The organism is Pedobacter rhizosphaerae, assembly GCF_900111155.1.
Taxonomy (GTDB): domain Bacteria; phylum Bacteroidota; class Bacteroidia; order Sphingobacteriales; family Sphingobacteriaceae; genus Pedobacter; species Pedobacter rhizosphaerae.
Window position 1 is genome coordinate 1 of the sequence record NZ_FOGG01000014.1, and the last position, 57,671, is coordinate 57,671.

The window sequence follows — 57,671 nt, forward strand, 5'->3', positions numbered from 1 at the left end:
CGGGGAGAGATCTTAATAAATTGGAATCAGTAAAAATATAAAAACACTCAAAAACAAAAAGCGGATGGAGATCTTATGACCTACCCATCCGCTAATCTTTTTATAGACCATTTTAAGCCTACTTTTTCAGTGCCCTCAGATTTTCTTGTGTGGCTTATATGGTGGAAAAAAATACGACTGCTTTACAGGTAAGAAATATATTTAACCGCAAAGGCCACAAAGTTTTACGCAGAGTTCACAGAGCAAACTATGCTATTAAAAGAGGACACAAAGCCAGAATTATATTGACTTAAATGGCTTATATGGTTAAAACAAATAATACACCTGCTTTACCAGGCAAGAAATATATTTAACCACAAAGGCCACAAAGCCTGGTTTACACTTTCTTATTTAACTTATATGGTGAAAAAATAATACGCCAATATTTTTGTATTCGATTCCTGTTAATACATTAAAATACTTGTTTCTTAACGGTTCGTTGTGGATGGTCATTATTCAAACTTTTGACTTTCTACTTTTAACTTTCTACTCCTTATCGTTTCTATCGTAGCTCAATAACCAGTGATTTCCGAATTTATCCGTCAGGTTACCAAAAAGGCTCCCCCAAAAACTTTCTACAACCGGATGTGTAGCTTTCCCCCCTATCGAAAGTTTTTCATAGTAACGCCTTACTTCATCAGCAGTGCTACAATTGAGCATCATTGACACTGCATTCCCTCTTACCAGTCCTTCGTCATCCACTAAATCAGTGCCCATAATCTGGAAACCATCTTTTACCAATACGCCATGAAGAATGTAATTGCCAATCTGTTCTGGCATATGCTGTGCCATCGGCGATTCGCCAATGGTTTGTAAATGGAGTTCACCTCCTAAACAATCGCGGTAAAAAGTCATGGCTTCCCGGCAGTTCCCATTAAAGGTTAAGTAGGTATTAATATTTACAGCCATCAAATTACTTTTAAATCTCTCCAACCAGACATTACAAAATTAAACGGCTAAACAGGAAGCACGGTTGTGCAGAAGCGACAATAGAAGGGGTTGTTTACGACAAAGCACAGTGCTATATTTGTGTAGATGGGTAAGCCCGTCCTGACCTTAATCTGCTTAGATGAAACACGTATCTATATTAGTTCCGGAAACTGCGGTAATAGAAGCCATAGCCGACCCTCGATATCTTTTTACAGCTGTAAATGAGTTTTTGCAAGCTAGTGGCAAGTTCCCCCTCTTCAAAGTAGAATTAGTAGGAATGACTAAGGAAGTCAGGTTAAACAATAATCTTTTTTCCGTTCATGCCGATAAATTATTAGAAGAAGTGGCGCAAACCGATCTGATCTTCGTTCCTGCCATTAGCGGAAATATGGATTATGCCCTGGAAATGAATAAGAAAATGTTACCCTGGATTGTAAAGCATCATGCTAAAGGTTCGGAGGTAGCATCGCTTTGCATGGGTGCTTTCCTCTTAGCTTCTACAGGCTTGCTTAAAGGAAAGAAATGCTCTACCCATTGGTTATTTGCCGCACAATTTAGGGCCTTATTTCCGGATGTTGAATTGGTAGATGGAAGCATTATTACCGATGCGCAGGGAATATACTCTAGTGGTGGAGCCAATTCTTATTGGAACCTGCTCTTATATCTGGTAGAAAAATATACCGATAGGGATACTGCCATTTTAGCCGCCAAGTATTTTGCCATTGATATTGACCGCGAAAGCCAGCTTGCCTTTATGATGTTTCAGGGGCAGAAAGGACACGAGGATGAAAAAATCAAGCAAGCCCAGGAATTTATCGACCTCAACTACCAGGAGAAAATCACCGTAGATCAGCTGGCAGATAAATTGGCATTGGGCCGACGGAGTTTTGAGCGGAGATTTAAACAGGCCACCAAAAATACTGTGATCGAATATATTCAAAGGGTTAAAATTGAGGCTGCCAAACGCAGTTTTGAGTCCAGCCGAAAGAATATTACCGAGGTTATGTTCGATGTGGGCTATACCGATACCAAATCTTTTAGGGATGTTTTTAAGAAAATAACCGGCTTAACCCCTATCGAATATCGAAACAAGTACCACAAGGAGGTTCCGGTATTGATGGCTTAATAATAAAAAAGAATAAAAAAATCACCCCCTACACAATAAAGCTTAAAAATATCGTTTATATATACGAGAGCGTTAATTTAGATGACGGGGACACTGCTTAGGCGGCGTCTCCGTTTCTTTTTTTACAGCCATTCTGAACAAAGAAAAAGGGATACTTATCAAATAAAGCATCCCTTTTAATCTATGATGGGGTTAAGAATTTTATTTTTTAAATCCCTCGAAATCTACAGGCTGTTTTTCCTCAAATGGAGGGAAATTTACCTTTTTAGGTTTGAGAAGGAAATACAAACCCAAGCCCATTAAAATCAAAGGAAAGGTTATTTTAGAAAGGTGAAAATCAAATAAAGAAATGTCTTTCAGGGTAAAAACGCCTCCGATAATCACCATGGCAATCCAGCTTCCGCTTTTAAAATCACTGCGGTATCCAAACCATAATCCAATAGCGAGCAAAATGGTATGCCAGCTGAATATCCAGTGTGGCAAATCAAAACCAGTGTTTCTAAGTAATAAAATTGAGCCGATTGCTATAATTGCAACACCTAAACCTAGTTTTTTATCCGAGTAGTATTTTTTGATTAGATTTTCCATGACCGTTTGTTTTTATATTCAAATGTACCATGAATAGGAAGGCGAGAGAATGACTATTCCATCAATATCTTGGAATCATCGGTGAGTGAGATAAAACTGTCGGTAAAAATATTGACGTATTTTAACTGGTAGATAAACTATCGGTGAAATTCGGCAAAGTCATTAAAATACTAGTCGAAGATAATTATGTGGTTCCCCTGGCTCATCATTACTTTGCTGGTTAATCCAATAAATAATCCATGTGCCAATAAACCATCTATCTGGTTTAATGACTGAGCCAACACCGCTGGTGCTGCAATTAATCCGAAATCAGCATCAATAATGTAATTTCCATTATCGGTAATGAAAGCTTTGCCATTAGTTTCCCTCAATTTACCCTTTCCACCCAATAGAGCAATTTGATCGAAAACATATTGGTAAGCCAAAGGGATAACTTCTACAGGCACGGTAAAAGCGCCAAGCTGTTTTACTTTCTTAGAGGTATCTGTTATGACAATAGCATTTTTGCTTAGGGATGCGATAATCTTCTCTCTGAACAATGCTCCCCCACCTCCCTTAATCAGGTTAAGGTCTTCGGTAAATTCATCCGCACCATCAATGCTGATATCTAATGAACTTACATGGCCGAGATCAAGGATCTCAATGCCATAAGATTGAGCTAACTCGGCTGTTTTTAGAGAACTGGCTACGGCCTTAATCTTTAATCCAGCCTTCACTCTTTCACCAATCTCTTTGATGGCGAATGTAGCTGTAGACCCCGTTCCTAAACCTACAAAATCCCCATCCTTTACAAAGGCTACTGCCGCGCGGGCAGCAGCTAATTTCTCTGCATCCTGTTCGTTTTTATCGATTGGCTTCATAGCAGTAAAAATAATAAACTTATTGAAAAGTAAGTCAATATGCGCCTGACTTGGAGCGAAGCGGAAAGGTAAGCAGTAAATTTATTTCAGCATCTTTAACTATATTCCTAAAATAAATTTTACCACCAACACAATATTTCCTTTTTATCACGTTTATATATACGAGAGCGTTAATTTAGATGATGGGGATTCTGCGATAGTGGAATCCCCATTTCTTTTTTCGCCTGAAATCAAAATGCTTTTTAAGCTCATCATCTACAAACACGCCTGACTTTGTTACAAGATATACCCAAATTTGCCCTGACTTTGTTACAAAACTTGCTTTGAATATTGTCCCGTAGTCTTTCTACTTCCCCATAAAAAAGCCCTGAATTACTTCAGGGCCCCAATCATTTTTTTCTAAAACCTTCCTATTAAACTCAACCCATAAGTTTTAGGGTTTCCTAGGTGCGCTGCACCAAAATCGTAGGCATAATCAACATAGGTTTTGTTGGCGAGGTTTCTTCCCCAAAAAAACAAATCAAATGCTTTTGCCGAGAAGCCTACTTTGGCATTGTAAATATTATAGCCTTTTTGCTGAATCTCATTACTTAAATCATAAAATTGATTTCCGATGAAAGACCATTCTCCTCGTGCGATAACATTGAGCTTTGCGCGAGAATCTATCTCATAAGCATATTGTAAGGCTAGCATAGAAGTCATCTCAGGCGTGTAAATCTGCTTGTTTCCGCTTAAATCGACCATGGTGCCACCTTTTGACAGATTTAATGATTTGTACTTAGCATCGGTATACCCCAGATTGTAATCCATACTCAATCCTTTCACCGGTTTTGCTGAAAGTTCTAAATCAAATCCCTTGCTGGTTAATTTTCCAGCATTACGAGTGGTAGTAAGGGCATCTGGTAGTATTAAAATAGGAATCTGTGCATCTGTTACCTGAATATAAAATGCAGCAAGATTCACACTCAAACGTTGATTAAAGAAAGTGTTTTTACTGCCCAGCTCTATATTGTTGCTGTATTCTGGTTTGTAAGCATCCAATGGTTTTACACTCGGATCGGAGGCCAATTGAGTGATGCCTCCAGCTCTATACCCTCTGCTATAAGAGACATAAATTTGGTTATCTGAAGCAAGCAAGTAACTTAAGCTTAGTTTTGGAGAAACAGCATGAAAGTTGGCTTTAGCCGAAGTATCTCCTTGCGTAACGATTGGATCCATTCCCGGAATCAAATATTCTCCCGAAGCCAGTAGCTTTTTATGTTCATAATCATATCTTAATCCTGCAGTTGCGTTTAACTGATCTGTTAACTGATAGGAAAGCTGACCAAATGCCGCCAAACCTGCGCCCTTACCCGAGTTGATATTTACGGCAGTAGTAAAAGGTTCAGCCCCCATTATTGCCCCATCAGCACCAAAATAAGTGCCCTGCTTTACCGGATTACGCTGGTAAAAACCATACAAGCCACCCAACCACTTTAATCTTGATGCACTGGTAGCCGATGAGCTAAATTTGATTTCCTGGGTATATACCTCCACTTTGTTCCAATCCTTGCCATAATCATTCACGATGGCTACCGCATCTAAGGGTGAGAAATCACCGTCAATAGGTTGTTTATAATACCTGTAATTAGATTGATAGGCTGTTTGTGAGCTGAAATTAAAATCTTCAGCAGCATAATTGGCAGATAAAGAGGCATTAAATAAATTATCAACCATCTCTGTTGTGGCATTCTGGTTCAATTTAAAAGGGTTTGCCAAAGCCTCATCTACAGAACCTGCTAAAGGAAAAGTTCCGTTGTTTCTGTTTTCGTTGTGCTTAACATTTAAGGTTAATGCAAATTTAGAGGAGGCTAAGAATTTCAGATAGTAATTGCCTAAATAACCATGAAGCTTATCAAATTTAGTATTGTTAAATTCATTGGTGTAAAAACCATTTTGCTTATTGTACAATCCTGCCGCACCAAAAAATAGCTTGTTTTTGATAAGAGGAGTTCTAATCCCTGCACTGTACCGCTGCTGACCATAATTTCCGATATCTACACCAGCAAAACCATTAGTGGCATTGGTTGGCTGTTTGGTAATGATATTGATTACCCCACCCATCGCATTTCGCCCATAGAGTGTTCCCTGTGGACCACGGAGTACTTCAATACGCTCCACATCAAATAATGAGGCGATGTAGGTATCTAGCCCAAATTGATTTACCCCATCAATATAGGTAGCCACTGCCGGATCATATGAGGTAGTACCAATCCCCCTGATGGAGGTAACATTTCTCCCATCACCAGGATTACTGCTGTATAAATTCGGTACAATGGCCGAAAGATCTCTGGTATTTTGGATGCGATAATCGCTTATCTTAGCCGCTGATAATACGGTGATGCTTGCCGGAATTCCCTGAACTTTCTCTTCGATCTTCTGAGCAGATACCGTTATTTCATCCAGCTTTGTATCATTCCCCTCCAGTACTACTTCTAAAAACTGGCCATTTATAGTTTTAACTGTACTGGCATAACCAAGTGCAGTAAATTTAACATTAAGTTTTCCGCTTGGTACTTTTTCGAATTCAAATGTTCCATCTGCTTTACTTACCACACTTAAATTGGTATTTAATACCTGTATAGTTACCTGTCCAATGGGCTCACGTTTATTATTTTTAATCGTTCCAGAAAGGCTATTTTGCTGTGCATTCGCTGCAAAGCAGGTTAGTAAAAATATGCTTACTAACGATAAAATTTTATTCATCTTCTTACTACTGGTTTTAAAATAAAACGTTGGGCATTCTGCTCCTATACATGGGTAACGGCTGTCCTTCGACGAGCTCAGGATGACAGCTATTTTCTTATGATATAAGTAAAAGCAATTGTCAGTCTGAGCCCGTCGAAGATTATATTCTCTCAACCGTTTAAAAAATGATTACTTCAAGGTATTGATCCATGCGGCAATTTTGTAAGCCTCAGCCTTAGTAACCTGCGGCATCGGAGGCATCTCCGTTGAATAACCAGGCCAGTTTTGTGGCTGTGGATTGTGAATCAACTTGAAGATTTTCTCCGCACTGTAATTTCTTTTGGCAATTTCTACAAACGGAGGGCCAATCTGTTTCTTGGTGGTGTTGTGACAAGCCAGGCAAGTGTTTTTAGTTAATAGGCCCTCTACTTCTTTATAAGTTGGCGCTTTGGTGCTCACCGCAGTTGTTTTAGCAGGAATAGCTTTAGTTTCTGCTTTCTTAGCCGGAGTGGTTACTTTCTTTGCAGGCGTTGAGGGAACAGCAGCCTCAGAATTCCTGGTACTTACCTCATTCGTAGAAAGCTTAGCACCATCTGGAATTTGATTTAAAGTATAATACGCCACTGGATGAATTAATGAATAAAATCCTTCCTTCGATCTGATTCCATCTAAAGTAAGCGTATGGATATAATATTGACGAAGATTCTGAACAATGATTCTGGCTTTTAAACCGTCTGCGGATACCTTAACACCAGCAATTTTTAACTTCTCGGTATTTACCGGAGGCGAGCCATAAACCGGATGATATTTGTAAATGAAGCTCTCTGCATGGTAAGAGGCTAAATCCTCAGCAGATTTCCGATCAACAGGCATAGTGAATTCTACTTCAAAACCATCTGGCATAGCCTTAACCGTTTTCATTTCGAATGGCATTTTGTTGTTGTAAACCAACCTTTCTAAACCTTCATTCGCATCACCAGCTGAGCCCCAACCACGATTAGTTTCACCAACAAATAATGATCCATCTGTTCCCCAGGCCATTCTGAGTACACCCGAACGGAAACCCTGACGGAACATAAAAGCAGCACCTTGTTCTTGTCCCTTTACCGTTTCCAGGAAAACCCTCGAGATAATACTCATCCCCTGGTCGCCTACTAAAATTTGTCCGGCAAACGGTCCAAAGGTATTTTCAGGAATTTTGATAGGTTCTGATGAGGAGATCCCCAAAATACCATAAGGTAACCAGGCAGAAGGCAAACGAAGTTCAGGGAAATCTTTTTTCATTTCAAAGAGCGTTTTGAAAGTTTCATTTACCCTATTTTCTGGCTTGATGTAACGTCCTTCCTCATTTTTAATCCGGCGTTCATCCATTTTAGAATAAAAGAAATCAGATTGCAGTTTTACAGGAGAATCAGATCTTCCTGTCCACCTCAAGCTGGCAGGATGCCCCATAAAATCTCCTTTATTCACTTTCCAGATTCCGCCAGATCCTACCCAATCGCCTTGATTTTCGGTGAAATAGAATTGTCCGTCAATAGAGCCAATTCCGGCAGGCGAACGAAAACCTGCTGCATAAGGTGTCATTTTTCCTTCTTCGGTAATGTTCATGGCCCAACCCCTCATTGGTACACGACTTTCTGCCCTCCACCATTCTTCATCTCCGAAGGCTACGTTACCCGTTACCATAAAGGTACCATCAGGCATTAATACCGGACCGAAACTATACTCGTGATAATGACCGCTTAAAGGCCAGGCATAAATTGTTTCATAAACATCTGCCTTGCCGTCCATGTCTTTATCTACCAGTTTGGTGAGTTCGCCACGTTGTGCCACATAGATTGCTCCGTTTTTATAGGCTATACCTAATATTTCGTGCAAACCATAGGCAAACTTCTTAAAATATGGACGGGTACTGGTAGGATTTTCTACGATATATACTTCTCCCCTACGGGTAGATACGGCTAAATTCCCGTTGGGAAGGGTAACCAAGCCACCCACCTCTAATATGGGCCCTTCGGGTACCCTAACTTTATTTATTTTAAAGAAATCCTCTTCTTTGGGGGTTTCCTGAGCATTAAGAACAGTAAAACTGAAGCTCAATGCCAACATTGCAAGTGTTTTAAATGTATGTTTCATGATCAATCAGTTTTTAAAATAATAGCGAATAACTCAACTTATTTCCAATTGGAGCTACCAGCTGTTTTTGGCCGTCTACCGAGCGGATAACCGGTTTATTTGAGCCTTCAGCGAGTTGCAGGTAGTAAGATTTATCACCAATCAGATATAAGCCCTTGCCTAAATCTTCTATATTTTCTGACTGCGCCAATAGAAAGTACAAATCCGAAGCACCTTTTTCCAAGATAATATCCCGGGTCAATCCCTTTCCATTTTCCATTATTTTAACCGCATCGGTCACCTTGTTTCCATAAATTTCATATTTAAACTCTGGGCGCTCCTGACTATCCATTACATATCCTTTGGGTTTAAAACCAGTTCCGGTAGTATCTGCCATCCAGTTAGCCTGGTTATTGGCCAATTTCGAAATGGCTAAAACGTTTTTTTGGGTAAAGCGGGTTACACTTCCCAGGGGGCGTGATGTTCCATTTCCACGGCCATCCCACATTGGAGTAGCATCAATAAAGCCACCATGCCAGCCGTGTAATAGTGTTCCGTTATCTAAATCATAGCTAAAGGCTACTTTCTCAGGTCCGCCTACCGAAATGGCGTGTACCGAACGTACATTGCGAACCACATCTACAAAACTGCGGATCATGGTATTGGCTGGTGCATCAATATAAATAGGATCGGCTCCCGAACCTTGATTAGATTTAGGAATCTCAGATAAAGCAGTAATCTGGATATTTTTAAAAGCCACAGTTCCGTGGTCGCCTTGTAAACGCAGTGGTCCTTTTGCCTTTTCTGCTGATGCAGCTCCCCGGGTTGCTCCAAAGAGCTCTACATTTTCATGAATGGTAACTCCATTTAATTCAATGCTTATAAATTTGGCATTCTGAATTTTCTTTCCTGTACCATCAAACTTTGGTGCCTGAAAAATGATTTTGATATGCTGCCACAATCCCGGAGCCTTGCTTACGTTTTGACGTGGAGCTATTCCACCAAAACCTTTATCTCCTTCAGGCTTCGAATCGTCCCAACGCTCATAAATTCCACCGTTATTGGCTGAAGTAGCATTTTTTAATCCCCAGGCATCATCAATCTGGATTTCATAGTTTCCTTGCAGGTAAATCCCGGAATTGGTGCCTTTCGCGGTTAAATAGTCCAATTCAACAGCTACATCGCCATATTCTGCGGTTGTAAATAGGTCTTCGCCATGTTTTTTGGCAGATGACTGGTTGAGCAGTACGCCTGTTCCTTTATTATTTTTAAGTGTATTTTCGGCATTTAGGTCGGCAAAAACGTTCTCTACTATAGTCCAGGAATTGGATGGTGTTTTAAATGCAGAGAGGTCGTTAAGCGCTATGCGCTGGCCGAAAGACAGGAAAGCTGAACAAAGCAATAAAGCTGTTCCTCCCGCCTTTAAGACGTTGGTTTTCATATTTGGTTGGTTCTTTAACCAGCCTTAGTTAGGGGCCGGTAATTTTAATTAAAAAGAGGCTGTATCATCAGTTCGATTGTCATCTTAAGTAGTTCATCATGAGCATTTCAGATGTCATCCTGAGCTTGTCAAAGGATTAATTCTATGATACAGCCTCTGTCATTTATTTTTCTGTAGACAATGAATAAGGGAAATCAGCAGGATTTGACCCTCTGGTTTTATTCGGTGTTGCACTCATATTGAAGTTCAATACCGCTCCTTTTTGCAAGCCACTGTGGCTGATCCAGTTTTTAGAATAAGGCTTACCGTTCATCTGCAGTGATTGAACATAACGATTGTTATCGCTATTGGCAGCTGCATTAATGTTTACCGTTTTACCATTTTCTAATGTGATGGTTACCTTTTTAAATAAAGGTGCGCCCAAAACATATTGATCTGTCGCTGGCGTTACCGGATAGAATCCCATGGCAGAGAAAACATACCAGGCAGAAGTTTGTCCGTTATCTTCATCACCACAATAACCATCTGGCGTAGCTTTATACATGCGGTTCATGGTTTCTCTTACCCAATATTGCGTTTTGTAAGGTGCACCACCATAGTTGTATAAATAAATCATGTGCTGAATGGGTTGGTTACCGTGTGCATACTGCCCCATATTGGCAATTTGCATTTCCCTGATTTCATGGATTACACCACCATAAGCACTCTCATCGAATACCGGAGGCATAGAGAACACAGAATCTAATTTGGTTACAAATTGCTCATGCCCGCCCATTAATTTGGCTAATCCGTCTACATCCTGGAAAACAGACCAGGTATAATGCCAGCTGTTACCTTCGGTGAAAGCTCCACCCCACTTAAATGGACTGAATGGGCTCTGGAAAGTACCATCTTCATTTTTTCCACGCATTAAGCCAGAAGCCGGATCGAACAAGTTTTTATAGTTCATAGACCTTTGCTTGTAAATATCAATCTCTGAAGCAGGTTTACCCAATGCTCTTCCCAATTGGTAGATCGTGAAATCATCATAAGCATACTCTAAGGTTTTTGCTGCATTCTCATTCTTTTTAACATCGAAAGGAACATAACCTAATTTGTTGTAATATTTTACACCATCACGGCCTACAGCCTCCATTGGACCTTCGTTGTTAGCACCATGTTTTAAAGCTTCCCATAAAGTTTGAATATCATAACCTCTTAAGCCTTTAATGTAAGCATCAGCTACTACAGAAGCAGAGTTATTACCTACCATAATGTTGGCATATCCAGGGCTGCTCCATTCAGGCAACCATCCTCCTTCTTTATAGTCGTTAATCAAACCTTGCTGCATTTCTTTGTTAATAGATGGATATACTAAGTTTAAGAAAGGATATAATGCACGGAAAGTATCCCAGAAACCAGTTCCAGCAAACATATAACCTGGCAATACCTGACCATTGTAAGGGCTCCAGTGTACAATTTGATTTTGAGCATCTACCTCATACAATTTATTCGGGAAGAATAAAGTACGGTATAAGCAAGAATAGAAAGTACGGGTTTGATCTATTGTTCCGCCCTCAACAGCAATGCGGCTTAATGTTTTGTTCCAAATGGCTCTTCCTTTTGCTTTTGTAGCATCGAAACCGTCGGTACCAACTTCTCTCTTTAAGTTTAACTCTGCTTGCTCAAAACTGATGAATGAAGAAGCTACCCTTGCAGTAACCTGCTCACCTTTAGCTGTTTTGAAACCGATAACTGCACCTGAATGATCGCTTTCCAGTTCAAGTTCTTTTTCTTTCAGTTCTTTTCCACTCCAGGTTTTTGCCAATTGAAAATCCTTGTTGAAATAGATAACGAAGTAATTTTTGAAGTTTTTTGGCAATGGACCACGGGCATATTTGGTAGTATAACCGATAATTTTGCGTTCGGCAGGAATAATTTTAATGTATGATCCCTTATTTTGCGCATCTACAACCACATAAGAACTATCTGTTTTAGGGAAAGTGAACCTGAATTGCGCTGCTCTTTCTGTAGGGGTAATTTCTGTGGTTACATCTGCATCTGCTAAATAAACGCTATAATAGTAGGGCTTAGAAACCTCTGCTTTATGGCTAAACCAACTTGCTCTCTCATCATCCGTAAATTTCAATTTTCCGGTAACGGGCATAATGGCAAAAGCACCGTAATCGTTCATCCATGGAGAAGGCTGATGGGTTTGTTTAAAACCACGGATTTTATCCGCATCGTAAACGTAAGCCCAGCCGTCGCCCATCTTACCGGTTTGCGGCGACCACATATTCATCCCCCATGGAAGTCCAATAGCGGGATAAGTATTTCCATTAGATAAACTAGGCTTAGATTGCGTGCCCATTAAAGGGTTGATCCAATCTACGGGATCCGTAATCTTACCTACGGTTTGAGCAAAACTGGTAGAAGCAGCCAGGCTCAAAAAGGCGATAAAAAGTTTTTTCATTTTAATGTGTTTCAGTTTATGTGTGTTTTTTGATTAAATTAAAGGTTGGGTTGCTGAACATAATCTGCCCAAAGCCCATCAAGATCCTTACCGGTGAGTTTAGACCAGATATCTTTGGTATAAGTATGTTCTCTTAAAGATTCATCAACTGCCTTGATGGTGCCGGCTTTGACGTATTTTTCTATCCAGGCGAAAAAGCGTGCAGTAATGCGGTAACTATTTTTATAAGTATGTTCTGGCTTTAAATCTGGCAGGTTCCATTTTGCCCCGGCGTTATCCACACCAAATTTATATCTGGCGTAATCGGCAATGCCTTCAGTTAACCAGCCCGGACCAACGCTTCTGCCGTAATCCTGAACAATATGCATCACTTCATGAGTAACCACATCAATATCTTCCGGATGTTTTTCCATCCAAATTGAACTATACGTTACTTTTCCATTGGCTGTAGCGGCAACCCCCTTATAAGCGGTATCTACAAAAAAGGTAACACTTTTATCCGTACCGGGATTATATTCCTTGGCAAGCTTTGGATAAACTTCAAAAAAGGTTTTGATCAGGCGCTTCTTCAACTGTGGATCCAAAGCTGTAAAATTACTTTCGAAAGTTAATTTATATCCATTTTTTTTGATGATTTCCTGCGCTGCAACAGGCTTAGATTCAATTATGGCAAGCAAGGCCAAAAGGGATAAAAAAAATATTTTTTTCATGTTTGATTGATTTCCGGCTTTGGTTAGTTTATTCTTTTGCAAAATAAAAATAATTATGTAAAACGTTTTAGTAAATCAGATATTTTTTTCATAACATTTTTGTTTTACAATAAACAAGCTACTCATTGCCAATTATTTGCTATTGTATTTTAGCTCTACCACGGGGTTTTTACTGTAATCTTCCCACAACTGATCAATGGTTTTTCCGGTTAGGTTTACCCAGGATTGTTCGGTATACTGATGTGCCCTTAACTGGCTATCTAAATTAGCAATAAGTCCTGGTTTTACGTATTGTTCTAACCAGGCAAAGAACCTTGCGGTAATGCGGTAGCTATTTTTGTAACTCTGTTTCTCGCTATAATTGGGTAAACTCCATTTAGATCCCACATTATCAACACCATATTTATAACGTACATAATCGGCAATCCCTTCGGTTAACCAAACCGGACCAGCGCTATAGCCATAGCCTTGTACAATGTGCATCGTTTCATGAGTAACCACATCAATATCAGTTGGATGCGCCTTGAGGTATCCGGCACTGAAAAGGATTCTGTTTCCACTGGCCTCGGCTACTGCTTTATAGGCTGTATCTACTACGAAAAGTACATCGTGGGTAGATTTATCATTAAAGGTTTTCACTAGTGTGGGATAAATCTCAAAGTAAGTATCAATTAATTTTTTCCTCACAGCAAGATCTAAGCCTGGGTCCTTACTGATAAAGGTTAAAGAATAACCACCTTTCTTATCTACGCTGTAACTATTCCAGTTCTTCTTAAATGCTTCAAAAAGTGCTTTTTCAATTTTCTTTTGAGATTTGTTTTCAGCCCATTTTCTATTCACCTTAATCTCTCCTTCCTTACCGGCGATAGCTGGAATTTCATTAGCAAATTCCAAAGTCACCTGCCTTTTAGTACGGTATCCGTCTGCCTGCGCAAATGTTGGATAAACTTTAAAAAAAGCCGATTTAAGCTTCTCATTTAAAGCCATATGCGATGAACTATCCGGATCATTAATGGTAATTTGATAGGATCTTTGTGCAAAAGCACCCATTGAAAGCATCAACAGGGCTAAGAGTGTAGTTTGTTTAATCATTGTATATCTGGTTTTTTATTTTGAAGGATTTCTGGAATAAGGAAAATAGCGCATGCTAAAAATAACATGCGCTAATTCCATTATAAAAGACTTAAGTACAGCTTGTCTTTAAGGCCTGTTGCCCGTAAAAGTTAAAGTATCTGTTGCAGATCTGGTAGCAGGGCTTGTACCCCATTTAAAGGATAGGTAAAAAGTTTTCGTAACCGGATCATAACGGTTATCATAAGCTGGATCATTTTGCAGTGTAGCATTCGCTGAACTGGTCATGGTTACTTTATTGGTTGCAGGATCTACATTAATCCTTAAACCATCAATACCCGCAACATCGCCACCATTTGACCATACCTGACTAAAATCTACCACTTTAGCACCATTAGTAATCAAATTTTTGCTCAAGCCAGAGAAATTACCAGTTAAAACAGGGTCGCCTTCTCTAAAAACATACCCTTTAAAACTATAAACTCCATCATATTTATTTCTAACTGCGACTTTAATCACAACTGAAGCAAAATTTTTGCTAATCACCTCTCCAGAAGCATCGGTAATGGTTACCGGAAGTCCGTAGCTGATATCTGGATCGAGTGCGCCACTTACAAATTTAACCGGCACCTGTACTCTTCTCTGTCCTGCAGGAATGACAATTGAGCTTGGCATGCTGAAAGCGGCAGATGGAACAATGGTTAACGGAGCACCCGAGTGTGCGGCATTATAATTGGCTATCACAGCTGGATTAACGCCCAAAGTCACTTTAATATCATTTGTTTTGATGGTAGAAGCGGCGTAGTTAATGTAAAATACATACTCGTTCGGAGCCTCTTTTTGGATCAAAGAAGTAGACAGGGAATTCACACTTCCATCTCCCATTGGCGAACCTACCGGAATTTCCACCACCGGTACAGTACTTGAAAAATCAGGTTGTTCATTTTTATTTTTCAAACAAGCAGTTAAAACCGTTACGCTTAGCATAAGGGCTACTCCTTTCAGTATATTTTCTTTTTTCATCTTTTTCGAATTTCAATTTAACTATTGTACATCCCAGAAAATCCTGGAAGTAAACTGGTTAATGGTACCCTGCGCAATTACATTTGCAGCATTTGTATTATACTCGCGTTGCGGATAAAGCATCCTTACCGGAATTTTCCTGGTAGTTACTGTAGAGGCAATAGAGATTGGCATATCAGCAGGCAGCTCTAGTCGTCTGTAATCTGTCCAGGGCTCAATATCATTAGTTCCGTTCATGGCGGCCCACTTTTGCTTAATGATTAAAGCCATTTTATCTGCATTGGCATCCCAATTGGCTACCGATTGATCGGTTAAGTAGGTATCGGCTTCTGCTGCAGTTAATCCTAAATAAAGGAAATTAGCCTTCACTGCCGCCTCATAATAAGCTCTTGCATCACCTGCTATCCAGCCTCGTTGTGCAGCTTCTGCCTGGATAAACAAACTCTCAAAATCAGTCATGATGGGTTGATCCTGATCAAATGATTTTAAAACGCCTTCTCCAATACTCGATACCGTACTGATGGTTTGATCGAAGTTAACTTCCTGCCCCCATACTAAACTTACGTAGGTGCTTCCGGCTCCATCGTTGATGGTGTTATAAAACTTACCCAATCTTGGATCATTGTTGTTCTTGAGGAAATCCATGCCGTATGTACTGGCCAACATGTAGCCATGGCTGGCCGTACGCGTTCCGTCTACCCCATAACCATAAACCGACCAAAATGGATTTTGCTTTCCAGTGGTATTTAAATATCCTGGATTGTTGAACATACCGCCATCAGTTTCGATATAACCAAATCCATTTGCACTAATCTTGGCAATCTCTGCTTTGATATACGCCTCTCTTCCCGGCATTTCCGATTGGCGAAGCAATATTCTCAGCTTTAAGGTATTGGCGAATTCTCCCCACTTCTGTAAATCGCCATGTGCATAAATATCAGCCGCAGCATCGGCAGGTGCAACCGTTGCTGTTTTGAACAGGTTTGTTGCAGTATCCAGTTGTTTAACTAAATCTTCGTAAATATCCTGTGCTTTATCATATTTCGGATTCAGGAAGTTGACAGATTGATTGGCCTGTGTATAGGGAACGTTACCGTAAAAATCTACTAAATACTGATAATCCCAGGCTTTCATGGTTTTCGCTACGCCTACAAAAAAGGTCTGGCCAGAAGCTTTACTTTGTTTTTCCAAATACGCATAATCGGTTAAGTTATCATAAATATTGGCCCAAAGCGTGGTAGAGCCACTCCAGTTCGTGGTAAAATTGTATGACCTCTCTTCATACCATCCCGAAACACCACCTGGGGTCATCCAATAGTTCATCCACAGGGCTGCAAAGCTATAAAAGATAGAACTGCCTGTGGTGGAAGCAGCTGTGTTATTAAGTGCTCCTGTTAAAATCAATGCTGGTTTTACAGCTGTCGGACTGTTTGGATTTTCGTTAATATCCAAATATCCTTTCTTACAAGCACCTAGTGAAAACACCAACGCTGCAAGTATATATATCAATTTCTTTTTCATGTCTTTCATTTATTGATTAAAAGCCAATGGTTGCTGTAAATCCGTAAATACGGGTTGGAGGAGTTTGGTTCAGGTTATTTACACCCTGTGCATTACCAGTACCCACGTTAATTTCCGGGTCTGTATAGATATTGTCACTAGGCCTGAACATAAACAGGTTTCTTCCTACAAGGGCAATACTTGCATTTTTGATGAAGCTGGCATGCGCACCTAACCATTGAGCAGGAACCTGGTAAGCCAATGATAGCTCTCTGATTTTCCAGAATGCCGCACTTGAAACATAGTTGGAAGCTGTATTCGTTCTGATTCCATCCGACCAGAAAGAGCCATTTCCCTGGATAGTGGTTACGTTCGTGTTAGGAACAAACACACCTGGTGAAGTTTGAATAACAGAGTTTGGATAGATAAAGCGTTCACGTCCTGCCTGGGCAGAAGTGTAACTGATACCAGAGAAATCTAAAGTACTGGCCATTCCACTGTAGAAAACATTTCCACTGCGGTATTCGGCTACGCCTGATAAAGTAAAGTTTTTAAAGGTGAAACTGGTGTTTACCCCTAAAATGTGATTGGGATTAGTTTGCCCGAAGTCCTTATTGATCGGACTGGCAATTGGTAAGCCTGTATTCGCATCTACAATAACTCTACCTTGTGGATCTGTCTGGTAGGTACTTACCTGCAATGATGGGAAGCTCTGGCCTAATACAACGTAGTTATTATCTCCAAGCCCAAGTTGCGACAGATCACCATAAAGACCCAATACCTTATTGGTATTATACGAATAGTTAATGCCAACATTCCACCTGAAACCATTAGATAAACCAATAACCGGAGCAGCATTTAAGCTAAACTCAAATCCTTTATTCTCTGACTCGCCTGTGTTTATTACGGCTGTGGTGAAACCTGTTGATGCAGACAAGTCGATACCATTTACAATCTGCTGATTTTTCGTATTTTGCAGATATACGGAAGTTTCTAAGGTAATTCTGTTGTTTAAAAAGCCAATATCGAATCCAAGCTCTTTAGAAAGTGTATTTTCTGGTTTCAGGTTGGGGTCATTAATCTGATTATCTACGGTATAACCAGCTGTGTTACCATAAGGAAAACCACTAGCCGGATTGATAGTGGAAATGAGTTTATAAGGATCAACCTGAACAGCCGATACTTTAGAAATGCCTCCACGCAACTTTAAATTACTGATTACTTTACTTTCCTTTAAGGCTGGGATAACATCAGTAAGTGTTGCAGCTATGTCTACCGCAGGATAAAAGAAAACACGGTTATTACTGTTAAGCCTAGAATCCCATTCATTTCTTCCCGAAACATGAACTGTTAGAAAATCATTATAGGTGGCCGTTAAATCACCAAATACGGCCAACTGGCGAGAGTTTCGCTCTAATTCCGAACCCACAATCTCTCCTGTACGGTTACTTAAGTTGAAAAGATTATCTACTACCAGGTTATTTCCCTGAGCAGTAATGTACTTATAGTTTTTCTGGATTACCTGCGCACCGCCAATTAAGGTAAACTTAAATTGGTTGAATGTTTTGGTGGCCGTAGCTAAAAAGTCTCCGGTATACCTGCTTTCAAACTCGTTGTAGTCGCGAACAGAAGACCTGTTGTATTGGGTAGCCGCCACACCTTTACCAGAATCGTGGGCAAAATCAGAATAGGTATAGGCATAGTTAAAATCTTTTCCCTGCGAATTCTTGGTGCTCAAACCACCCCTCGCCATCAAACTTAACCAATCAACGGGTTTGTAGGTTAAGGAAAGATTACCCAACAAATCATCTCTACGCTCTTTGTTTCGGTATTGCTTTAAACCAAAATACGGACTGATATAATAATCATTGTAAAAATCATTCGGATTACCATACTTAGAATCCAGGTCGCTATACTCTGTTAAAGGAATATTACCCGGCGTATTGATTACATTGTTATATACCTGATTGGTGCTTTTATCGTAATTTCTCTGTGTATAGTTGAATGAATAATCAGCCAGAAACTTGCCTATCTTTCTGGTACCGTTAATACGGAAAGCAGTTCTGTTAGATTTGTCTCCCGGCACATATCCTTTACTATTTACCCTTTGCACATTGATGTAGGTGGTTCCATTTTCATTTCCACCCGAGTAAGAAATATCGTTCTGCTCATCAATACCCGTTTCAAAAAAGCTTTCCTTCTCACCATCCTTGTAGGTATAAGGAACCATTTGATAAGTACCATCCTGTAAAATACGGCCCACCGGACGTAAGCTACCATCAAAGCGATCGCCAAAAGTTTGGTTCTCAAAAGGTGTATATTGGCCAAAGCCAAAGTCATCCTGCGTTGTTCCACCACCAAATTCCGTCTGCATTTTAGGAAAATACGATAAGCGGTTCATTAAAGTAGAGTTGGTATAAGATACTGAACCACCATCAGCAGAACCTCTTTTTGTACTCACAATCATCACACCATTAGCGGCATCAGAACCATAGAGCGCTGCAGCATTGGCACCTTTTAAAATATTCACGCTTTCAATATCATTCGGGTTAATGGAGTTCAACTGATTAAGCGGCACAATAATTCCATCAAGTACCAATAAGGCCTGGTTATTTCCTTGAAAAGAGCGGTTACCACGAAGTACAACCCTTACCTGATCACCCGCATCGATTTGGTTATTTGCCTGAGAAATCTGTAAGCCTGCAACTTTACCCGATAAGCCTGTAGCCAGATTGGTTGGACGGCTGGAGGTTAGGGCTTTTCCGGTTACCTGCTGTGTGGCATAGCCAATTTCCTTTGGTTTACGTTTAATACCCAATGCTGTAGTAACGGTTACCTCGCTTAAAGTCTGGGCATCTGTAATCAACTTGACATTGAGCACCGCTTGATTCCCTACCGGAACATCCTGGGTAATGAATCCGATGTAGGATAATTGAAGTATGTCACCTGGAGAGGCACTAATTGTGAATTTTCCATCAGCCCCCGTAACGGTTGCTTTTTTTGTTCCTTTAATCAGAACACTGACACCCGGGATGGGCAATCCATCATTGTCAGCAATCACTTTTCCCGTTATGTTCTTACTCTGTGCATGGGTTAAGCTTAGCCCCCAATACAAGAACAGGAACAAACTAAGTACTAGTTTTTTCATAGTTGTTAGATAGTTGTTAGTTAATAATGAAATAGGTTATAAAACGTTCAGTTCAGGCCAAAAAAAAACTGCTAATCGTTTGAGAAGCAGAATTCAAGCAATAAAGATTTGGCTGACTAAATCGTTTTAGTTTTCAATTATAGAGATTAAAACGGAATTAAAAAAGTAACATAGCTATTACAGGAACCTAACAGCCATAAATTCAGCTGATAAGGCTAAAAAAAAGCACTTAAAAAAGAAAAACAGCTAAAATATTTAGGATATCACATGTGATTTTAGTCATTATTTAGAATAAGTTGTAAAATAGGCGAGATATTTTTGTGTTTATGAAGATATTTAGGTTTACTATTTAACCGCAAAGGGCGCGAAGTTGTCACGCAAAGTACGCAGCATTAGCAATCACCCACAACCCATTTAACCACGGAGAGCACACAAAGAATTACACGGAGTACACAAAGCTCTTCATGATCAAACTCCCCTACTTTTCAAGGAGGGGGGCGGATGGAAAGTGAATAGGCGGGGTGGTTATTTGATTTTAACCATAAAACTCTTCTCTGGTTGTAGCGTCTCCAATGCTATTAACTTAAGTCGAAAACTAAAATGTATTGTAATCCTGAGCTTGTCGAAGGGCAATTCATTTTAGTTTTCGACTTATTAAGAAGGTCTTCGACAGGCTCAGACAGACAGCGTTTAGCTTAAAAGGTGGTAGCGAGACGCTACGACCAGATATTTGCTACGACGAAATATTAAAACTGCAATATTAATGCTCAGCTTGCTGAATAAATGTATCGTTACAACTTGCAGCACCAATTAAGGCAGCATGTTCTTTTAATTCAGAAATTTTAATTTGGGTATCTATCTCGTTTCCTCTTAACGTTGCCACCAGCTCAGGCGCAAAAGCGTCAAAAGATTGAGCAATATTACCCCCAATAATTACCGTATCTATTTTATTCTCCCTGATGATGGGTATCAGGAACTGGGCAAGGTTATAACCAAACTCCATAAAAACCCGGGTAGCAGAATGGTCTTCATCAATCAATGCAACCAATTCCTTTACGCCTTCCAGTTCTACACCACTTAATTGTTTATATCTTTTTACAAACCACCGGGTAGATAAATAATCTTCTGCAATTCCATCCAGAAATGGTGAATTCCATAAATCTGCATCTTCAGCTTTATGGTTAATGCAAATAGAAGAGCCTAAACCAGTACCCAAGGTTAAACCCAATACATGGGCATTTCCTTTAGCTGCGCCTGCAAAAACCTCTCCCTGCAAAAAGCCGGCTGCATCATTAATAAACTGAATATTTTCTGCCGGAATATCAAGTCTTTTGGCTAATTCTTCTTTAACATTAAATTGATACAGCGATTTAAACTTATCCTGATCCTTAATCAATGAAATCCCCTGCTCATAATCAAAGGGTCCGGGCATGGCAATCCCTACATAACGAGATCCGTTTTTAATAGTACCAAAGGCATCGTCAATAATATCGCACCATGCCGATAAAATCACCTCTTTACTTTCCTGCGAATTTACAGGGCTACGCTTAATGGAATCCTTAACCAAAGTTCTTGTACTCAAATCTACTAAAGCGGCCGTAATGTGCGAACCACCTATATCAACACCTAATGCAACAGGCTTCTCCATTCTTTATTATATTTTCAATTATCAGTTTGTGGGAACTCAATCCCCTATTATTTATTTACTTAGCGAAAAAGGTTTATCTTCTTCTTTAAGCCCTCTCGTTAGAGCAGGCTTACTGTCCATTTCCAATCGCAATTCTCCACCATTTAACAAATCGCTATGTTTAAGGTAATTTTTGGTAAAGTCCTTCCCATTTAGCTTAGCCGATTTGATATACACATGTGTATCATCATTAGCTGGGGCATTAATGATAAATTTTTTACCATTCTCCAGATTGATGGTGATTTTTTTAAATGCCGGGCTACCTAAAACGTATTCTCCGGTTCCAGGGGTAACACTGTAAAAGCCTAAGGCACTTAATACATACCAGGAGGAAGTTTGTCCCTGATCTTCATCCCCAGGATACCCGTTCTCTGTAGCATCATATAATTTCTTCATCACCTGCCGGGCATGGAATTGCGATTTCCAGGGTTGGTTGGCATAGTTATACAAGTAAACCATATGTTGGATGGGTTGGTTTCCATGTGCATACTGCCCCAGGTTGGCCAACACCATTTCGGTCATTTCATGAATCATTCCTCCATAACTGCCTACATTAACTTTGTTGGGTTCAGTAAAAACAGAATCCAGTTTGGCCACAAAATTTTCATTGCCTCCCATCAGGTTAATCAGGCCTTTTGTATCATGAAAAACAGACCACTGCCAATGCCAGGCATTTCCTTCGGTAAATGGTCCGCCCCATTCTGTAGGGTCGAAGTTTGGAGCCCAGTTCCCTGCTGCGTCTTTTCCTCGCATAAAACGGGAAGCTGGATCATAAACATTTTTATAATTATACATGGGCTTAGCAAAAGTATCCATGTAATGCTGATTACTGGTCATCTGAGCTAAAGCATAACCACAATAATCATCATAAGCATACTCCAGGGTTTTAGCGGTTGCTTCTCTGTATTTGGGGTAAGAAACATATCCCAAACTGTTGTAATCTTTCACTCCATCCCGTCCGTTTGCCGGCCCCCATGGCCCTTTATTCATCGCTTCATGGTAATAGGCATCCAGTGCCTTTTTAGCGTCGAAAGTCCTGATTCCTTTTGCCCAGGCATCAGTAAGTAATGAAATGGCATGGTTACCGATCATACTCCCTGCTTCACTTGGAAAGGACCAGGAAGGCAACCAACCACATTGATCATATGCATCCAGCAAAGCCTGAACATAACGCCCCTGCATTTCAGGTTGTACCAATGTATTTAAAGGAAACTGGGCTCTGAAAGTATCCCAAAAGCCAGTATCGGTAAACATATAGCCTTGATGAATTTTCCCATCATACGGACTAAAATAATAGGGATTCCCTTTCGCATCTATTTCATAAAATTTCCTCGAGAAAAGACTTGCCCTGAAGAAACAAGAGTAAAAGGTTTCCATATCTGCTTTAGACCCACCTGCTACTTCAATTTTCCCTAAAGATTTATTCCATACCGCAGCGGCTTTAGCTTTGGTTTGTTCCAGGTTTTGATCTGCACCCAGTTCGCGCTTCAAGTTCAACTCAGCCTGTTCTAAGCTGATGTATGAAGATGCGGTTTTAACCTGAACCACTTCTCCGGGATTGAACTCAATAAAAGCCCCTTTGCCCAAACCTTCCGCAGCAATGGAATCTGCATTTACAGTATTTTTATTGTTTTCCCAGGTACCGAATGATCTGATTGGCTTATCAAATTTTAATATGAAATAACTTTTCCAACCTTTTTTAAAGCCTTCTCCATTATTTACATACCCCGTTATTTTATTTTCTTTAGGATAGATATGAACACCACTCAAACGGGTATAGCCATCTAAAACTAAAAAGCTTCTTTTCTGCTTTGGATAAGTGAAACGCAAATGGGCTCCGCGTTCAGAAGGAGATATTTCTGTGGTGATCTTGTTCTCAAATTTAACCTTGTAGTAGTTCGGTTTAGCAATCTCGTTTTCATGGCTAAACTTCGCTTCGCGTTTGTTTTCATCAACAACCAGGTTATCGATCATGGGCATGAGGGAAAAAACCGCGTAATCTCTGGTCCAGGAGCTGCATTGATGCGCCTGCTGAAATCCTCTTATCTTATCTTTGAAATACTGATATTTCCAGCCATCGCCATTTCTACCTGTTTGGGGAGTCCAGGTATGCATACCAAAAGGTAATGCAGTGGTTGGATAAGTGTTACCTCTTGTTAATTCGTGTTTGGAATTCGTTCCCTGAAGTGTATTTACATACTGCACCCAATCTTTCTGCTGCGCCCAAGCATTGGAGGAAGCCAGGCCGATTGCCAATGGGATGATGAATTTAAGTTTCATTTGTGTTTTGAATATTTTGCTCCCCGATGTAACCTATTCACCAGGTAACCTTCAATGTGTTTAATGCTGATTTTTTAAAAGTTTGGCATTCATGCCACCAAATTCTTAAAGCTTGCGCAAAGAATTACTTTTACTCATCGTCTTTATTAGATTTTAAGCAGAATGGAAAGAATTTATCTGTTGGAAAAGCTCGGATGACTGGAATATTATCCAGCATTTGGGGAAGAAAATTTCTCATAATTGGTTCATTTGGTTTAGATTGCTTAAAACGTTTTACCAACTACCTCCCTGACGCGACTTCTAAAAAACTCTCTGTATAAACTGCTAACTAATCAATTGTAAAGGCATCCAACGTAAAACGATTTACCAATCCAATATTAGATAATTTTATATGATATGGAGAAACCGAAAGGTAACATTTAAGTTACAATCAAAAATCTAGCTTCTGATAATGAGTTTGGCAGGGACGATGATCTCTAACTGCTCTGCTTTGGTTTTCTTAGACAACTGACTTAGAACCAGCTTGATCACATTTTCAGCAATTTCTTCCAGCGGTTGCTGTACAGCTGAAATTCTTGGGGTATGGAGTTCAAAAGCCTCATGATCATCATAAGCGATAACGTCGAAGTCATCCCCTACTTTTCTATCAATTTCCTTTAATACTTTCAATCCACTAATGGCTAAATAGTTGGTAGCAAAGAGGACGGCATCAATATTTTGGGTTTGAAATAAGGTTTTTATTTGAGCCATGGTTTCAGCTTCATCCTGATTAAAATGAATCTTTACCACCAGATTTTCATCGTAAGCAATTTTATGATCTTCCAGAGCTTTTTGATATCCCTCTAATCGCTCTGTTATTTGCTGCACATTAATATCTGTGGTTACCAGTGCTATTTTTTTCTTGCCTTGCTTAATAAAGCTTTCAATAGATTGATAGGAAGCATGGAAATGATCGGCTCCAACATAACCTGTTTTTACATCAGGCAGGTTACGGTCGAAAAGAATTACTGGCGTATTGTCTGCAAGCAATTGATTGATATCCTCTTCAATTCCCTTTGTCGGTGCAATGATATAAGCATCTACCTTTCTGGATTTAAACATGTTAATCAGCTCTTTTGCTTTATCAACATTGTTTTCAGTACTTGAATAAATAATCTTGTAACCTTTCTTATAAGCCTTATCTTCAATGAGTCTCGCTATTCTGGAGAAAAAAGAGTTTGATATATCTTCTATCATCAAACCAATGATGTTCGAGTTCCCTGTTCTCAAACTTCTCGCAATCTGATTAGGCTTGTACCCGCTTTCTTTAATAATCTTTTCTACTTTCTCGATTACAGCCTCGCTAATGGACTTCTCTTTGGCCTTGCCATTGATAATAAACGAAACGGTTGTAATGGATACATTAGCTTTTGTGGCGATATCTTTAATAGAAAGCGATTTCATCTATGAATTTTGTATTTAAATTAACCAAATCTAATAAAAAATATAGTTTTTTGACCCCAGTCTGGAATAAAACTGTAAAACGGGGGGCTTTATATCGTTTTTATTACTGAAAGCCAGGGCCTTCATCCATAAAGAAACGAAAAAGGTGCTCAGCATTGGGAGCACCTTTAAATTCATTTAATAACCTGGATTTTGAGCCAGCTTAGGATTCAAATCCCGTTGCCTTTGTGGAATCGGATACAAATTCCTGATCGAATTGGAAGCGTTATGATCCCACCAGGTTCCGGTAGTAAATTTACCAAAACGGATTAAATCATCTCTTCTAAACCCTTCGAATATAAATTCCCTTCCCCTTTCAACGAGTAGCTCATCTAAATTTAGGGAAGTGGTGGTATAGGCTTTGCCAGCCCATGTTGCATCAGTATAAGCCCTTTTCTTGGTCGCATTAATTAAATCTGCCGCTTCTTGTGTAGCATTGCCACCGTTTTTACGCATTAAAGCTTCTGCTTTTGCAAAATAGATCCAGGTTAAGCGGTATACATTCCAATCGGTATTGTTGTAATTGGGATCGGGTTCTACTTTAACTCCGTTAACAACACCTGGAACAGAATTCCCCAATTTATACTTATTGAACCGAACTCCACTGTTTTCTTCGCCCTCGCTCATGTTAGATACGGTTGATCCTTTTGAATTTCTTTGGATATTATCTACAAACTCCAGAGGTTTACCTGCATATTCTACAGTCCCTTGCACCGGTGTTACTCCATCGGCGAATTTTAACTGCGGGCCAATAAGCAACCAGTTGGTTTTGCGAAGATCCTCTGCCTCATATTTGTTGTAAACCCCTGGTATAAGTACAATACCATCGTTGCCATTTCGTCCCCCTCCATAAATATCACGTTGGGCAAAATGATAAAACTCACCTGTCCAGGATGGCTCAAATTTGGCTCGGGTAAAATCATAAGCAATAGAGAAGATCACTTCTTTGGATAAATCGTTGGTATTTTTAAACTGATCGGTAATATTTGGATCTAAAGCCATATTTCCATTCTGTCCACCTCCTTCATTATTGATAAGCTTATCTGCCGCAGCAATACAATCGTCCCACCTTGGCGTACCACTCCAAACTTCTGCATTGAGGTAAAGCTCAACCAACATGGCATAGCCACTGGCCTGAGACATTCTGCCCAATTGTGCCCTGGAGAGTTTTGGTACATTATTGATATTATCCTTAATCTCCTTCTCTACGAAATCAAAAACTTCTTTTCTACTGGATGTTGATGGGTACACAGGATTCAAAGGGTCTGCAGGTTCAGTTTGGATTGGCACACCACCAAATAAATCCATTAATTTAAGGTAATGGAAAGCCCTCAGCAACTTCAACTCCGATAGGTAAGCATCTTTCTCTTGTTGGGTAATCCCCATGGCAGAGATATCTCTCGAATTGATCTGGGCAATAGGGTCATTACAATAACCTACACCAGCGTACATCAGCGACCAGGCATTATTTAATCCAGCCTCATCTACCGTCCATGTGTGGTAGTGGAGTCTTTTCCATTTCCCGCTGTCTTCACCATGTGGTCCTTTAGTTGGCCAGGCCAGTTGATCGGCAGAAAGTTCTGCAGGCCTCCACCAGCCATCCTGACCGGATGGCGTTACCCAGGCATTGGCATGCGTATAAGGACGCAAAACTGCCGATAAAACCTCATTTTTGTTAGAATAGAAATTATCAGACGGAATCTGATCATAAGCATTCTCATCAAGCTTGGTACATGCACTACCCAAAGCTAAAAACAGCATAAATGCCAGATATATTATTGATTTGTTCTTCATTGTTGTATTGATTAAAAGCCTACATTAACTCCAAAAAGGAATGATCTGGTGCTTGGGTAAGCTCCTCTATTATCTACACCAGGACCTAAGCCAGTATCCTGAATAAAATCTGGATCATTTCCGGTGTAACCTGTAATGGTAGCCAGGTTTTGCCCTGTTGCATAAACACGTAAGTTGCGGATAAATTTAGATTTGAGTTTGAAGTTGTAACCCAAAGTCACTTCATCCAGCTTAACATTGGTTCCACTTTCCAGATAGTAATCTGAATACATATAGGTATCGTTAATCTGGTTGTACTTGCCAAAAGCTTCTCTTAAGTAGTTTTTACCCGAAACATATGGATTTCCATAGGTTAAGGCCGTAGTATTTAAGATGTCGTAATCAAACTTACCTCTCAAGAAAACTCTTAAATCGAAGTTTTTGTAAGACAAGTTGGCTGTGTAAGAAGCATAATACTTAGGAATGGCATTTCCAATGGGTGCAAGATCTGTCATACCTCTATCTTTTGAATAGTTGATTTGATCATTATGCACTGCTTGTCCGTTTCTGTTAAAGAACAACCACTTTCCATCGGCATCAAAACCTGCAAAACGCTTACCCCAGAAAACACCAACATCCTCTCCTTCGTAAGTGGTAATGGCATCGCCCAAATCACCCGCTCCACCAATGCTTCCAAAAGTCCTGTACTGAACCTTAAAGGTACCGTCTGAATAAGAATTGAGTTTGTTTTTGATGGTACTTCCGGTAAAGTCCATGCTAAAAGTTAAATCTTTAGTCTTAATGGCTTGATAGGTTAATGCAAGCTCAATACCTTTTGAAGAGATATTACCTACATTGGCATAAATGGTATTCTGGATATAAGGGGGTTGTGGGGTAGTGTAAAGATCTAAAAGATCTTTCGTGGTACGGTTAAATAAATCAAGTGATCCGCTTAGCTTACTATTGAACAAACTAAAGTCAGCACCGATATTGGTTTCTTGCTTGCTTTCCCATTTCAGGAAAGGGTTAGGATTTCTGCCCGGGCCATAAGTTTCGCGGTATGCTCCATCCGGATAAAGATATTTCCCTCCTGTGGTTAATAAAACTCTCGAAGCGTTGTTGGTAAAACCAGAGTTACCCGTTACACCATAACCCACACGAAGCTTTAGGTTATTTACCCATTTCACATTTTCCATGAACTTTTCTTCAGTCACATTCCAACCTACAGAAACTGCCGGGAAGCTTCCCCACTTGTTGTTGTCTCCAAAACGGGATGATCCTTCCCTTCTTAAAATAAACTGCGCCAGGTATTTATTGTTGAATGCATAATTAATCCGTCCAAAAAAGGCGATAAGGGTATTGTCATTCTTAAAACTTCCTAATCCGGCCTTACCATCTGCAAGAGCTTGTCCGGCATTCAGGTTATCTTCATTGAACTGATCATTTAAGAATCCACGGGTATTGGCTTTTGCCCCTTCTTCAATATTATACCGATAACTGTAACCTGCCAATACCGTGAAGGAATGCTTATCTATTGTTTTATTATAGTTAAGGGTAGGCTCAAATGCAAAACCCTGGGATAAGTAATTATTTTTGAAGGCATATCCTCCGTTTGGATAATCGCTATTTTCTACAGAGTTTTCACTTCCCAGCTGGGCATAACCGCCGTCCACATAGCTATCTCTTTGGATAGAACCGAATACAGAAGCTTTTAATCCTTCTACGATATCTAAATCTGCCTTAATATCTGCCGAGCTGGTTTGCTGTTTACGATAGCTGGTAGTTTGGTACAAACGCGCAAACTGATTGGTACTTTGGGTATCAAAATAGTAGGAGCCATCGGGGTTATAAATAGGCTTGGTAGGATTTTCTGTAGCATATTCTTCCCAACCGCTTCCGGTAAGCTCATTATCGAAAAAAGAAATAGGCGATCCACCTGCCAGCAAATTGGCTTTATTAAAATTGGTAGCCAAATTAAGTTGGATATTCAATTTATCATCCAAACCTTTCTGGTTGATGTTTAACCTTGCGGTATATTCCTCCCGGTCATTTTGCAAAGCGATACCTTGCAAATCGCGGTAGTTTAAGCTCGCGCGATAGCTGGTTTTATCTGTTCCTCCAGAGAGCGATAAGTTATGGTTATGAGAAATATTATCATGGTTGATTAATCGATCGTAAAGATCTTCATTACCTCCATAGTCTCTTCCTGAAATCTCTCCAGAGGTAAGTTTTTGTCTAAATTCATCGGCAGTTAAGAAGTCTAACCGGTTTTGAACGAATTCCTTTCTCACGTAGGAGGAGTAATTAAATGTAGGCGGACCTGATTTACCTTTTTTAGTGGTAATCAAAATAACCCCGGCATTTGCACTCGTTCCATAAATTGCTGCTCCAGATCCATCCTTCAGTACATCAACAGAAAGGATATCATCTTGTTGAAGCAGATCTGGATTTCCACCTGGGATTCCATCAATTACAAACAGCGGACTGGCACTTCCGGCTAAAGAAACCACTCCCCTTAATTGTACACTCGGACTAGAATTGGGGTTAGAACTTCCCGATCGGGTAATATTTAAACCTGCTACTTTACCCTGGACCAGATCGAGCGCACTACGTGCACCGCCCTGCCTGAACTGGGCAGTATCTACGTGGGCAACGGAAGAAGTAACCTCTTTTGTTTTTAAGGTACCATATCCCACTACCACTACTTCATCCAGTTTCTCGGCACCAGAGGGAACTAAGTTTACCACCAGTGGCTTACTTCCATCGCCTGCGGGAACCGATTTAGGTTGATACCCAATGTATGAAAATAACAAAACATCGGTTGCAGCGCTCACTTTGATGGAAAACTTACCGTTCTCTTGTGTTACCGATCCGCCCTGTTTTCCCTGAACTTTGATTCCCACGCCTGGTAAACCGAGTTTTTGTTCATCTAAAACGGTACCGGTAATGGTAATTTGACCCGCATTTGCGGCAGGTTTGGCTGCGCTGGCAGCCGGAGCAGCATTGGCAGGCGCTGATGTGGGCGTTGCAGGTGCTACAGGTAAAGAGGAGCCCAAAGGATTAACCGGCTTTTTCACCGTATCTGCCGGAGCTTTTTTAGTGGTATCCTGTCGTTTTGTGGTGTCCTGCTGAAAATAAAAGGAGCTAATTTCGCTCGTTTCTCCTTTCATTTTGGCAAACACCTGGGGGCTAGAAATTAGGATCAGGCATAGGAACCCCGTGACCCTGAGTAGAATGTTTTTCATTGGCACTCATTAGTTTAGTTTATAATTCAGTTAATGCAATGCAGTTACCAAATTCCAAAAATCAATGAGGCGTAAGAATTAATTAGGTAGATAATGGATTTCCGCAAAACGATTTAGTAACGCTTTAAATGCGGTTTTGTTTTAAAAAAAATGAAAATAGCTTTTGGATAGCGAAAAATTATTGCGGGGAAGTCAGATTTTGGTTGATCAATTTGGCGGTTTTTTCGGATGCTCCAGGCTTACCCATTAACTGTAAAAGTGCGTCATAATCTTCGAGCATTTTCAACCTTCCTCCTCCTTCCAAAACGAGATCCAGTTCCTGTTTTAATCGGTTTGGATTACAGTCTTCCTGAATCAGTTCTGTCACTATTTTGCGGTCAACAATCAGGTTAACCAGCGATATAAATTTAATCTTTACCAAAAGCCTTGCAATTGCGATAGAAATTGTCCCTCCCTTATAAACGACCACTTGTGGCACGCGAAATAGAGCGGTTTCTAAAGTGGCAGTTCCAGAGGCCACAACTGCTGCATGCGCATGATGCAACAGGTTATAAGTATTATTGAATAAAAGTTTAACCTTACTTTTTCCAATAAATTGCTGATAATAAGCCGGACTAAAAGTAGGTGCTCCTGCAACAGCAAAAGTATAGTCGGGAAATTGCTCCACCATACTCAACATCACCGGCAAAAGCCTGTCGATTTCCTGCTTCCTGCTCCCTGGTAAAAGGGCTATGATTTTATTTTCTGCCAGGTCATGGGTTAACCTAAAATTTTCATCGGGAATAAACTGACTAATTTCATCCAGCAAGGGATTACCCACATAATCTACCGCCATTCCCCATTCTTTATAAAAATTTACCTCGAAAGGAAGAATACAGAACATTTTATCGACTACTTTTTTGATTTTAAGCACGCGCTTTTGGTTCCAGGCCCAAACTTTTGGCGAAATATAATAGCATACTTTAATTCCCTGGCTTTTGGCAAACTCGGCAATCTTCATATTAAAACCCGGAAAATCTATAAGAATCAATACATCAGGCTTCCAATTGATGATATCTTCCTTGCAGGCTTTAAGGTTTTTGAATATGGTTCTCAGATTTAAAATCACTTCCGTAAAACCCATAAAAGCCATGTCAGCATAGTGCTTAACGAGCTCTCCACCCTCATGCTGCATTTTATCTCCACCGAAATATCTGAAAGCGGCTTGTGAGTCCTCTTTTTTTAGGGCTTTCATTAAGTTGGAACCATGCAAATCGCCTGATGCTTCTCCGGCTACTAAATAATATTTCATCTGATTGAGCTAAAATAAAGAGGTGTTGATTTAAAAAACTTTGTAGGCAAAGAAAACAAAGGCACACAAAAATGTTGCTGCCAGTATGCCACGGCCAATATTTTCCTTGTTTAATTTAAAAAAATACTGCTGGGTAAAGGCATTTACACCTATACCAGCGATGTATAATAAATCGGCCTTAGCCAGGTAACTTACATGGTTAATAATATACCAGGCCATGGCGCATCCTATAAAGGGTAAAAACAAACCTATAGCTAAGCCCATCCATACAGAATTGGGAAGCTTTTTAGTAAAGTTGTTCATTCGTTTATCCCAGGTTTAAGCCGTCAGGAGCTGAAATTATATTTTTCGATCCACCCTGGGCATTGCCCTTTCCACTACCGAAATCCCAGCTATTGAGTTGCTGTATGGCGTGATGCGCGGTTAGGTCAAATTGAACCGGAACAACAGAAACGTAATTATGCTCCAACGCCCAAACATCCGTATCCTCCCCCTTATCAAAGTTCTCAAATACACCAGTTAACCAATAATACGGTCGCTTGTAAGGGTCAACACGCTCCTCAAACTCTTCCATCCATTTCGCATTGGCCTGTCTGCAAATTTTAATTCCTTTTAAATCGTCTCCTTTAGGGAAATTCACATTGAGTAAAGTACCCTCTGGCAAACCATTGGCCAATATCTGCTCGCAAATTATTTTGATGTATTTTTTGGTGTGACTAAAATCTGCATCGGCAGCAAAGTCATCTAATGAAAAACCTACAGAAGGTATTTTTTCAATAGCCCCCTCAACGGCAGCAGACATGGTACCTGAGTAAATTACATTAATAGAATTATTAAGACCATGATTAATTCCTGACACGCACAAATCTGGCTTTTTACCCTTAAAAATTTTATTAACCGCAATCTTTACACAATCAACCGGTGTTCCACTGCATTTGTACATTTCTACTCCCGGATATAAATCTACCCGATCAAAACGAATAGGTTTACCAATGGTTATCGCATGCCCCATCCCGCTCTGCGGACTATCTGGAGCCACAACTACTACATTTCCAATCTCCTGCATCACCTCCATCAGGTTTTTAATCCCTGTTGCCGTAATGCCATCATCGTTTACCACTAAAATATTGGGTTTTGTACTTTGCTTTGTCATAAAGACAAAATTACAGATAATAATTAAGTAGCAAGAATGGAGATTTATTGTTTAATTGCTGAACTGTTGAATTGCTTAATTGCTCTGGAAGAAAATAAAAAACATTGTCAAGTTCGTTTAATTGTTGAACTGTTTAATTGTACCAGCATGATGTCTAAATACTAACGACTAAAGACTAAATACTACAACCAAATCCTTCAGCCTCCCTCCACAATAGGCCAAAATCACCCATTCATGCTTTTTCAGTTAAGATTTGTCAAAAGCATTTCATTCCCAAATGGAAAGCCTTTATATTTGGGTAAACAACTTATTAACAATGAACCGGGTATTATTGTTCTTTCAAATACTGGTTCATAATCATAAACCAAATTTCAATGAAATTCAAACTATTTACTTTAGCTTGCTTTCTAGTTACAGGTTCATTAGCCCAGGCGCAAACAACCTATCAATGGAAAACAGGGACTTCAGGTGGTTACCCGTATAAATATGTAACCAACGACCCAACTAAAACCCGTTTTTACACCCTTAAAAATGGCCTTACCGTAATTCTTTCACAAAACAATAAAGAACCCAATATCACCTATAAAATGGCGGTTAGGGCGGGTAGCAACACCGATCCCAGAACCAACACAGGTTTGGCTCATTACCTGGAGCATCTTTTGTTTAAAGGAACAGATAAATTTGGAACCTTGAATTATGCGAAGGAAAAGCCTTATTTGGATAAGATTGAAGCCCTTTACGAAACATACAACAAAACAACAGACCCAGCCAAGAGAAAAGAAATCTACAAAGAGATCGATAAAGTATCTGGCGAGGCTTCTAACTATTCTATCGCCAATGAGTACGATAAAATGATGAAGGCAGTAGGTAGCGGGTCAACAAATGCCCATACTGCTGTAGAAGAAACGGTTTACGAAGAAGACCTTCCATCCAATGCGATAGATAAATTCCTGGCCATTCAGGCAGAGCGTTTCCGTAATCCTGTTTTTCGTATTTTCCATACCGAGCTGGAAGCGGTTTATGAAGAAAAAAACATAGGCATGGATAATGATGGTCGTAAAATGTATGAGAAAATGCTTTATGCCCTTTTCCCAACGCATAATTATGGGCAGCAAACTACTATTGGTACAATAGAACATTTGAAAAATCCATCTTTAGTGGAGATCAGAAAATATTACAATAAATATTATGTGCCTAATAATATGGCATTAATCATGTCTGGGGATATCAATTATGATGAGTTAATCAAAAAAATTGATAAAGATTTTGCCTACATGGTTGCTAAACCGGTGTCACTTTACAACCCGGCGGCAGAGAAACCATTAACGAAAGTTCAGAAAGTAGATATTTATGGTCCGAGTGCTGAAAATCTGTATATCGCTTACAGAGGTTTTGCACAAAATACCCACCAAAGTTTACTGTTGGATTTAATCGGTAGCATTTTATCAAATGGTAAAGCTGGTTTGATGGATATTAACATCAACAAACAACAAAAAATGCTTCGTGCAAGTGCGGGTTACAATCAAATGAAAGACTATGGTATCTTCATCCTATCGGGTTCGCCAAAGGCTGGTCAAAGTTTGGAGGAGGCACAAAAACTCTTATTGGAGCAGATAGAGTTGCTTAAGAAAGGTGAATTTGACGAAAGCTTAATCAAAGCCACTGTAGCCAATATCAAATTAGGCGAACTTCAGGCTTATGATAATAATGATGTACGGGCAGATGCTACCATGAATGCATTTATCCTGAATCGTGCAACAGAGTGGGATAAGATGCTAGCCTCAACTGATGCCATGGCCAAGGTAACGAAAAAAGAAATCGTTGAATTTGCCAACAAGTTCTTCATCGAAAATTATGTGGCTATTTTAAAACACAAAGGTGAAGATAAAAGTATCGTCAAGGTAGAAAAACCTACCATAACTGCCGTAAAAACCAATACTAACGAGGTATCTCCATTTACCAGGAATATTATTGCCGCAGCGGTTAAACCGATTACACCCAAATTTTTAGATTATCAAAAAGACTTAAATTTTGGCAAAGCGTCTATTGCAGATGTAATTGCTGTTCAAAATACAGAAAATGGCATCTTCCGCATGTCTTACCGCTTCGATATGGGCGCATATAATTACAAATTATTGCCATACGCAGCCCAATACTTATCCTTTTTAAGTACGGATAAATATTCTTCGGAGGATATTAGCAAGGCCTTCTATAACATTGCATGCAGCTATAATGTAAATGTTGGCACTGATGTAACCACCGTATCCATTAGCGGCTTACAAGAAAACTTCGATCAGGCTGTTGCGCTTCTTGAAGATGTATTAGCCAACTGTAAACCTAATGAGAAAGCACTGGAAGACCTCAAGGGTCGCATCTTAAAATCGAGAGAGAACGCTAAACTAAATAAATCTTCTATTCTAAGTGGATTGATGAGTTATGCACAATACGGTGCTGATAATCCTTTCAATTATGGGCTAACCAATGATGAAATCAAAAACATTAAATCGGCCGATTTGATATACATGCTTCATAATCTCAGCAACTATAAGCATACCATCACTTATTATGGTCCTAAAACATTGGCCGATTTCTCTGCTACCATTGTAAAAGCGCATCCCTTAGCGAAAGAATTTACGCCGGCAGCGCCAATTAAGAAGTTTGTTTATACCAAAACAGACTCTAACAAAGTGTATTTTGCCGATTACGATATGGTACAGGCAGAAATCCGTTGGGTACGCAACAGCGGTTTATACGACCCCGCAAATTCAGCAAAAATCGATCTTTTCAACAATTATTTTGGTGGAGGAATGGGCTCCGTAGTATTTCAAACCATCCGTGAATCGAAAGCGTTGGCCTACTCTACTTATGCCGTTTACTCTTCTCCAAATAGTAAGGATAAGGAGAATACCGTAATTGCTTATGTGGGTACCCAAGCCGATAAAATGAATGATGCTGTTGCAGGAATGAATGAGTTATTAACGGTATTACCTGAATCGGATAAATCGTTTGCATTATCTAAAACAAACTCATTAAATGGCATCGAGACTTCTCGCATTACCAAAGACGACATGATCTATGCTTACTTTGCTGACCAAAAACTAGGATTTGATCATGACTCCAGAATTGATGAATATGCCAACTTAAAGCCATTAACTTTTGGCGATATTAAAAAATTCCACCAGGAAAATTTATCTGGAAAACCTTACAATTATTGCGTTGTGGCATCAGAGAAAAAAATCAATTTAGCTGATCTGCAAAAATTCGGACCGGTAACTAAATTAAGCTTAGAGCAGATTTTTGGTTACTAAGAATTAATGATTTATAATATTTAAAAGGCCGTATCATAAAGATCGATTGTCATCCAGAGCTTCCCGATGTAAAATCGGGACAAGTTGTCGAAGGACCTTATTCAGCGCTATTAGGGCGTTTCGACAGGCTCAACGTGACAAATCTGAATGAAAATTTAATTTATGATACGGCCTCTTTTTTTATTTTGACTCAAAGGTAGCCTAACATTATGATTATTAAATTAGAGATTGCTAATGTAAAACTACCTGTTAAAACGCAGCTACAACGGGCTTGCAGTTAGTTACTTAGCCTGCTATCAATCTTTCTTTATAGAATTGGTATGCCTGATAGCCTACACAGGCTTCAACCCTTTTAAAATTTCTGAAATAGAAAATCTGGCGCCGCAAACCACTTCATCGGCTGCACCATAATAAACAATTAGCTCGTCTCCATTCCGGATATGCCCATTAGTAAAAACGACTTGTCCGAAAAAACCAGTTAATTCATAATCTGCAGTCGGAATCATAATTGGATGTTCAGTTCTCGCCAGCAACTTTGAAGGATCATTCAAATCTAGTAGAAAGGCACCTAAACAATATTGGTGATGCTCATTTGCACCATGATAGATTTCAAGCCATCCCTCCGCTGTTTTAATTGGTGCCGCACCAGCACCTACCCTAACGCTGTCCCATGAATTTTCTCGTGTTTGAAGCAAACAGACATGATTACCCCAATGAATGCCATCGGGCGATTCTGCCAGCCAAATATAGTTACCTCCTAAAGCTACACTACTGGGGCGATGAAGCGCATAAAACCTTCCATTAATCTTTTCTTCAAAAATAGCGCAATCCTTGTTATGTGGCGGGATGATCATCCCATGGTTTTCAAACAACTTCCAATCTTGGGTGGTTCTTAAACCCACCCCCACACCATGGGCCGAAACTGCAGTGAAAGTAAGATAATAGGTACCTTCTATCTGCGCTACCCTGCAATCTTCAATCCCAAAGCTTTCGTTTACACCTTCGCCAATTAATAGCGGGAATCCCTCAGGTTCATAAAAATGAATACCGTCGTCACTGCATACCAGCCTAAGATGAGATAAGGAAGTTAGATAGTCGTTCCCTTTATAACGGATTACCCTGGGATCATGCGCATCCAGATCAGGATCATCTAATGAAATTTCAAGAATTTTTATCCCCTCATCGCCGAGTATCGGAAAGGAAATAAAACCATCGCGTTGGCCTGGTCTTTCGGCCACCCGTATAATCAGCCAAATCTTGCCTTGAAAAGTAAAAGCTCCCGGATTAAGTAAACAAAGAATTTCTAATCCCGGTACACTTGGAGGAAGGTCGCCTGGCAATAAGAGTGGATTTTGATGAAATCTTGCAGCAATGTCTTTCATTTGATTTCAAATTAAAACGGGCTTCCAAAATTGAATGCCCGTTTTTAAGAATGTATTACAAAGAGTTGATCCATTTTACCAGTTCATCTCTTCCTTTACCGGTTTTTTGCTGAAGTTTCCCTAATAATTCATCATCTTGTCCCTCTTCATGCTTTAAATCATCATCGGTTAAATCAGCATATGCCTGTTTAACTTTTCCTTTGATCTCATTCCATTTTCCTTTAATTTCTAACTTATCCATAGGTATTTATTTTAAGTGTTTAATAAACAGTTTCTACCTATTTCAACAAAAGGCTCAAGAAAAAGTTTAGAATCTAATCAATTCCTTTCAAACGCCTTGATTTCCTAACCTTTAGATTAAATTAATCTGCCTAATTTTTAGTATATTACAATATCATTCCCAATACAAACAATCATTATTAACTAAACTTGAAAATTTGATGAAAAAACTACTTTTATGTATGATTTTATCTTTCGGGTTAATTTCATTTGCTTTCGCGCAAAGCAGGGTTATTAGCGGAAAGGTTACCTCAAGTAATGCAGAACCCATCCCAGGGGTGAGCATATTTGTAAAAGGCACACCATCCAATGGAACACAGAGTGATGCCACGGGGAGCTACAAGATCAGTATTCCATCTGATGCTAAAATCCTGGTCTTTACCTTTATTGGCTACAAAACTAAGGAGTCTGCGATTACAGGAACAACACTCAACGTTACTTTAGATGAGGAAAATACTACGCTTTCCGATGTAGTGGTAGTAGGTTATGGAACACAGATCAAAAGAGATGTATCAGGGTCGGTTACTTCAGTTAAATCAAAAGATCTGGAAAACTTACCTGTTACTAGTTTCGAATCGGCTTTACAGGGAAAAGCGGCAGGTGTACAAATTGCCGCCCAAAATGGAAAACTTGGGCAAGGCATAACCGTAAGGGTACGCGGTGCAGCTTCTGTAACAGCAGGGAGTGAACCGCTTTATATTGTTGATGGAATCCCTATCACTTCTGGTGATTTATCTAGCACTACCGCCCCTACAAGTGCGTTGGCAGATCTAAACACCAATGATATCGAATCTATCGAGGTTTTGAAAGATGCGGCTGCTTCGGCAATATATGGTGCCCGGGCATCAAATGGCGTGGTAATCATTACTACAAAACAAGGTAAAGCAGGCAAAACACTCATACAATTTAATGCCTTGGGCGGAATTAGCTCCCCATCTAACCACAGGACATTTCTAAATGCTCAGGAGTATGTTCAGATCCTGAGAAGGGCTGGACAGGGTGCAGCTAATCAAGATTTTTTGAACGGTGATTACACAACACTTCAGGAAGCGTTAGATGATTATAATTCTATTGTAGAAGGGCGCTTAAACAGATATTCTGCTGGTAATAATGATTATCAAACATATAAGGTAAACTCTAATTGGGAGGCAGCCTCATTTCAGGATAAGCCGGTAACACAGCAATATGACCTCAACCTAACCGGAGGTAATGATAAAACCAAATTCTATATTGGAGGGCAGGCATTAGATCAAAAAGGCATCCTGGTGGGCAATAGCTACAAAAGATATAGCGGAAGGTTAAACCTGACAAATAAAGTTACAGACTTTTTAGAAGTTGGCGTGAACTTGAATTTTTCAAATAGCATCAACAATAGGTTATCCAACGATAATGCGTTTTCCAGTCCCTTACAATCTGTGGCTTTATCACCAATTACTCCCTTTATCGATCCTCGATCGGGCCTGGTAAGTGGATCATTGCCCGGAGCTGCCTCTAACTACCCCGTTTATTACAATCCATTTATCAGCATTGGTAATGCTTTCTATAAAGCAACAGTTTACAGAACTTTAGGAAAAGCCTTTGCCAATTTAAATCTCGCAAAAGGACTCAAGTTCAGTACTGATTTCTCGATTGATAACTTAAACCAGAATGAGGAAAGTTATTATGGATCACTAACATTTAGAAACACAGGAACCTCCAACGGTTATGGTCAAAATATCTCAACCTTTGTAATTAATGCCAATACCAATAACTTTTTCACGTACAATACCTCAATAGGGAAAAGTAATATTGATGCCACCTTAGGTACCAGTTACCAAAAATCAACCACGAAGTTTAGTACCCTGGAAGGGCAAGACTTCCCGAGTGATTCTTATATCAAGTTAGGATCTGCGGCCACCAAGGTTATAGCAACCAGCAATGAAGGTGCTTTTAGTTTCTTATCTTACTTTTTCAGAGCGAACTATAAATATAATGACCGCTATATTGCCAGCTTTAGTGTGAGAGCAGATGGTTCCTCACGTTTTGGTGCCAATCATAAATACGGTTACTTTCCTGCCGGATCATTAGCCTGGATTATATCCGAAGAGGATTTTCTAAAATCGGGTGAAACTTTTAGTCTGTTAAAGCTAAGGGGAAGCTACGGTTTAACGGGTAATGCTGAAATAGGAAATTATGTTGCCAGAGGACTTTTTGCTGGTACTGGGGCATACGGTGGTCTACCCGGACAAACCCCATCAAGAATTGCTAACCCAGACTTAACCTGGGAAAAAACAAAGCAACTGGATATTGGTTTAGACTTTGGGATATTGCAAAACCGGATTACCGGCGCATTCGACTATTATAGAAAAAACACGACCGATTTATTACTAGATGTACCTGTTCCACAAACAACGGGCTTTGCAACGATTACCCAGAATTTAGGTGCATTAAAGAACTCTGGCTTTGAACTTGCTATCAATACAGAAAACTTTGTTGGTGAATTTAAATGGTCAACTGCCATAACAGCTGCAATTAACAATAATGAAATTACGGATCTTGGCGGGCAGGTATTAAATGCGAACGAAATTAATGCAGCTATTGCAGGTCAACCGATTGGAGTTTTTTATCTCCCAGAATATGCCGGTGTAAACCCTGCTAATGGAGATGCATTATATTACCGCAATACTACCGATGCGGCAGGAAATGTTGATCGATCAACCACTACGAATATTAATTTAGCACAACGGATTTTCGCAGGAAACCCTAACCCAAAATATACCTTCGGCCTCAACAATAGTTTCGCTTTCAAAAACTTCGATCTTACGTTATTTTTCCAGGGCGTTAAAGGAAATAAAATCTTCAACTCAGCTGGACAATACATGAGTGCAAATGCATCCAATGGCTATGACAATCAAACTGCTGATCAAATGAACTATTGGGATAAGCCAGGAGATGTAACCTCAGTTCCAGAACCCAGATTATTTTATGGAAATGGCGTTGGCAATTCTACAAGATATATTTCTGACGGCTCATACATCCGTTTGAAAACGCTGACACTAGGATATACTTTTCCTTCATCTATACTAACAAAAATAAAGCTCAGTAAACTTAGATTATATGCCACTGCTCAAAACTTAGCGACAATAACAGGCTACAAAGGCTGGGATCCTGAAGTGAATGCAGATTATCAATCTACCAATATCAATCAGGGTGTAGACTTTTATTCTGCACCACAACCACGTGTAATTTCATTTGGAGTAAACATTGGACTATAATTAAAAAGAATCAAAATGAAAAAGATATATAGAAACCAAATCATATTGGCTTGCATGCTTATAATCACCCTTATATCATGCAAGAAACCACTCGATCTTAATCCCATAGACACCATTGAACAGCAAAATGCATTGCTTACCTCCAAAGATGTGGAAGGAGCGTTAATTGGCGCATATTCAGATATGGGAAGCAGAAATCTTTTTGGAGGGAGACCTTATCTAATGGCTGATTTCCTTGCCAACACCAATGCTATAGAATGGTACGGAACTTATGAAGAACTCACACAAGCGATTAACAAATCATTATTGAAAACAAATACTTTTGTAAATAATGTATGGGCAGCGGGATATACTGCGATTAATGATGTTAATAATGTGTTGGGCGCTATAGACAAAGTAGATGCGGCTAAAAAAAACCGGGTAGAAGGGGAAGCTAAATTTATCAGGGGCGCGACCTATTTTGAGTTGGTCCGATTATTTGGAAAAGCTTATAATGATGGGAGTCCAACTACTAATTTAGGAGTACCTATCGTATTAACACCGACAACAATTGTTACAGAATCAAGCTATCTGCCCCGAGCTACAGTAGCAGCTGTTTACACTCAGGCCATTGCCGATTTAACAGATGCGGAAGCAAAGCTACCTGAAGAAAACGGTTTCTTTGCAACAAAATACTCAGCTGCAGCCATGCTAGCCAGATTATATCTCCAAATGGGCAATTACAGTGCAGCAGCAGCAGCGGCAAACCGCGTTATTGCCTCAGGCAATTATGAATTAACATCAAAATACCTGGATGCCTTTCCAGCAATGCCTGAAGGAGGCAGACCTGCTAAACCAGTAGAAAATTCAACAGAGGATGTTTTTGCAATTCAAGTCACCACATTAACTGGTTTTAATGGCTATAATGAGTTTTATGGATCATCAACATATGGAGGACGGGGTGATGCCGTTATTTCTCAAGATTGGATCGACAACACTTATAGCCCTTCAGATGATCGAATCAATAGTTTTTATGACGACGATGACATCTTCACTGCCAAGTACGGCAATCAATTTGGGAATATCCCTGTAATACGATTAGCAGAACTTTATTTAATAAGAGCTGAAAGTAACGTCAGATTAGCACCAGCTGCTCCAATCGGTGGGCAAACACCATTACAGGATCTGGCAGAAGTTAGGGGGCGTTCAGGACTAACCACAACCTCAGCAACACTATCAGATATTTTAAACGAAAGAAAACTGGAACTCGCTTTTGAAGGCTTTGCACTGCATGATGCCAAAAGAACTCAGTCCAATATCGGTTCTCTGGCATGGAATTCCAATACACTGGTATTTCCAATTCCCCAACGTGAAATCGACGCGAATAAAAAGCTCGTTCAAAACCCAGGTTACAACTAAAACAAAAATGGCCTTCTTGATTTAAGAAGGCCATTTTTATTTATTTCAGTTTGAGTTAGAGCTTCTTCGCAGCTTCAATAATTTCCTCTACAACATTCGGATCCAGTAAGGTGGAAGTATCACCTAAATTTGAAGTATCACCCTCCGCTATTTTACGCAAAATCCTACGCATAATTTTACCTGATCTGGTTTTAGGTAGACCAGAAACGAACAATATCTTATCAGGCTTGGCAATGGCACCGATTACCCGGGTAACCGTTTGTAAAATATCCTTTTTAGATAAATCAGCTTCACCATGCATTTCCGGATAGATAACAAAAGCATAAATGCCTTGTCCTTTAACATCATGTGGATAACCCACTACGGCACTTTCAACCACACCAGCGTGCATGTTAATGGCATTTTCTACCTCGGCTGTACCAATTCTATGACCAGATACATTTAACACATCGTCTACCCTACCGGTAATTCTGTAATACCCGTCCTCATCTCTTAAACAACCATCACCTGTAAAATACATGTTCTCATAAGTAGAGAAATAGGTTTGCTTACAACGCTCATGGTCGCCATAAGTAGTTCTTAAAATTCCCGGCCAGGGAAACTTGATACAAAGGTTTCCACTCACATTATTTCCAAGCAACTCATTGCCGTTCTCATCAACCAAGATCGGTTGAATGCCGGGCAAAGGTAAAGTAGCAAAACTAGGCTTGGTTTTGGTAACCGTTGCAATTGGGGAAATCATAATTCCACCAGTTTCGGTTTGCCACCAGGTATCGGCAATTGGGGCTTTGCCCTTTCCTACCTTCTCATCAAACCAGTGCCATGCTTCTTCGTTAATCGGCTCCCCTACCGAACCTAAAATCCTTAAAGAACTCAGGTCTTTTCCTTCCAAAGGCTCATCACCATAACTCATTAACGAGCGGATAGCCGTTGGAGCGGTATATAAAATGTTTACTTTATGTTTATCAACTATATTCCATAACCTGGAAGCATCAGGATAGGTTGGTACTCCTTCAAACATCAAGGTTGTTGCACCCTGAGATAATGGACCATAAACGATATAAGAGTGACCTGTAATCCAACCAATATCAGCGGTACAGAAATATACCTCACCCGGTTGGTAATTAAACACATTTTTAAAAGTATAACCAGCATAAACCATGTAGCCACCACAGGTATGTACTACCCCCTTTGGTTTTCCGGTTGAACCTGAAGTATATAAGATAAAGAGCATATCCTCAGCATCCATCTCTTCAGCCTCACACACTGCGTTAACGTGTTTCACTTCATCTTCCCACCATACATCACGGCCCTTTAGCATACTTACAGGGGTACGAACGTGGGTAAGTACAATTACCTTTTCTACAGTTGGACAACCAATCAGCGCATCATCAATTACATCCTTTAATGGAATAGGCTTTGCTCCTCTATAAACGCCATCAGCAGTAATGACTAATTTACATGCCGCATCATTAATTCTATCTGCAATTGATTTGGCAGAAAAGCCTCCAAACACCACCGAGTGTACCGCACCTATACGTGCACAGGCCAAAACAGCTATAGCCAGTTCGGGTACCATGGGCATGTAAATACAGATTCGGTCGCCTTTTTTGGCCCCGTTCCGTTTCAAAACATTTGCAAAACGGCAAACATGCTCATGCAGCATCTTATAAGTAAGCGTTACCGGTTCGTGTTCAGGGTTATTGGGTTCCCAGATAATGGCTGGTGTATTTCCATTTTCTGCCAAATGCCTGTCGAGGCAGTTTTCTGTAATGTTTAATTTAGCACCTTCAAACCATTTGATATCAGGCTCAGTAAAATTCCAGGAAAGAACTTTAAACCAAGGTTTACGCCATTGAAAATTTTGGGCAACTTCGCCCCAGAACTGTTCGGGTTTTTCTATACTTTTTTGGTAATCTTCTTCGTATTGCTTAAAAGATGTAATTTGCATTGCTCGTTTATAAGTTTTGGTTTTAGTAGGGGCTAATTTAATTAAATATTGCATAGCACAAATATTGAAACGGTATCAAATTGAATACTGGGCCAAGTTTTTAAAAATATATTAATTTTTTTGAGCACACTATTGTCTTTTCCAATTATTATTCAGATATTTGCACACTCTTAAAAAAATTAAGCGACGATATTTAAACAACTATATTTACAAGTCATGTCAAGAGTTTGTGATTTAACAGGAAAAACGGCAATGAAAGGTAATAACGTTTCTCACTCGAACGTTAAAACTAAACGCAAGTTTTATCCTAATTTAAAACTTCAGAAATTTTATATCCCTGAAGAAGACCGTTGGATTACGTTGAAAGTTTCTACTTCAGCGATTAAAACCATCAATAAAGTGGGTATTAGCGAAGCGATCAATCGTTTTGTAAAAAAAGGATTTTTGTAAAAAACATTAACTGTTGAGATTAACAGTTTACAATTTATAATAAAATGGCAAAAAAAGGTAACAGAGTACAGGTTATTTTAGAATGTACTGAGCATAAAGAAAGTGGCATGCCGGGTATGTCTAGATATATTTCTACCAAAAACCGTAAAAACACTACTGAGCGTTTAGAATTGAAAAAATTCAATCCGGTATTGAGAAAAGTAACCGTACATAAAGAGATAAAATAATTGAATGATAGATTGATTGAATGATTGAGTTTAATTCATTCATTCCAACATTCACTAAATTCAATCATTAAAATTATAAGAACATGGCAAAGAAAGTAGTTGCAACCCTTAAAACAGGAACAGGTAAAGAATACTCGAAAGTAATTACAATGGTTAAATCACCTAAAACTGGTGCTTACTCATTCAAAGAACTTATCGTACATAACGACCACGTTAAAGATGCTATTGCATCTAAATAAGGTTAATATTTTTTAATATTAAAAATATTAAAGGCCGTTCCGCTTTAACCGGAAGGGCTTTTTTTGTTATATAAAATTTTTATATGGGCCTATTCGATTTTTTTAAGAAAAAAGAAACTGCACCCGAAGCTCAAGAAGCACTTGATAAGGGTTTAGAGAAAACCAAAGACGGTTTTTTCAGCAAAATAACAAAAGCTGTTGCTGGGAAATCATCTGTAGACGACGAGGTTTTAGATAATCTGGAAGAAGTTTTGGTTACCTCCGATGTTGGGGTGAGCACAACATTAAAAATTATCAAAAGGATTGAAGAACGCGTTGCAAAGGATAAATACCTTTCTACCTCTGAACTGAACTTTCTGCTTCGAGACGAAATTCAATTGCTCCTCTCTGAGAACAACAGCAATGACTTCCGCCAGTTTGAGTATGGCGATCATAAACCTTATGTAATTATGGTGGTGGGCGTAAACGGTGTAGGTAAAACCACTACAATTGGCAAATTGGCGCATAAGCTTAAAGAATCTAATTTTAAAGTTGTTTTAGGTGCCGCAGATACGTTTAGGGCTGCCGCCGTAGACCAGATTAAACTTTGGGGCGAACGCGTTGGTGTTCGGGTAGTGGCACAGGCTATGGGTTCTGACCCGGCTTCTGTAGCTTTTGACACCCTCCAATCTGCCGTAGCAAACCAAGAAGATGTAGTTATTATTGACACTGCAGGTCGTTTGCACAATAAAATTGGCTTAATGAATGAGCTGGGAAAAATTAAGCAGGTAATGCAAAAGGTTGTTCCTGGGGCGCCTCACGAGATATTATTGGTTCTGGATGCTTCGACAGGTCAAAATGCTTTTGAGCAGTGTAAACAATTTACAGAAGCAACGGATGTAAATGCATTGGCCATTACCAAGTTAGACGGAACAGCAAAAGGTGGGGTAGTAATCGGGATTTCTGATCAGTTCAAAATCCCCGTAAAATATATTGGCGTTGGTGAAAAGATGAACGATTTACAGCTCTTTGATAAAAAAGAATTTGTAAACAGTTTATTTAAATAAGCATTAATAATCGACAGATTAATGCTATCGTCATGCTGAATTTATTTCAGCATCTATCGTTGGTGAAGACCCTGAAATTATTTCTGGGTGACGGGCATTGCTAACTTGCCAAACACAATAGTAAGATTAAGTGTAAGATGAATACGAAAGTAGTAAGAAGTAAAACAACAGTTAAGCAACCTAAGGTGAACGTGATTACCCTGGGCTGTTCTAAAAATATTTATGATTCTGAGGTTCTAATGGGTCAGCTGAGAGGCAACAACCTCAATGTAGTGCATGAAGCAGAAAAAGTAGGCAAAGACGACATCGTGGTAATCAATACCTGTGGCTTTATTGATAATGCCAAGCAGGAATCTATTGATACCATTTTGCAGTTCAGTGAATTAAAAGAAGCAGGAAAAGTAGGGAAAGTGATTGTTACGGGCTGTTTATCTGAACGCTACAAGCCAGAACTGGAATCTGAAATTACTAACGTAGATGCATTTTTCGGAACCAATGACTTACAGAACATTCTTCACGAGTTAGGTGCCAACTACAAACACGAACTGATTGGCGAACGTTTACTGACTACCCCTTCTCATTTTGCTTATTTCAAAATTGCAGAAGGCTGTAATCGTCCATGCTCTTTCTGTGCCATCCCCTTAATGCGTGGAAAGCACTTGAGCAAGCCAATGGAGGAATTAGTTAACGAAGCAAAGATCTTAGCTAAAAACGGCACTAAAGAGCTTATTTTAATCGCCCAGGACTTAACCTATTACGGCCTGGATCTTTATGGAACCCGTAAACTGGATGAATTGATGCGTCGCCTGTCTGATGTTCCCGGCATTGAGTGGATCAGGTTACAATATGCCTACCCATCGGGCTTCCCAATGGAAATTTTAGATGTGATGAACGAGCGTGATAACATCTGTAAATACCTGGATATGCCACTTCAGCACATTACCGATAATATGCTGAAATCGATGAGAAGAGGTACAACCAAGCAAAAAACCATCGACCTGGTAAACCAGATCAGAGATAAGGTTCCTAACATTGCCATGAGGACCACTTTAATTTGTGGTTACCCTGGAGAAACCGAACGTGACTTCGAAGAGATGAAAGAATGGGTAGCCGAAACTAAATTCGATCGTTTAGGCTGTTTCACTTATTCTCACGAAGAGAAAACGCATGCTCATACTTTAGTGGATGATGTTCCGGAGGAGGTAAAGCAACAACGTGTTGATGATATAATGGAAATTCAACAAGGCATTTCTTTCGATATTAATCAGGAAAAAGTGGGTCAAACTTTTAAAGTATTGATCGATAAAAAAGAAGGCGATTTCTTTGTGGGTAGAACAGAATTTGACTCCCCAGAGGTTGATAATGAAGTATTAATCGATGCTTCAACAGGTTATGCTGCCAACGGAAGCTTTGTACAAGTTAAAATAGACCGTGCCGAAGATTTCGATCTTTACGGAACGATTGTATAGTATATCTTTTTAAAAAGATATTTTCAAGTCCTGATAGTGAATAACTATCGGGATTTTTTATGTGCAATCAACTACAAACTGCCTAAAAGCTATGCACCCTTATGACTTGCTTTTTAAAGCTTAGGAATTGTAGCGTTTGATGATGATCAGCCGTTTACACTAAAAAACCAAATAGCTAAATATGAAAAAGATACTCTTTGCGCTTTTAGTGCTTTTTATCGCCAATGTTGGCTGCAAAAAAACAGGAATAGACGGAGGCGGTTTATGTGCATGCTCTCCTGTTGTGCAACCGAGTATGGCTTTTCTGATCAAGGATGCAAATGGCATTGATCTGCTTAACCCAAAAACGACTGGTTATTTTGAAAAGACTAAAATCCAGCTCTATGCCAAGGATGCCAATAACACAATCAAGCAGGTTAATTTTGATATCCGTCAGCCTTTCTCCTACACCAACAACCTCGCAGTAAGCTATTATCAGCTTAGCTCTTCTCAAATCATGAGTGTTGCCAAATCAGAAAGTCTAAAGTTTTATTTAAAGCTCGGTGATACCAAACTCTATGAAATAAAGTTGAAAGTAAACAACTATTTTGTGGAGAAAGTGACGGTGGATGATTTAGAAATAAGCAAAGAGTTCCCCACTATTCAAGAACCAACAATCAATAACATTTACAGCATAAAAATTTAATGCTCATTCTTTTCTAAAATAAAGAACTGTCTCATAAACTCAGTTGGCTCATATTTGTCACATTGAGCCTGTCGAAATGCTCTAATAGTACTTAATTAGTGTTCTTCGACAAGCTCAGTATGACAATTGATCTTTATGAGATTCCTATTTTTGTTATTATTTTTTAGGTTCTGGTCGGTTTTTAATCTGACTTGGTTTTAACCAAATCTTAGCGCCCTTAGCGTTTACATAATACTTCTCATTTTTCGAATTGATGTAAACATTCGAGCCATCGGGAGCCATTTTGCCTTTCCAGGTTTTATCCGTTACTTTTGCTTCTCCCTTAACGGCTACTTCAGCAGTCTTATTGCCAACTGATTTTGCGCCTTTGCCAATCGCCTTCCCGGTTTTATCTAAGGCTTTACCTACTTCTGTTTTCTTTTCTTGTGCACTTACACTAAAGGTTAATCCTCCAAAAAGCGCCAGGGTTAAAAACCCAATTAAAAATTTCTTTTTCATATGTTCATTATTATTAAATGGTTCTAACACTAATAGCCTTCATGAATTGCTGCTATTCAGAGATATAACATATGTAGTATTTTTTTGTTTTGGTTGCGCAGACTTATCGAAGATCTTTGGGGAATTGAACTAAGGGAGGTATTTTTTTTTACCGCAGCGCACAGTGAGAAGGCATAAAGCTTGGCTTATACTTTCTTCTATGGCTTATATGGTTCAAATTATTTTTTACCATTTAAGGCATGTAACCTCAAATAACCTGGCTGTCTTTTACCGCAGAGCCCACAGAGAGAAGGCACAAAGGACACAAAGCTTGGCGTATATGACTTATATGGTTCGAATTATTTTTTACCACCTAGGCAATGACATCTTAATACTTGATACTTAAATCTTGATACTCAATACTTGATACTTAATTCTCGATACTAATTAAGCTTCTCAGCCAACAGCTTCATTTCTATAATCGGAGACCGTTTTTCATACAAAATTCCATGAACAGCCTTACAAATCGGCATATCCACTCCATACTCCTGGTTTTTGAGGTGCATACATTTTGCGGCGTAGTAACCTTCTGCAATCATATTCATTTCCAGTTGAGCAGATTTTACAGTGTAACCCTTCCCTACCATGTTGCCAAAGGTACGGTTGCGACTAAACTGAGAATAAGCGGTTACCAGAAGATCGCCTAAATAAGCAGATTCTTTGATGTCCCTGTCGATGGGATGTACCGCATCAACAAAGCGTTTAATTTCGCGAATGGCGTTACTAATCAATACCGCCTGGAAATTATCGCCATAGCCAATCCCATGACAAATACCACTCGCTACGGCATAAATATTTTTGAGTACCGCAGCATATTCTGTCCCATAGATATCATCAGAAACATTGGTTTTGATATAGCGGGTATTTAGAAAGGATGCAAATGATGATGCTTTTTCAATATCGGTACAAGCGATGGTGAGGTAAGAAAGTTTCTCCAGGGCTACTTCTTCAGCATGGCAAGGACCACTTACTACCAGAATATCGTGATAAGGTATTTGATAATTTTCGTGTAGGAACTCACCAATAATGAGGTTATCTTCGGGTACAATCCCCTTGATTGCAGATACCATTTTCTTGCCCTTCAAATCGGCGGCAGTAATATGAGCTAAGGATTCTTTTAGAAAGGCTGCAGGAACATTCAAAACAATATAATCGGCACTGGAGATCACCTCCTGAATGTTGGAGGAGATATTGTCTCCATTTAATTTTAACTCCACAGAGCTGATGTAATGTGGGTTATGCTTAAATTTTTTAATGTGCGATATGGCTTCTTCATTACGCATCCACCAGAAGATCTCCTTCTCCGTTAAATTATCAGCAAGCATCTTTACGATGGCAGTAGCCCAGCTTCCGCCCCCTATCATTGCTATTTTAGGTACCATGTTTATAAAATAAAAATCCCGGTTTAAAAGTTTTAAACCGGGACAATTTAATTATTTAATATGGTTATCGGTAGCCTACTTTTTAGCGTCTTTGCTAAAGAGTTGGTCTTTAGAGGTTTTTTCTACCACCATTCCATCTTTTAATTTATTTTGAATGGCAGAATAAGGACCGGTTACAATTTCTTGTCCGGCTTTCAAGCCCGAATTTACAATGATAGATTGGTCGTTCTGAATACCAGTTGTGACTTCAGTTTTCTTTACTTTCTTGGCCTTAGCATCATAAAGGTATACAAACTGCTTAATTTTCTTGTCGTTCAATTTAGCTTTCTGTTTGTCTGCATCCTGACCACCATCTTTTGCTGCCTCTCCATCCGTTTTACCAGCATCGGTAAATACCGCCTGGATAGGAATAGTTAATCCTGTTTTAGACTCACTTTCTATATCTACGGTTGCAGACATCCCCGGACGGAAGATGGATTGTTGTTTTCCGGCTAAAGTTTCGTTGATTCTGATTTTAACAGAAAAATTGGTTACCTGATCAACCGATGAGGTTGTAGTAGCACCAACTGCTGTTGATGAACTCGCAATTTCTGTAACGGTACCATAGAATTTTTTATCTGAATAAGCATCTACATCAATCGAAGCCTTATCGCCCACTTTAACACGGGTAATATCATTCTCATTTACATCAACATTTACTTCCATTGATGATAAATTTGAAATACGCATAATTTCTGTACCTGCGTTCTGTGAAGTTCCCAGAATACGGTCGCCCAACTCAATAGAAAGCTTAGAAACCACTCCATCAACTGGTGCATATATGGTTGTTTTCGCTAAGTTGGCTCCTGCCTCTTTTACGTTTGCCCCCATTTGCTCCAGCGTATATTTGGCGTTTACTACATTTGCTTTCTGACTGGCCAATGTGGCCTTTGCCGATAAATAAGCAGCTTTTGCTGAGTCGAACTCAGATGCTGAAATTACCTTCTTATTAAACAATTCTACATTACGCTTGTAAGTAGCTTCTGCATTAACAAAATTAGCTTGATTTTGAGCCAGTTGCTGTTCTGCAGAAGAAATGCTGGCTTTTTGTGCATTATAACTCGCCACAGTTTTGTCATAACCAGATTGCAATACATCGGGTCTTACCTTACAAAGTAACTGACCTGCCTTAACAATATCTCCTTCTTTTACCTTCAGCTCCACTACCTCTCCAGAAACCTCCGAACTTAGCTTAACTTCCGTTTCAGGTTGTATTTTACCACTTGCGGTAACCGTTTCTATTACCGTTTTATCTGATGCTTTTTCTGTAGTCACTTTCTCGGTTTTATTTCCGCCGATCACTCCTGTAAGTTTAAGTATCAACAGCAAGCCAAGAATAGCTCCTACGGTAATTAATATATGCTTCAGTTTCATAATATATCTTGTTTCTTTGATTGGTTTAAAAAATAATTTCTTTGCCTAAATAGTAATCGATCACCTTGGCTCTGAAAATTAAGTCATACTTGGCTAATATAAAATCGATTTCTGCCTTATTTCTATTGGTTTGTGCAGTACTGAAATCCAAAGAATTCACTAAGCCCACACCATAACGCTGCTCAATTACATAAAAAGCATCTTTCTGCGCCTGAAATGCATTTTGGGTAGATCTGTAACGGCTTTGAGCAGCATTTAAATCGGCAACGGCCTGATTGATTACTTTAATTAAGTTGTTTTTAGCGAGCTGCTCATCAGTAATACGCTGTTGATAAACAATTTTTGCCTTTCTTACATTTGATCTGGCGTTGAATCCATTAAATATAGGAATTGAAATATTCATGCTGATAAATTGTCCAAAGTTTTCTGACAACTGATCTTGGAATGATTTATTTGGAAATAATGGATTAGAGTTGAATTGGTAGTAATAAGCCGATCCTAGCCCTCCCCCTAAAGAAATTTGTGGATAATAACTTCCTTTTGCCACACTAATGGCCTTTTCAGCAGCTTTAGAATTTAGTCCTGCCAATTTGATATCTGGAAAGGAATTAAGCGCCTGCTGATAAATCTCATTAGGTACATATTTGGTCTGAACATCGTTCAACTCAGTCACATCTGGTGCCTTTACCGCAAAAGTCATCGGCGGTTGAATTTCCATCAACTGCCCCAATGTAAGATAAGAAACAGACAATTGATTTTGAGCATCCGTTAAATTAAGTTCTGCTGTTGCCGCCTGAGACTTGGCCTGAGAAATATCAGCCAATGTTTTGTTCCCTACATCCAATAAAGCCTGTTCTCTTTTCAAGGTCTTATTGGCAACGTCCAGCTGTTGCTGCGTTGCTTTAACCTGGTCCTGATTATTCAAAACCTGAAGATAGGCCGTAACCACTTGTAAAATCAGGTCATTTTTAACCTTTTCTACATTCGTCTGGTCGGCGGCCAATAATATTTTATTTTGCCTGATTTGATTCAGTTTTGCACCACCCCCAAAAAGTGTAATATTTGTACTTAAGCTCGGATTAAGGTTATAGTTCTGGGTATTCTCGAATAAACCCGACACCTGCTGACTCCGTCCCCATTGCATGGATTGCCCTATACTTCCGCTCAATGTAGGTAACAGCGCATTTTTAGATTGCCTTAACGTTTCATCGCTAACTGCCGCGCTAAAAGCAGCTTGTTTAATGTTCAAGTTGTTCTTTAAGGTATTTTCTACAGCCTGTTTAATGGTAATTACCTCCTGGGCATTTGCAATTTGATTAAAACTGAGCGTTGAGAGCAAGACAACACCAGTAAAAAACTTATTCTTGGTAAACATCTTCATAATTTATTTTCAAATCTATATAAATGGCTTTAATAATTTCAATGTATACAGGCAATTAGTACCTTTGGTATTAAATGTACCTGATCAAATCACCACTTTTACTTAAATGGTATTACCCATCGTTATTGTGGCATAAAGCCCGCAATGAAAAAGTCATTTATCTGACCTTTGACGACGGACCTATACCCAATGTTACAGATTTTGTATTAAAAACTTTAAAAGCATTTCGTTCAAAAGCTACTTTTTTTTGTATTGGTGATAATATTGTTAAAAATCCGGAGGTTTATGCCCGTATTATCAATGATGGTCACGCCATAGGCAACCATACATTTAACCACCTCAAGGGCTGGAAAACTGATGATCAAACCTACGTTGAAAATACGATGGCTTGTCAGCAATTAACACGCACTAACCTTTTTCGGCCACCTTACGGAAGGATCAAAAAAAGCCAGATCAGTAAACTAAAAGCAGTTTTCAATTCTCAGTCTCCAAATATTAGCTCCACTGCTGCAAATCGCGAATTACAAATCGTAATGTGGGATGTACTCAGTGGTGATTTCGATATTAATCTTTCTCCGGAAAAATGCTATCAAAATGTTATTAAACATACCGAAAATGGTTCTATAATTGTTTTCCACGATAGTTTAAAGGCTTTTGAACGTTTGGAATATGCTCTTCCCAAAGTACTGGCTTATTTCACGGAAAAAGGCTTCAAATTTTCAACGCTGTAAGTTGATCCATTGATGTGGTTAAAATAATAAATGCCCAAAACTTCAGTATTTAGGGCATTTACCAAGAGTATTCTATTGCGAAGTCTTCGGTATTGAGCATTGGTGTTCAAATACGAAAAGGATTATTTGAGCATTACCGAAGGCGTTGTATTTTTGATAAAAATGAGCGCATCAAAATCGTATGCAAGGTTTACGGGTATTTCGTAGGGTTTCCTCAAATCCGAATTAATGTGGCTTATGGTATTTTTTAGGCCAGAGAAAGGACTGTTTTTAGTCAGATAAACAAAGAAATTATCAAACTTTTGTGTTGCGAATAAAGCGGTAAAATTATCTTTTGGAACATCAAGTGAATGTTTGGTGAAGGTTGCAGCATTATACTCATCAACAGAAATCACGGTAACCGTTCCCTGATAAGTATCAAATGCAATATTGAAGAATTTTTGGCCATACCTTTTAGCTAAAAAATGTCCAAAGGGCTTATAGCCTTGGGTAGTATCTTTGGAAAGATGAACATTGTGCCCCCAAACAATAAATTTTCCTTTAGCTTTAGTTTGACGATCTATCAGGCTTTGGGCCATTAAACTATCGCGTGTCAGATAATTGGAATTTGTTAAATCATCGAAACCAAAGACTTCTATTTTTTTCCCTTTCGTTTTTGCATTATAAGCTTTAATCCATTCGAACAAGTCGTATAATGATTGCGTTTTGTAGAGCCTAAAGTCAGCCATAATCTCATTTAAATTCCCGGTTCCGGAAAGCACATATTGGTTTACTTTTTCTACCCATTGTGCCGGAAATTCGAGTCCTATCTGCTCATAATTCCTATTGGTAATAAGGTGTTTAATCATGCTATTCTTTTCTCTGAAAAACTCTTCAGTACCGTGAGATGACTCAGCTAGGCCGAGTACTTCATTTCCTTCTAATCGGGCATCTAGCTGTTTGAAATAATCCGATTTCAGATCAACGATATTCTGGCTTAGCCAATTTTGGATTTCCGGGGTGTTTTTTTGAGCCTGAACGCCCAAAAACAAGAGCAAAAGCAAAGCAGTATAAGTAAGTCTTATCATATTTTTATCCTTTAGATGTAATTTGGTAACCATTTCCATAAATATACTTTTCTTATCCCTAACTTAAAGGAATATGGCCGCAAAAGCGCCTCTCGGAACAACGAGTATATTACGATGACAAAAGCATAGTTTAGAACAATTCCAAATTACGTAATCGCCTGCTTAAATTGTATTTAAAGGTTGTTTTTTGTATTTTTGTTTTAAGCAAAAAACTGATTTTTTCGCTTAAAAACCGCAAATAATTCACAAAACAATATTCTTTTGTAGAAAGCAGGTGTATATTTTGCAGCACACAGTTTTAGCAAAAGAATAAAATATCTAAGATGAGTATTTATAACGATTATATCCAGGAGATTGAAGACAGAAAAGCTCAAGGTCTTCACCCTAAACCTATTGATGGAGCAGAATTATTGAGTGAAATCATCACTCAAATCAAAAATGTAAACAATTTTAACAGAGAAGATGCTGTTAATTTTTTCATATACAACACCTTGCCTGGTACTACAGGTGCGGCTGTTGTAAAAGCACAATTCTTAAAAGAAATTATTTTAGGCGAAGTTATTGTTGCAGAAATAACCCCTGATTTTGCTTTTGAATTGTTATCGCATATGAAGGGTGGCCCTTCTATAAAAGTTTTGTTAGACATCGCTTTGGCGGATAACGGAGACAAAGCGAAAAAGGCGGCAAACGTTCTTAAAACTCAGGTTTACCTGTACGATGCCGATACCGATCGTTTAAAAGAGGCATACAACAATGGCAATGAAATTGCTAAAGAAATATTAGAAAGCTATGCCAAAGCTGAATTCTTCACAGAATTACCACCGGTTGCTGAAGAAATTAAAGTAGTGACGTTTATCGCCGGTATTGGTGATATTTCTACGGATTTACTGTCTCCAGGCAACCAGGCACACTCTCGTTCTGATCGTGAATTGCATGGAAAATGCATGATTACACCTGAGGCCCAAGAGGAAATCCAGGCCTTACAAGCACAACATCCTGATAAAAGTGTTATGCTGGTAGCCGAAAAAGGGACCATGGGTGTAGGCTCTTCACGTATGTCGGGTGTAAACAATGTGGCACTTTGGACGGGCAAAAGATCCAGCCCTTATATCCCATTTGTAAACATTGCCCCAATAGTAGGTGGTACCAATGGTATTTCACCTATTTTCTTAACAACAGTTGATGTAACTGGTGGTATTGGTATCGACCTTAAGAACTGGGTTAAGAAAACCGATGAGCATGGTAATGTTATTCGCAACGATAAAGACGAACCGGTTTTAGAGCAAGTTTATGCTATAGAAACGGGTACAGTTCTGACCATTAATACCAGAACTAAAAAATTATATAACGGCGATCAGGAGTTGATCGACATTTCAAAAGCCTTGACTCCGCAAAAAATGGAGTTTATCAAAGCTGGCGGTTCTTACGCTATTGTATTTGGTAAAAAAATCCAAACTTTTGCTGCGAGAACCTTAGGCATCGAACCTTCGGCAGTGTTCGCCCCGGCTAAAGAAGTATCCGTTGATGGTCAGGGTTTAACTGCTGTAGAAAAAATATTTAACAGAAATGCTGTAGGCTTAACACCAGGCAAAGTTTTACACGCGGGCTCTGATGTTCGTGTTGAAGTAAACATTGTAGGCTCACAAGATACAACAGGTTTGATGACCGCTCAAGAATTAGAGGCAATGGCTGCTACAGTTATTTCTCCAATTGTTGATGGCGCTTACCAATCAGGCTGTCATACTGCATCTGTTTGGGATAAAAAAGCACAGGCAAACATCCCTAAACTGATGAAGTTTATGAATGACTTTGGTGTGATTACCGCCCGTGATCCTAAAGGCGAATATCATTCCATGACCGACGTTATTCACAAAGTATTGAACGACATCACTATTGATGAATGGGCGATTATCATTGGTGGCGATTCCCACACCCGTATGTCTAAAGGGGTTGCTTTCGGTGCAGATTCGGGTACGGTAGCTTTAGCATTGGCAACCGGCGAGGCTTCTATGCCAATCCCAGAGTCAGTAAAAGTAACCTTCAAAGGCCAAATGAAAGAACACATGGATTTCCGTGATGTAGTTCATGCGACACAATTGCAGATGTTACAGCAGTTTGATGGTGAAAACGTTTTCCAGGGTCGCATTATTGAGGTACACATCGGTACTTTATTAGCTGATCAGGCCTTTACTTTTACCGATTGGACAGCAGAGATGAAAGCTAAAGCTTCTATCTGTATTTCTCAAGATGATACTTTAATCCAATCTTTAGAAATTGCCAAACACCGTATTCAAATCATGATAGACAAAGGTATGGACAACCATAACCAGGTTTTACAAGGTTTGATCAATAAAGCAAACAAAAGAATAGAGGAAATTAAAACAGGTATCAAACCGGCTTTAACACCAGATGATAATGCAAAATACTACGCTGAAGTAGTGATTGATCTGGATGTAATTAATGAGCCAATGATTGCCGATCCGGATGTGAATAATGCCGATGTTTCTAAGCGTTATACCCATGATACCATTAGAGACCTAACCTACTACGGTGGCGATAAGAAAGTAGATCTTGGTTTCGTAGGGTCTTGCATGGTACATAAAGACGACTTGAAAATCGTTTCTCAAATGTTGAAAAACGTAGAGACTCAAACCGGTAAAGTAGAGTTTAAAGCGCCTTTGGTAGTTGCGGCTCCTACATACAATATCATCGATGAATTGAAAGCAGAAGGTGATTGGGAATACTTACAAAAATACTCTGGATTTGAATTCAGCGATGCCTTACCTAAAAGTGCAGCAAGAACGGAATATGAGAACATCATGTACTTAGAA

At 39.4% G+C, this 57,671-nt stretch carries 40 protein-coding genes (1 of these 40 running past the window's edge); 12 read left to right on the top strand and 28 right to left on the bottom strand.

Going from position 1 to position 57,671, the window contains the following annotated elements; translation table 11 throughout:
• Positions 1-525: 525 nt before the first annotated feature.
• On the bottom strand, positions 526-948 hold the full coding sequence (locus tag BMX11_RS12510; protein ID WP_090884766.1) for a VOC family protein: 423 nt from the start codon (positions 946-948) through the stop codon (positions 526-528).
• Positions 949-1,108: 160 nt separating this feature from the next.
• Here BMX11_RS12510 and BMX11_RS12515 point away from each other — a divergent pair, with 160 nt between their 5' ends.
• Positions 1,109-2,095, top strand: a complete 987-nt coding sequence (locus BMX11_RS12515; protein WP_090884768.1) for a GlxA family transcriptional regulator — start codon at positions 1,109-1,111, stop codon at positions 2,093-2,095.
• Between the two features lie 201 nt (positions 2,096-2,296).
• Here the strand turns inward: BMX11_RS12515 and BMX11_RS12520 are convergent, their stop codons facing one another.
• The 19 genes from BMX11_RS12520 to surE form a co-directional block, all read right to left on the bottom strand.
• Positions 2,297-2,683, bottom strand: a complete 387-nt coding sequence (locus BMX11_RS12520; protein WP_090884770.1) for a LiaF transmembrane domain-containing protein — start codon at positions 2,681-2,683, stop codon at positions 2,297-2,299.
• A 170-nt stretch (positions 2,684-2,853) separates the two neighbouring features.
• Entirely contained in the window at positions 2,854-3,543 is a 690-nt protein-coding gene (gene rpiA / locus BMX11_RS12525) for a ribose-5-phosphate isomerase RpiA (protein WP_090884772.1), read from the bottom strand.
• 399 nt (positions 3,544-3,942) lie between these two features.
• Positions 3,943-6,288, bottom strand: a complete 2,346-nt coding sequence (locus BMX11_RS12530; RefSeq protein ID WP_090884774.1) for a TonB-dependent receptor — start codon at positions 6,286-6,288, stop codon at positions 3,943-3,945.
• Positions 6,289-6,459: 171 nt separating this feature from the next.
• The gene (locus BMX11_RS12535) at positions 6,460-8,406 is read right to left on the bottom strand and encodes a c-type cytochrome (RefSeq protein WP_090884776.1); all 1,947 of its coding nucleotides are present in this window, start codon (positions 8,404-8,406) and stop codon (positions 6,460-6,462) included.
• Positions 8,407-8,419: 13 nt separating this feature from the next.
• Positions 8,420-9,826, bottom strand: a complete 1,407-nt coding sequence (locus BMX11_RS12540) for a 3-keto-disaccharide hydrolase (RefSeq protein ID WP_090884780.1) — start codon at positions 9,824-9,826, stop codon at positions 8,420-8,422.
• A 163-nt stretch (positions 9,827-9,989) separates the two neighbouring features.
• Positions 9,990-12,278, bottom strand: a complete 2,289-nt coding sequence (locus tag BMX11_RS12545; RefSeq protein ID WP_090884782.1) for a GH92 family glycosyl hydrolase — start codon at positions 12,276-12,278, stop codon at positions 9,990-9,992.
• Between the two features lie 38 nt (positions 12,279-12,316).
• A complete protein-coding gene (locus tag BMX11_RS12550; protein WP_090884984.1) occupies positions 12,317-12,988 on the bottom strand; it encodes a basic secretory protein-like protein in 672 nt (223 codons plus the stop codon).
• Between the two features lie 132 nt (positions 12,989-13,120).
• Complete coding sequence (locus BMX11_RS12555) at positions 13,121-14,080, bottom strand: basic secretory protein-like protein (protein WP_090884784.1); 960 nt, start codon at positions 14,078-14,080, stop codon at positions 13,121-13,123.
• Between the two features lie 108 nt (positions 14,081-14,188).
• A complete protein-coding gene (locus BMX11_RS12560; RefSeq protein ID WP_090884786.1) occupies positions 14,189-15,082 on the bottom strand; it encodes a DUF1735 domain-containing protein in 894 nt (297 codons plus the stop codon).
• 21 nt (positions 15,083-15,103) lie between these two features.
• Entirely contained in the window at positions 15,104-16,603 is a 1,500-nt protein-coding gene (locus BMX11_RS12565) for a SusD/RagB family nutrient-binding outer membrane lipoprotein (protein ID WP_175474553.1), read from the bottom strand.
• A 16-nt stretch (positions 16,604-16,619) separates the two neighbouring features.
• Positions 16,620-19,730, bottom strand: a complete 3,111-nt coding sequence (locus BMX11_RS12570; protein WP_090884790.1) for a SusC/RagA family TonB-linked outer membrane protein — start codon at positions 19,728-19,730, stop codon at positions 16,620-16,622.
• Positions 19,731-20,490: 760 nt separating this feature from the next.
• Positions 20,491-21,378 carry an ROK family protein gene (locus tag BMX11_RS12575; protein ID WP_090884792.1) on the bottom strand — a complete coding sequence of 296 codons (888 nt, stop codon included), beginning with the start codon at positions 21,376-21,378 and terminating at the stop codon, positions 20,491-20,493.
• Between the two features lie 51 nt (positions 21,379-21,429).
• Positions 21,430-23,697, bottom strand: coding sequence for a GH92 family glycosyl hydrolase (locus BMX11_RS12580; RefSeq protein WP_090884794.1), 2,268 nt, complete (start codon positions 23,695-23,697; stop codon positions 21,430-21,432).
• A 438-nt stretch (positions 23,698-24,135) separates the two neighbouring features.
• Positions 24,136-25,140 (bottom strand): LacI family DNA-binding transcriptional regulator, encoded by a 1,005-nt coding sequence (locus BMX11_RS12585; RefSeq protein WP_090884796.1) that lies wholly within the window; start codon positions 25,138-25,140, stop codon positions 24,136-24,138.
• Between the two features lie 177 nt (positions 25,141-25,317).
• Positions 25,318-26,973 (bottom strand): RagB/SusD family nutrient uptake outer membrane protein, encoded by a 1,656-nt coding sequence (locus BMX11_RS12590; protein WP_090884798.1) that lies wholly within the window; start codon positions 26,971-26,973, stop codon positions 25,318-25,320.
• 11 nt (positions 26,974-26,984) lie between these two features.
• Positions 26,985-30,197, bottom strand: coding sequence for a SusC/RagA family TonB-linked outer membrane protein (locus BMX11_RS12595; RefSeq protein ID WP_245738655.1), 3,213 nt, complete (start codon positions 30,195-30,197; stop codon positions 26,985-26,987).
• Positions 30,198-30,375: 178 nt separating this feature from the next.
• Positions 30,376-31,488, bottom strand: coding sequence for a lipid-A-disaccharide synthase (lpxB, locus tag BMX11_RS12600; protein ID WP_090884802.1), 1,113 nt, complete (start codon positions 31,486-31,488; stop codon positions 30,376-30,378).
• Between the two features lie 30 nt (positions 31,489-31,518).
• On the bottom strand, positions 31,519-31,791 hold the full coding sequence (locus tag BMX11_RS12605; protein ID WP_090884804.1) for a stationary phase survival protein SurE: 273 nt from the start codon (positions 31,789-31,791) through the stop codon (positions 31,519-31,521).
• Positions 31,792-31,795: 4 nt separating this feature from the next.
• A complete protein-coding gene (gene surE / locus BMX11_RS12610) occupies positions 31,796-32,641 on the bottom strand; it encodes a 5'/3'-nucleotidase SurE (protein WP_245738656.1) in 846 nt (281 codons plus the stop codon).
• Between the two features lie 374 nt (positions 32,642-33,015).
• Here surE and BMX11_RS12615 point away from each other — a divergent pair, with 374 nt between their 5' ends.
• The gene (locus BMX11_RS12615) at positions 33,016-35,949 is read left to right on the top strand and encodes a M16 family metallopeptidase (RefSeq protein ID WP_090884806.1); all 2,934 of its coding nucleotides are present in this window, start codon (positions 33,016-33,018) and stop codon (positions 35,947-35,949) included.
• A 332-nt stretch (positions 35,950-36,281) separates the two neighbouring features.
• On the opposite strand, the gene BMX11_RS12620 is transcribed toward BMX11_RS12615, so the two are convergent.
• Both BMX11_RS12620 and BMX11_RS12625 read right to left on the bottom strand, forming a co-directional pair.
• Positions 36,282-37,331 (bottom strand): glycoside hydrolase family 130 protein, encoded by a 1,050-nt coding sequence (locus BMX11_RS12620; RefSeq protein ID WP_090884808.1) that lies wholly within the window; start codon positions 37,329-37,331, stop codon positions 36,282-36,284.
• A gap of 55 nt (positions 37,332-37,386) precedes the next feature.
• The gene (locus BMX11_RS12625) at positions 37,387-37,572 is read right to left on the bottom strand and encodes a CsbD family protein (protein ID WP_090884810.1); all 186 of its coding nucleotides are present in this window, start codon (positions 37,570-37,572) and stop codon (positions 37,387-37,389) included.
• A gap of 199 nt (positions 37,573-37,771) precedes the next feature.
• Between BMX11_RS12625 and BMX11_RS12630 the strand changes: the two genes are divergently transcribed.
• Both BMX11_RS12630 and BMX11_RS12635 read left to right on the top strand, forming a co-directional pair.
• Positions 37,772-40,864 (top strand): SusC/RagA family TonB-linked outer membrane protein, encoded by a 3,093-nt coding sequence (locus BMX11_RS12630; protein ID WP_245738657.1) that lies wholly within the window; start codon positions 37,772-37,774, stop codon positions 40,862-40,864.
• A 15-nt stretch (positions 40,865-40,879) separates the two neighbouring features.
• Positions 40,880-42,262, top strand: a complete 1,383-nt coding sequence (locus tag BMX11_RS12635) for a RagB/SusD family nutrient uptake outer membrane protein (RefSeq protein WP_090884814.1) — start codon at positions 40,880-40,882, stop codon at positions 42,260-42,262.
• A 55-nt stretch (positions 42,263-42,317) separates the two neighbouring features.
• Here the strand turns inward: BMX11_RS12635 and acs are convergent, their stop codons facing one another.
• Positions 42,318-44,267: an acetate--CoA ligase gene (acs, locus tag BMX11_RS12640; protein ID WP_262502417.1), complete on the bottom strand. Its 1,950-nt coding sequence runs from the start codon at positions 44,265-44,267 to the stop codon at positions 42,318-42,320.
• A 162-nt stretch (positions 44,268-44,429) separates the two neighbouring features.
• Here acs and rpmB point away from each other — a divergent pair, with 162 nt between their 5' ends.
• The 6 genes from rpmB (at position 44,430) to BMX11_RS12670 (ending at position 48,329) form a co-directional block, all read left to right on the top strand.
• Entirely contained in the window at positions 44,430-44,663 is a 234-nt protein-coding gene (gene rpmB / locus BMX11_RS12645; RefSeq protein WP_090884816.1) for a 50S ribosomal protein L28, read from the top strand.
• Between the two features lie 44 nt (positions 44,664-44,707).
• Positions 44,708-44,890 (top strand): 50S ribosomal protein L33, encoded by a 183-nt coding sequence (gene rpmG / locus BMX11_RS12650; protein WP_010599807.1) that lies wholly within the window; start codon positions 44,708-44,710, stop codon positions 44,888-44,890.
• An 83-nt stretch (positions 44,891-44,973) separates the two neighbouring features.
• Positions 44,974-45,129: a DUF4295 domain-containing protein gene (locus BMX11_RS12655; protein ID WP_010599808.1), complete on the top strand. Its 156-nt coding sequence runs from the start codon at positions 44,974-44,976 to the stop codon at positions 45,127-45,129.
• Between the two features lie 83 nt (positions 45,130-45,212).
• Positions 45,213-46,175 (top strand): signal recognition particle-docking protein FtsY, encoded by a 963-nt coding sequence (gene ftsY / locus BMX11_RS12660; protein WP_090884819.1) that lies wholly within the window; start codon positions 45,213-45,215, stop codon positions 46,173-46,175.
• A gap of 137 nt (positions 46,176-46,312) precedes the next feature.
• Positions 46,313-47,644, top strand: a complete 1,332-nt coding sequence (rimO, locus tag BMX11_RS12665; RefSeq protein ID WP_090884821.1) for a 30S ribosomal protein S12 methylthiotransferase RimO — start codon at positions 46,313-46,315, stop codon at positions 47,642-47,644.
• Between the two features lie 181 nt (positions 47,645-47,825).
• Positions 47,826-48,329 (top strand): hypothetical protein, encoded by a 504-nt coding sequence (locus BMX11_RS12670; protein WP_090884823.1) that lies wholly within the window; start codon positions 47,826-47,828, stop codon positions 48,327-48,329.
• A gap of 156 nt (positions 48,330-48,485) precedes the next feature.
• Here the strand turns inward: BMX11_RS12670 and BMX11_RS12675 are convergent, their stop codons facing one another.
• The 4 genes from BMX11_RS12675 to BMX11_RS12690 form a co-directional block, all read right to left on the bottom strand.
• Positions 48,486-48,827, bottom strand: a complete 342-nt coding sequence (locus BMX11_RS12675; RefSeq protein ID WP_090884825.1) for a hypothetical protein — start codon at positions 48,825-48,827, stop codon at positions 48,486-48,488.
• Positions 48,828-49,249: 422 nt separating this feature from the next.
• A complete protein-coding gene (locus BMX11_RS12680) occupies positions 49,250-50,248 on the bottom strand; it encodes an NAD(P)H-dependent glycerol-3-phosphate dehydrogenase (RefSeq protein ID WP_245738658.1) in 999 nt (332 codons plus the stop codon).
• Between the two features lie 75 nt (positions 50,249-50,323).
• Positions 50,324-51,661: an efflux RND transporter periplasmic adaptor subunit gene (locus tag BMX11_RS12685; RefSeq protein WP_090884829.1), complete on the bottom strand. Its 1,338-nt coding sequence runs from the start codon at positions 51,659-51,661 to the stop codon at positions 50,324-50,326.
• A 25-nt stretch (positions 51,662-51,686) separates the two neighbouring features.
• Positions 51,687-53,036, bottom strand: a complete 1,350-nt coding sequence (locus BMX11_RS12690; protein WP_245738659.1) for a TolC family protein — start codon at positions 53,034-53,036, stop codon at positions 51,687-51,689.
• A gap of 80 nt (positions 53,037-53,116) precedes the next feature.
• Here BMX11_RS12690 and BMX11_RS12695 point away from each other — a divergent pair, with 80 nt between their 5' ends.
• A complete protein-coding gene (locus BMX11_RS12695; protein WP_090884833.1) occupies positions 53,117-53,773 on the top strand; it encodes a polysaccharide deacetylase family protein in 657 nt (218 codons plus the stop codon).
• 122 nt (positions 53,774-53,895) lie between these two features.
• Here BMX11_RS12695 and BMX11_RS12700 read toward each other — a convergent pair whose 3' ends face one another.
• The gene (locus tag BMX11_RS12700) at positions 53,896-54,840 is read right to left on the bottom strand and encodes an erythromycin esterase family protein (protein WP_175474554.1); all 945 of its coding nucleotides are present in this window, start codon (positions 54,838-54,840) and stop codon (positions 53,896-53,898) included.
• A 323-nt stretch (positions 54,841-55,163) separates the two neighbouring features.
• Here BMX11_RS12700 and BMX11_RS12705 point away from each other — a divergent pair, with 323 nt between their 5' ends.
• Positions 55,164-57,671, top strand: partial view of a bifunctional aconitate hydratase 2/2-methylisocitrate dehydratase gene (locus tag BMX11_RS12705; RefSeq protein WP_090884837.1) — the 5' portion only. The gene runs 258 nt beyond the window's last position; only the first 2,508 of its 2,766 coding nucleotides appear in the window; the start codon lies at positions 55,164-55,166; its stop codon lies off the right edge, out of view.

Coding starts and splice junctions, on each gene's coding strand:
- BMX11_RS12510 (WP_090884766.1), bottom strand. CDS start 948: ATGGCTGTAAATATTAATACCTACTTAACCTTTAATGGGAACTGCCGG.
- BMX11_RS12515 (WP_090884768.1), top strand. CDS start 1,109: ATGAAACACGTATCTATATTAGTTCCGGAAACTGCGGTAATAGAAGCC.
- BMX11_RS12520 (WP_090884770.1), bottom strand. CDS start 2,683: ATGGAAAATCTAATCAAAAAATACTACTCGGATAAAAAACTAGGTTTA.
- rpiA (WP_090884772.1), bottom strand. CDS start 3,543: ATGAAGCCAATCGATAAAAACGAACAGGATGCAGAGAAATTAGCTGCT.
- BMX11_RS12530 (WP_090884774.1), bottom strand. CDS start 6,288: ATGAATAAAATTTTATCGTTAGTAAGCATATTTTTACTAACCTGCTTT.
- BMX11_RS12535 (WP_090884776.1), bottom strand. CDS start 8,406: ATGAAACATACATTTAAAACACTTGCAATGTTGGCATTGAGCTTCAGT.
- BMX11_RS12540 (WP_090884780.1), bottom strand. CDS start 9,826: ATGAAAACCAACGTCTTAAAGGCGGGAGGAACAGCTTTATTGCTTTGT.
- BMX11_RS12545 (WP_090884782.1), bottom strand. CDS start 12,278: ATGAAAAAACTTTTTATCGCCTTTTTGAGCCTGGCTGCTTCTACCAGT.
- BMX11_RS12550 (WP_090884984.1), bottom strand. CDS start 12,988: ATGAAAAAAATATTTTTTTTATCCCTTTTGGCCTTGCTTGCCATAATT.
- BMX11_RS12555 (WP_090884784.1), bottom strand. CDS start 14,080: ATGATTAAACAAACTACACTCTTAGCCCTGTTGATGCTTTCAATGGGT.
- BMX11_RS12560 (WP_090884786.1), bottom strand. CDS start 15,082: ATGAAAAAAGAAAATATACTGAAAGGAGTAGCCCTTATGCTAAGCGTA.
- BMX11_RS12565 (WP_175474553.1), bottom strand. CDS start 16,603: ATGAAAAAGAAATTGATATATATACTTGCAGCGTTGGTGTTTTCACTA.
- BMX11_RS12570 (WP_090884790.1), bottom strand. CDS start 19,730: ATGAAAAAACTAGTACTTAGTTTGTTCCTGTTCTTGTATTGGGGGCTA.
- BMX11_RS12575 (WP_090884792.1), bottom strand. CDS start 21,378: ATGGAGAAGCCTGTTGCATTAGGTGTTGATATAGGTGGTTCGCACATT.
- BMX11_RS12580 (WP_090884794.1), bottom strand. CDS start 23,697: ATGAAACTTAAATTCATCATCCCATTGGCAATCGGCCTGGCTTCCTCC.
- BMX11_RS12585 (WP_090884796.1), bottom strand. CDS start 25,140: ATGAAATCGCTTTCTATTAAAGATATCGCCACAAAAGCTAATGTATCC.
- BMX11_RS12590 (WP_090884798.1), bottom strand. CDS start 26,973: ATGAAGAACAAATCAATAATATATCTGGCATTTATGCTGTTTTTAGCT.
- BMX11_RS12595 (WP_245738655.1), bottom strand. CDS start 30,197: ATGAAAAACATTCTACTCAGGGTCACGGGGTTCCTATGCCTGATCCTA.
- lpxB (WP_090884802.1), bottom strand. CDS start 31,488: ATGAAATATTATTTAGTAGCCGGAGAAGCATCAGGCGATTTGCATGGT.
- BMX11_RS12605 (WP_090884804.1), bottom strand. CDS start 31,791: ATGAACAACTTTACTAAAAAGCTTCCCAATTCTGTATGGATGGGCTTA.
- surE (WP_245738656.1), bottom strand. CDS start 32,641: ATGACAAAGCAAAGTACAAAACCCAATATTTTAGTGGTAAACGATGAT.
- BMX11_RS12615 (WP_090884806.1), top strand. CDS start 33,016: ATGAAATTCAAACTATTTACTTTAGCTTGCTTTCTAGTTACAGGTTCA.
- BMX11_RS12620 (WP_090884808.1), bottom strand. CDS start 37,331: ATGAAAGACATTGCTGCAAGATTTCATCAAAATCCACTCTTATTGCCA.
- BMX11_RS12625 (WP_090884810.1), bottom strand. CDS start 37,572: ATGGATAAGTTAGAAATTAAAGGAAAATGGAATGAGATCAAAGGAAAA.
- BMX11_RS12630 (WP_245738657.1), top strand. CDS start 37,772: ATGAAAAAACTACTTTTATGTATGATTTTATCTTTCGGGTTAATTTCA.
- BMX11_RS12635 (WP_090884814.1), top strand. CDS start 40,880: ATGAAAAAGATATATAGAAACCAAATCATATTGGCTTGCATGCTTATA.
- acs (WP_262502417.1), bottom strand. CDS start 44,267: ATGCAATATTTAATTAAATTAGCCCCTACTAAAACCAAAACTTATAAA.
- rpmB (WP_090884816.1), top strand. CDS start 44,430: ATGTCAAGAGTTTGTGATTTAACAGGAAAAACGGCAATGAAAGGTAAT.
- rpmG (WP_010599807.1), top strand. CDS start 44,708: ATGGCAAAAAAAGGTAACAGAGTACAGGTTATTTTAGAATGTACTGAG.
- BMX11_RS12655 (WP_010599808.1), top strand. CDS start 44,974: ATGGCAAAGAAAGTAGTTGCAACCCTTAAAACAGGAACAGGTAAAGAA.
- ftsY (WP_090884819.1), top strand. CDS start 45,213: ATGGGCCTATTCGATTTTTTTAAGAAAAAAGAAACTGCACCCGAAGCT.
- rimO (WP_090884821.1), top strand. CDS start 46,313: ATGAATACGAAAGTAGTAAGAAGTAAAACAACAGTTAAGCAACCTAAG.
- BMX11_RS12670 (WP_090884823.1), top strand. CDS start 47,826: ATGAAAAAGATACTCTTTGCGCTTTTAGTGCTTTTTATCGCCAATGTT.
- BMX11_RS12675 (WP_090884825.1), bottom strand. CDS start 48,827: ATGAAAAAGAAATTTTTAATTGGGTTTTTAACCCTGGCGCTTTTTGGA.
- BMX11_RS12680 (WP_245738658.1), bottom strand. CDS start 50,248: ATGGTACCTAAAATAGCAATGATAGGGGGCGGAAGCTGGGCTACTGCC.
- BMX11_RS12685 (WP_090884829.1), bottom strand. CDS start 51,661: ATGAAACTGAAGCATATATTAATTACCGTAGGAGCTATTCTTGGCTTG.
- BMX11_RS12690 (WP_245738659.1), bottom strand. CDS start 53,036: ATGTTTACCAAGAATAAGTTTTTTACTGGTGTTGTCTTGCTCTCAACG.
- BMX11_RS12695 (WP_090884833.1), top strand. CDS start 53,117: ATGTACCTGATCAAATCACCACTTTTACTTAAATGGTATTACCCATCG.
- BMX11_RS12700 (WP_175474554.1), bottom strand. CDS start 54,840: ATGATAAGACTTACTTATACTGCTTTGCTTTTGCTCTTGTTTTTGGGC.